This window comes from Rhodococcus sp. WS3 (genome assembly GCF_003797085.1).
Taxonomy (GTDB): Bacteria; Actinomycetota; Actinomycetes; order Mycobacteriales; family Mycobacteriaceae; genus Rhodococcus_F; species Rhodococcus_F globerula.
Genome location: NZ_RKMA01000004.1, coordinates 56569 through 110377, shown reverse-complemented (window position 1 = coordinate 110377; position 53809 = coordinate 56569). Strand labels below are relative to the sequence as shown.

Genomic DNA, 53809 nt, shown 5'->3' with positions numbered 1-53809 from the left:
GACGGCGTCGAGCGGGTCAAGGAACTCACATCCGGAATCGGAGCAGATTCGGTGCTCGAGTGCGTCGGTACTCACGATTCCGTCGAGCAGGCCCTGCGGTCCGCGCGCCCTGGCGGCATGGTTGGCTGGGTCGGCGTTCCCCATGTCGCGGATCTTCCTCAGCGGCACATGTTTTGGAAGAACGTCGGTTTGCGCGGTGGACCTGCACCGGTGCGGGCATACCTCGACCATCTTCTGGACCGCGTCTGGAACGGGCACATCCAGCCGGGCAAGGTCTTCGATCTGACTCTGCCGCTCGATCAGGTCGCTGAGGCATATGCGGCCATGGACGAGCGACGCTCCATCAAGACCATGCTTATTCCGTGAACGCAGGAGTTCGAAACAACCCCGGCAGATTATCGACGGTCCAGCTGGGGGAGGAGTGTTTCGCGGGCCAGTAGCAAGATCGCGGCAGCGATCGGGATGGCGAGCAGTGCGCCGACGATTCCGAGCAGAGCCCCGCCGAGCAGGACAGCAACGACCGTAATCAGGGGTGGTACTTGGACGGTCCGGCCGATGATGCGCGGCACGAGCACGTAGTCCTCGACGAGTCGGAGCATGATGAAGAAGGCTACGGTGGCGAGCGAAATAGGTAGTGACACAGTCAAAGCCACCAGTGCTACGACGATTCCGGCGAGCGTCGATCCGACTATCGGGATCAGGTCGAGTACTGCGACCAGTACGGCGAGCAATAGCGGGTATGGAACGCCGAAGGTGATCAGCCAGATGAAGGTGAGAATGGCGGTGATGAGCGAGATCAGGATGTTTCCGAGGACGTATCCGCCGACCTTGGCGAAGATCTCGTCGCCGATCAGGATGGTCCGCGGGCGGCGGGAGTGGGGTGCCAGGCGGTAGAGCGAGGCGCGGATTCGGGGGAAGTTGGCGAGGAAGTAGGCGGTGAGGACAACCACGATGACGGTTCCGCTGATCGCACTGAACACGAACTTACCGGCACCGAGGATCCCGCCGACGACATCCGGGACACCTTCGCCACCGATCGTCTGCTGGAGCTTGTCCTGAAGATGGAATCGAGAATTGAGTTCGTCGATGGCGGGGTAGCGCTCTTGGAGGTGGTGCAGGTAGCCAGGGGCGTTGTCCACGAGTGCGCTGCCTTGGGTGACGATCGGGGGTATCGCGGCAGCGAGGAAACCGGCGAGCATGCCGAAGGCCGCGAGAAAGACCACGGTCACAGCCGCCCAACGGGGAATTCGGTGCTGCACCAACCAAGACACGACGGGTTCGAGGCCGGCTGCGAGGAACGCGGCGATGACAATGAGGACGAGTACGCCGTGTGCTGCGATCAGTAACTCGATCCCGCCGTAAGTGACGGCCACTCCCGCGGCTGCGGCCATTCCGATCATGAACGGAGACTTGCGGTCGAAGCTCGGTCCGGGCTTACCCAGCGGGTGGGCGGGTGAGCTGATTCGGGCAGCGTCTTGTTCTGCAGCGATGATCGGTTGCCCCTCGGCGGAGGTATGGGGTTGCCCGACTACGTCGCCGTGAGCAGGTTCTGCATCTCCGCCCGTGGGCGGTGAGTTGTTGTCGAGCTCGGGCATCGGAACCTCCGCATCTCGAGGTGCGCCCAGCGGGACGGACAATTCTTTCGCTGCGCTGTCCTGGTGGTTTACCTCGAGCGGAGGTAATTCAAGCCGAGCATTGGATCTCGATTCCAAGGTCGATGCGAGCTAGACCGCTGTGGGTAGGGGTGGGAGGAGCAGGAGCAGTGCACGTTCGAGCTGATCGGCGAGTTGCGTCTCTGGATGCGCGATCCAGTACTCGTGGGCCGATTGTGTGGCGGCGAGTACTGCGTGTCCCACCGCAATCGGGAAGAAATCGTCGGGGGTGCGAGCGCTGACGAATTCGGTGGCAGCGGCTCGCCACCGCGTGTGGCGCTGCGATGCCTGCGCTTGCACGGCGGGTTCCGTAAGGACCAGTTGGGCGCGGTGTCTGGCCCATTCGATCTGGTCGTCGGGGAAAGCCATGGCGGTGACTACGGCGCGCACCAAGACGGCTTCGTACGGTTCGGTCGCGGTGCTGTCGGCCAGTGCTTGTCGTAGCCGACTGATCTCGGCGTCCGATTCGACCCACAGGACGTCGGCCTTGGTCGGGAAGTATCGGAAGAAGGTTCGAGTGCTGATTCCCGCTTCGTGCGCGATGTCCTCGACGTTGGTTCGGTCGAAGCCGCGTTCGACGAACAGTCTCTGGGCGACGGCGGCGAGGTGGTGCGCGGTTGTTGCCGCCGGCCTGCCACCGCGGTCGATTCGGTTGTCGGTACTCATCACGCGTCCATCGTTCCAGGTTCGCCCGGCCATGGCGTCGGCCTTCGGGCTTGGGCGGGTTACCCGTATCGCCCGGGTGGTGAGTTTTCTCAAAACGCCATGTTTTGGCATCGACTGACATAACCTCGGTTGTACGACGCGGCACCGCTGAAGGTCGGTGCCACATGTGCCGAAAGGTTTGCTGTCATGGGGCAATTCGATGGTCAGGTTGCATTCGTCACCGGTGCTGCACGGGGCCAGGGGCGCAGCCATGCGCTACGGCTCGCGCAAGAAGGAGCCGACATCATCGCGATAGACGTATGTCGTCAGGTCGACACAGTGCCGTATCCGACCGCCACGGCGGACGACCTCGCGGAAACCGAGCGTGCGGTCAAAGCGCTCGGTCGTCGCATTGTTGCCCGCGAAGTCGACGTCCGGGACCTCGACGGCTTGAAAGCAGTGGTCGACGCCGGTGTCGATGAGCTCGGCCGCCTCGACATCGTGCTCGCCAATGCCGGTATCTCGGTGCCTGCTCCGACGCTCGAGATGTCCGAGGAAACCTGGTCGACGATGATCGATATCAATCTCACCGGAGTGTGGAAGACCTGCGTCGCTTCGGTGCCGCATATTGTCGCGGGTAGTCGGGGTGGCTCTGTGGTGATCACGAGCTCACTCGCCGCTCTGAAAGCGAACGCGAATACCGCGCATTACTCAGCGGCTAAGGCGGGTCTGGTCGGGTTCATGAAGGTGCTCGCCAAAGAGCTTGCGCCGCAGAATATCCGAGTCAACACCATCCATCCCACCACCGTGGCAACCGACATGATCCTCAACGACGCCACCTACAAGCTCTTCCGGCCGGACCTCGCCGCGCCGACACGCGCTGACTTCGAGGAAGCCGCATTGACACTCAACACCCTGCCGGTGCCCGCGCTCGAATCATCCGACATCACCGAGGCAGTGCTCTACCTCGTCGGAGACAGCGGACGCTATGTCACGGGAACCACGCATACCGTCGATGCGGGTGGTCAGCTCTAGCCGACGGCTCGAGCCCATAACACTTGAAAGGAATCTCAATAGGTTTTGTCAAGCACGGCTGCGGGCCGTTCCGTCTGGCTGAGCCGGAGGCGATGCAGATACGAAGGACCTGTATGCGAGCACATGCCGCCAAACTGGGAGATAGATCTGCCCCTCCTCACGCCGCCTGACGGGCAAGTTCACTCTCCGCTCCGGAATAACCGCTTCCCAGTACTTCGACAAATACTTATTCGAAACCGACCCGGACCTTCTACGTCGCATCGCCGACCGCATGGCCCCGTTGGTTCCAGAACACACCGAAATACTCGGCGGACTGGAAATGGGCGGTATCCCGATCGTCACTATGCTCAGCCAGGCAACCGGTCTACCGGCGGTCTTTATCCGTAAGGAACCGAAGTCGTACTGAACCAACAAGCTGGCAGAGGGAATCGACGTCGCAGGGAAGACCGTCACCCTGGTCGAAGATGTCATCACCACTGGCGGTGCGGTCAGGAACGCAGCTCTCGCCCTTCGGGAGCTGGCGCTGATGTTTCGGTAGTTCTGTGCGCGATCGGTATTCACCAAAGAGTTCTTGGATTCGACACTCGATCACTAAGGTGACGGATTCACGAAATTCTCACCGCAGCTCACGTCTAGCGCGAACCATGCGATAAAGAACGTGCAAACGAAGAGACCCGCCTCTACTGTGATCCGATGGCATCGATCAAGAAGATTCAAGTCACTTTCGACTGTGAGGAGCCTGAGCGCGTAGCGGAATTCTGGTGCGAAGTATTAGGTTACGAGCGCAACGGATCGGGATGTATCGATCCCTCGGGTATAGGTCCGCGCCTGTACTTTCAGCGCGTTCCTGAAAACAAGGTTGTCAAGAATCGACTACATATTGACGTGCGAGTCGGTACGGGACTCGTGGGCGAAGAACGCGTGGCCGCGCTCGAATCCGAATGCGCACGATTGATCGCACTCGGTGCGGTACGTGTGCGACTACTGCGCGCCGATGGCTACAACGAGTCATGCCTCGTAATGCAAGATGTCGAAGGTAATGAGTTCTGTCTCGATTGAGTCACTGCTCACATCGCACCCGCACCAGTCGACGGGTGTCCCTGCCGCATAGCGACAAAGCTTGATACGGCTTACGAATGGACGCGGGCCAGAACACAGTCCATTCGGGTCTGTTACTGATCGATTCAGAAGTTATCTACGCGGCCAATGCGGCAGTTGGTCCTGGCAAGTAGACCACTTTGTCACGGACCATCGCCCACAACACATTCAACCGCCGCCGTGCGAGAGCAAGGACGGCATGGCGATCTCGGCGCATCCGCACCTGATCTCGCCGAAGTCATCGCGCGCACGGGCTGTGAGTTCCAGGCACGTGGTTGTCCCGAGGAGTGAACTCTGATCCCAGGCGTGGACGGACACCCCGACGTAGCACCCGCCCCATCTGCCGATGAACGCCAGGTAGCCGTCGTCCGGCACGATGAATTCGGTAGCCAACCGCTCACGTGCTGCTGCTTCGGGAATGGGCCGTCCCGACCATAGGCTGCGGCCGCGACGTCAATGCGTTCGATCAGAGAGTTGGAGAACTCCCGAAGCGACACCGATTGTCCTCCTCTCGGACTGAGGCAAGCCTCGTCTCTGGTACGAATCTCCGGACCGCAGTGTGGCCGGCGAGCAAATGCTCACCGGCCACACTACTTTCGACGGAAACTCAGACCAACGCGAAAGCAGCAAATGCTCCCAGTGCGATCAGTGCGGCGCCCGTGATGCTCTGCACCCGACGGTCCACGACGCACATGACCGAGAGGAAACCGGGCATCGAGCCACCGCGATTGGTGTGCACGATTGCCGCGAGGCTGGGCATGCAGCGGCCGAGGGAGACAACGGTGAACAGTGCAGCGCCGAGAGCCGGTGAGCCCGAGGCGATAACACCGAGTGCAAGGAGGTAGTACGCACTCGAGCGGATGAAGATCAGGAATCCGGGCCCGATGATAGCGCCGAAGATCAGTGAGACCTTCCACGGCGCCATGGTGCGGCGCAGATGGCGCGGAAGCTGTTGGCGCCGCATCGGAGTCGGCATCGTGAGAACACCCAACTCGTGCAGACCGTACGCAAGTGCCACAACAGCCCAGGCCCCCAACGCCCAGCCGATCGGAATGAAACCGGACACCGCGGCGCCGAGAGCGCCGATCAGGGCGCCGGTGACGGCACCTGTCGTGACCGAACCCAGTGCATGCCAACCGAGTCGGCGTACCGGAGTTGACGATCCCTTACGGTCGGCTTGCTTCGGTGCGGCAACAACTCCGGCAACCGACATTCCGCAGGTCGACCAGTTGGCGGCCAGTGAGGTGACCAGTCCGGCTCCGACAACCGCAGTGGTCAAAGCTGTTGTCGCAGAAGGCGCAGCCACGAGTGCAATGCCGGCACCCGCCGCAGCACCTGCGGCGATGAGGCTGGCGCGAGTAGCCGTGCCGACTGAGCCTTGAAGGGTCGGCCGAATGTCAGGGACATCGGTCTGGAGTGGGCCGTGTGAGAGAACGGTAGTCATCAGATCCTCCAAAATGTATGTAGTTCACGAAAAATGATGAGCCAGTAGTCACAACACTGTGATGACTCCGATCATGTACGGGTGCACGGAGCACGAGTACTCGTAGACGCCGGCGTTCTCGAACGTGTGACGGAAGGTTCCGTCTCCGGTGATGCCACTGTCGAACAGTCCGGGTGATTCCACATGATGCAGAAGTCCGCCGTCGTCGAAACGCCACTCGACGGTGCCGCCATGTTCAACGGTGACGTCCATCGGACTGAACTGAACATTGCTGATCTCGACCACGACGTCGGGGGCGGGACCTTCTGTGCCGCACGCGGGAACACACGTTGCCGCGACGGCAAGGCCTAAGCCGGCGATCCACCTCCTCACTATTGAACGATCACGGTGCCGACCATCATCGGATGGGGAGTGCAGTGGTAGGTGAAGGTACCGGCGTCGTCGAACGTGAACGAGAAGGTTCCCTCGGTGAGCAACTCGCTCTTCAGTTTCCCTTCGAGTTCACCGTTGCCGACCACGTCGTGGGGGAGTCCGCCGTCGTCGAACTTCCACTCGACGGTCTGGCCCTTTTCGATGGTGACCGACGCCGGTGTGTAGGCCATGTTCTTCACCTCGATCACGACGGCGGGTTCGTCCGACGCCGAACTGTCGCTGCTGCAGGCGGTGAGACTCAAAGCCGCACAAGCGGCGAGGAAAGCGGGAACGAGCTTCTTCATGAGAGGTCCTCTCGATTCTTCTTACTTGTCAGCGGACGTAACGCAGATTTGCCGTCATTCCGGCTTCGAAGTGGTAGGCATTGTGGCAGTGGAACATCCACTCGCCGGGGTTGTCGGCATCGAACTCGATGGCGAGTTCGCTGCCTGGTAGCACGTTGACGGTGTCACGGCGAAGCCCGCCGTAATCCGGTACCGCAAAGGTGTGGCCGTGAGTGTGCATGGGATGCCACATGGTGGACGTGTTCTTCATCGTAATCCGAACGCGTTCACCCTGTTTCAACACGAGTTTGCCCGCATCGGCACCGGCCATACCCCACACGTAACGATCTCCGGCTTGGATCAACTCGATGTGGTAGTCGCGATCGGGTGACTTCGTCTCGAGGCGTGTGGATTCCGCGGGACGGAGAGCGCTTTCGAGCACCAAACGGCCGCCCAACTCCGAGATCACCCCACCCACATCCGGATTCGAGAGTGCCAACGCGTCGGTGCTGCGCAGGACGGTCGACGCGTATCCGTCGCGGCCCTCGACCTTGGCGACCACCGGCCATGTTCCCGACTTGACCGTCACGAGTACGTCGTAGCGCTGAGCCATTCCGACGATGATGGCGTCGGCGGGAGTCGGCTCCACGTCGAAGCCATCGGTGGCTACGATCGTCATCTCATGCCCGGCCACGGCAAACCGGTACGGAGTTTCGGCCGCCGCGTTGATGATTCGTAGTCGCAGAGTCGAACCGGGCGCAGCGGTCACCACAGCTGGATCGTTGGGCGGTCGCCCGTTGATCAAGTGCAGTGGATACGCGATGTGTTGTGTCATGCCGCCCAAAGGCTCGGACGAACCATGGCCGGCGCTCACCAACTGCTGCGCAACTGCCATGTCACCCTCGGTGTGCTCAACGGGTGTTGATGCGGCTCCGCCGTGGCCGCCGTGGCCGCCGGCAATTGCCGGATTGAGTGCCATCAGTATGGAATCCGGTGTGGTACCCAATCCGTCGACCCAGTCGTCGAGTACCAGAACGGCATCGGCGTCGGCCCCACTGGAGTCGTTCGGGTCCTCGACGATCATGGCGCCGAAGAGTCCGCGGTCTGCCTGTAGTCCGCTGTGCGAGTGGTACCAGTACGTTCCCGGATCCGGGGCGACGAAGTTGTAGTCGAAGGTCGAAGCCGCCGCGATGGGAGCCTGCGTGGTGGGTGCCGCGCCGTCCATGTCGTTGCGGATTCGAATTCCGTGCCAGTGCAGCGTGGTTTCGGCATCGAGGTTGTTCTGGACGGAGACGTTCACCCGGTCACCGGATTTCAGTCGAAGTTCCGGAGCGACAGCAGCGCCACCGTACGTCCATGTGTCCACGAGGCGTCCGCCGAGATCAACCGTCGAGAATCCGGCTGCCAAGGCAAACGCGGCGGTGGTTCCGTTCCAGGCTCGTGCCGACTCTGCAGCAGCAACTTCGGGGTCGGTGGGCATGATGAAGTCGAGATCGGTCAGCGGCGTCGGAGTTGCTGCAGTGGAACTGCATCCGGCGATCGTTCCCACGGCGCCGAGCCCGATTGCCCCGGCGCCGAGTGCTCCCAGACTCAGGAAGCGGCGCCGGCCCATCACTACACCGGATCCGGGACGACTCATCGAAGTACTTCTGGTGTGATCAACCCGGTGACATCACCGACATTGCCCGAGATATCCACGGAACTGACCTGCTCACCGGTGGTTGCGTTGTAGCCCAAGATCTTCTGCGGAGCGGAGCCTTCTACCTCCGGTCCGGTGCCGAGGACGTAGAACGTTGCACCGTCAACTGAGAAGGCGGTGCTTCCGATATCGGTGAGGCCGAGGTCGGCCAGAGAAAGACTCTTGATCGGGGCGAACGTAGCCGCGTCGAAGAGATCGATCTTCACGATCGAACCACCGCGAGCGGAGTCCGGGTGAATTGCGCTGTCGGTGTACTCGATTGCCAGACGCGTTGCATCCGCATTGATGAGGTTCTCGGAGAAGCGTCCGGAATCCTGGCCCGCATTTCCGATGGGCTTGACGGCTTCCTTGGGTAGTCCGTTCGAGAAGTCGAAGACGAAGACGTCACCGTTCTCGCTGACCAACAACGCTTTCTGTGCGTCGGCCGCCCACGTCACTTTGCGAGTCGAGACGAAATCGTCGGGCAAGACCTTGGATCGGGCGGTCTCGGTGGGGACTCCGTCGTCGCTGATCGTGACCTGCAGCAGCTCACGGGTGTCCTCGCACACGCTGTAGAGCTCGTGTCCGACCATCCAGGTGAACGGTCCACATCCGACGATTTGGAGGGCGCCGGTCGCCTCCTGCTTCTCCAAGTCGACAACACGGATGCCGTACAGGCCGTCGTCCCAGGTGACAAAGAACTTGCCGTCGGAGGTGACGGCATTGGAGCCGGCACGCGAATGCACACGTGCGACGTCCGGAAGCATGACCTCGGCCGGCTCCAGCAGGTTGCCGGAGTAGGTGCTGACCGTGAAATCGGCTGCGCCACGCGAACCTCGGGGACGCCACACTTCGGCGGCGAGCACCGCTGGGTCATCGTCGGAGTCACCGACGAATCCGTGGATGACGGGATCCCAGATACCGGGTCCGACGGTGATGCGGCTCTCGGCCACACCGGTTTTCGGATCGATGACGTTGACGCTGAGTTCGAGCTGACCGAAGCCACCTTCGACGCCGAGGAGTCGGTCAGCGGCAATCGGAGTGATCGAGCCGACGTGCAGGGGTTCGGGAATGGTGTCGCCGATTTCCTGATCGTCGTGACCGAGCGAAATGCCATCACCAGGAGCAGTGAACGGGACGGTGGGATAGGTGACATCACCTGCGCTGGAAGGTTCGTCGTTGTCGGACGAACTGCAACCGGCCAGTGCGAGCACAACGGTGAGAGGCAGTATTGCGACGGCGGGCCGGGCGAGCTTTCGGGTTCGTGAACTGCTCATGATCCGGCACCGACCTTGGGGCGTGCAGCCGGACGGGTCTGGCAGTCCTCACCGATGATGGGAGCCATGGTGCAGGTGTACGCCTGCGATTCGTCGGAGACACACCAGATGATTTCCTGGTCGTAGCTGCCGGAAACCGGGTTGTACATCACTGCCTGCATGTCCGGCTCGCCGCAGAAGGCGTTGGAACACGAAGGCGCACCGCAGCAGTCGTAGTACGCGATCAGATAGGTCTTTCCGGTATCGGGATTGGTGCAGCAGCCAACCCAGAACTCGGCGCCTGGCTTACTGCCGGGCGCGCACGTGGTGACACCGCCGCCGTTGCAGGCAGCGCAGGATGTGCCGTCCATGTTGCACCAGCGCCAGTATTCACATTCCGCGGGATCCTTGCCGTCGTACACGGGAACAAGCGGTTCCGGGCCCGGTGCCGGAGCGGGAGGCGCGGCTTCTTGAGCAAATGCGGTACGAGTGACGGGCAAGGTGCTGATCAGCGCTACGCCGGATACTCCCATGGTCCACTTGCCGATTCGGCTGATCATCGACCGCCGCGAGACCCGTTCGGAGAGCTTGCGGCCGGTGCGGCTGGTCAGTGAACCACCCTGGCCTGCCATCCATTCGGCCTGCGCTTGAACGGTTGCCTCGTCTACCGGATATCGGTTCTCTGTCATGTTGTGCTGTGGAAACGCATTGTCGTCCAACAAATTTCTCCTGATTCGTGAAGAGGAACGAGCAGAACTCAGGGTGATCAGGCCGCGCTGCCCGACTTAGCCTGCGCATGAAGGTGCTGGAGTGAGGGGGTGCCGGACTCGAGTGCGTTGAGCAGGCTCTCGACCTGAGCCATGTGGTTGCACAGGCCCTTTCCGCGAATCTTGCCGTGCTCGTCGAGAATTACGCCGTACGGAGTGGTGCCCACCTGGTAGGCGATGCCGACGTCACGAGCGTCGATGTAGCTGAGCTCGGAACCGATGCCGCTGCCGGCCAAGAACTCTCGGTGTTCCTCGGGGGTTCCGTCGGAGATGATGACAACGTCGAGGTCGGATTCGGCTCGGGCCATTGCCCGCACGCCGGGAAGCAGGCTCTTGCAGGTCGAGCAACTCGGTGCTGTGAACAGCAGTAGCTGAGCCTTGTCTCGATGACCACCAACTCCGACGGTTCGACCTTCCTGGTCGATCAAACCGGCAAACGACGGCCCAACCTGTTCGACCTTGGGACCGGTATCCATCATTCGGGCACCGAGTGGTCCGAGACGCACCTGCACACGGCCGATTTCACGGGCGAGAGCGAGAACCATCAAGAACAGTACGGCCACGGCGATCACGAGAATCACGGTCGCTACGAGTAGAAAAGTAGTCATCGTCGAAGTCCTGCCTTTGCGCAGTCGGTGAATAGGGAGAAGGTCAAACGCCGTACCGAGACGTGGCGCCGGCGGCACGCAGTCGGACGGAAGCACTCGAGAGGTAGTCGTCGACGGGGCGCTTGCCGAAATGAACGACGGATCGGATCTGTGCGATGGCGACGCCGGCCAGCACCAGGAGGAGTGCGAGGGTGGCAGCTGTTGCTTGCGCGCCCGCGCCCGCGACGCTGCCGATTGCCAGGATGGAGAGTGACGCAGCGGCAAGGATTCCGGCACGTACCGCGTGGAACCATCCGATACGCGGGATCTCGCCGATGCCGAATGCGAAGCAACCACAGTCGAGGTCGCGTCGTCCGCGAGCAAGGTTGACGACAAGGCCGACAAAGAACGACGCGAACATGAGTGCGGCAACCCCGGCCGCCCACTGCCGGGCGATGCCGGTCACGAGAAGTGCGCCCGCCACGGTCTCGGCGATGGGAAGTGCCCGGGCAACCGGTCCTTCGAGCCCGCTCGGAAGTACTTTGTATCCACGTACCGAACGCAGAACACCGTCGTAGTCCGTCAGCTTGGGGATGCCGGCGAGCAGTAGGACAAACCCGATGATCGCCGATACGGCAGCGATGGTGAAGTCCATGATTCCTCCCTTTCAGGTCGGCAAGCGCTGGTGTGTGGGACACATCCTGTACTGGTGATGCGGCGAACATGCTTCGGTGTCGATACGTCCGGGGGATACGCAACTGGGAATGCGCACCGCCGGTGAGAATCGATATTTGTGCAGGTCAGTAGGTTTCTTCGGCACGGGATCGACATGGTTCGGAGCTGTGGCAGGGCCAGCGGGAGAGACCTCGAGCGCGCGGATTCCCACTTGGATCGTCACTGCGCGCCACGGTGGAAACTGCCCGGAAACAAATGCGGACTAACTTGACCGAAATCGGTGAATCAGATATCGGACGGACGGTGAGACATGGCCGTGACGGCGGCGTTGCGCGCGGCACTCGCGCGGGCACAGAGTGCGGATCAGGACGGCGAGCCGGTGTACTCGCCGTTGCGCGGTCTGGGTCGGCGGCGGCTGACGCCGATCGATCTTCTCGGACAGTCGTTGTCGACCATCGCACCGGCTACGGGAATGGTGTTCATCGCATTGTGGATGATCACGTACAGCCCTGGGTACGCAGGTTTGGCCGCCATCGCCGCGACAACGTCGGCAGTTTTTCTGGTTGCGCTCTGCATCACGCATTTCACCCGCAGGCTGGCGGCGGCTGGTTCGCTCTACAGCTTTGTCTTCCAAGGTACCGGAACCCGAAGTGCGCTTTTAGTCGGAGCCGCGTTGGTCGTCGGGTATCTCGGGATCTCGATATCGGTGTTGGCCCAGGCGGTTCCCAGTCTGCTGGATACGATTTCGCTCATCGGCACCAATGTAGGCGGGCCGCTTTCGACGGTAGTGGTGACCGTACTGATCGCCCTCACCGTTGCGTGGATAGCGGTGCGTGGAGTTCGGTTTGCGACCCGCGCGATTCTGGTGATCGAAAGCTGTTCGTTGATCTTGATCATCGCGGTGATGCTGGCAACCCGTACCGATACGACAAGCACTGTGTCACTGCCGAATCAGTCTTTGAGCGTGGTTCCTTTTCTGGCGATGCTGACTGTTCTGAGTATGGCCGGATTCGAGAGTGCAGCATTCTTCGGTCCAGAGGCCAAGCGCCCGTTGATCACTGTCACACGCACAGTGCTGATTTCGCCGATCATCTGCGGGCTACTATTCGTCTTTGCAGCGTGGGCGGCGATGACGGGGCATGGCGCAACCATCGTCGGGGCGTACTTCCAGGGGACGGCATCCGGTGCCAGTGCCGGGGTAGTTCTGGCGGTCAAGGTCGGTATGACGTGCTCGTGGCTGGCATGCACTCTCGGCTGCGCGCAAGCGGGTTCGAGGTTGTTGTACTCCATGGGCGTCGAACGGGTGCTGCCGTCATCGCTCGCCCGGATGCACCGTCGATTCCGAACCCCTTACATTGCGGTCCTCGCGTTTGTCTCCGTCAGCACAGTCGGCGTTCTTCTGTTTTCCGATGCGGTGAGAGATGATTCAGGCTCTTTCGACGGAGTGGTGGAAATTGCCCTCGTGTGCGCGTACACGTTGGTGGCCTTTGCGTCCTGGAAGTTCTTGAACCGAATCGGCGAGCACACAGCGGTGACACGTGTGTGCACGTTGTCGGTCAGCGTCGCCGGGGCCGGTTTGCTTGTGTACATCATTCTCGACGGTGCCGTCCACGGAATCTGGGCGCTGCCGTGTGCTGCTGGAGCGCTTGCTGCATCCGGAGTGATCTGGGGTGCAATTCTCCGGCGGGTGCGGCCTGAGAGTCTGACGGCGGTAGGAGCTTTCGACAGCCTTGAAACTGCGGACCTCCTACCTGGGGCCGGAACACTCCTTATCGGCGACGACGGTCGACGACGCCTGGTGCCGGATCGTTCTGCCGCAGACCGCGACCTACCGGAGTGGGGCGAGTGAGCGCCGACCGCGCCACCACCGGCACCAGAGTCGGCAAACGGACCAGCGACGAATCGCACTTCAGCGGGCAGCAACCCAAAGCGGTTCAGAAAGCGCTCGGGATGCTCGAGGCGGTTGCGCATCTGGGACCGGGAACAACCGCGAAGGAGATCGCCACTTTCGCGGGAGTTCCATCGGCCACGGCGTATCGGATGCTGAATCTGTTGGTGGCAGAGGGTTTTCTCGTGCGGGTACCTGACCTGTCCGGCTTTGCGTTGGGGCGTCGGACGGCTGAGTTGTCGCATGCCGCAACAACGAGTGGCCCGGCGCCGTCGCTGCACGAACAAGTCGAAGACATGCGTACCCACACGAGATACGGATTGCATGTTGCGTCGTTCAACGCCGGGCGACTCCGATTCATCGACAAGGACCCTGATCACGAGATCATCGGGATAACCACGCTTTCGAAGAACATCCATGCAAATGCGCTGGGCAAACTTCTGTTGGCCTACGACGAGCGGCTCGTTGTCGATTTGGAACTACGTCGACTCACCGAATTCACGATCGATGATCGTGCCATGCTGGCCGAGCAGTTGCGTTCGGTTCGATTGCAGGGGTTCGCGTTCGAGAATCAGGAATCCCGGCTCGGGCGGTCGGCGTTAGCGGTGCCCATTCGCGATCATGCCGACCTGGTCGCCGGCGGATTGTGTATCCAGGGTTCGTGCGAGCGTGTCACTGTGGAAGACCGAGAGTTGGTGGGCTTTCTCCTCGATTGCGCGCGGCGTCTCACAGGGCTGATCTGAGATGTCAGCGTAGACGGGTGGGTAGTCCCGCGGTCATCAGGACAACCGACTCGGACGCATCGGCGATGCGTGCGTTCAGTAGGCCGAGCAGGTCCCGAAAGAGACGACCGGACTTGGTTTCCGGAACAACTCCACTGCCGACTTCATTGGTGACTGCAATGATCGGGACAGGGCAGGACTTCCAGGCAGCTAGCAACTGATCGATGTCTTCGCGAACCGCAGCGGTGTTGCCGTCCAGCCAGGCATCGTGGCGATTCATCTGTGCGGTCAGCCAGGTACCTAGGCAGTCGAGCAGGATGGGGTCGGTTGAGCCGGAGAGTATTTCGATTACATCGACGGTTTCGAGCGTTGCCCAGGTTGCCGGCCGCCGCGCGCGATGTGACGCTACCCTTTCCGTCCAGTCGGGATCGTCGTCATGTGGATCTCCGGTGGCGATGTATGTGACGTGCCGGTATCCGGACAGTAGTGCTTCGGCGTAGGTGGACTTGCCCGCCCGGGCGCCACCGGTAACCAGAGTTCGGCCAGGCGCTCTGGAGCCGATGCGCAGCACTGTGCCGTCGAGAACGGTTCGTGCGCCGCACTGTTCTAGTGCTGCCGAGAGTTCGTGTGCGAGCGGGTTGTGGTGGCCGAGGTGGACGGCCACGATGTCGGTTCTGTCTGTGACCGCGCCGACCTCGCGCAGTGTGGCGACCGTCCGGGCGAAGCTGGGCAGATCATGGTGCCCGGTGCCATGATCGGTCTTGAATCCGAAGGTTTCCTCGAGGAAGAGCGCGTCGAACGAGGCGTTCTCGAGCTGGGCGATTGTCGACGGTGCGAGGGGCCCGGTGTCGGTGGCCCAGAAGATGCGGGCACCGGCTTGGTCGGTGATGTCGTAGAGCAAGGTCGGAACTTCGTGCGTCGCTTCGAGAGCACGAACGTCATAGGTACCCAGTGTGACCGATTGGCCGGCGACAAGCGGTGTGAAGGTGACCGGGTCGTGTGGCCCCACCCAGTCGCGGCAGAGATCAAGGGCGTCAGGCGGTCCGAGTACCTGCAGTGGTTCGGTGCGATCGGCCCATGACCGGAAGAGCAGCGCCATCGGGCCGAGATGATCGGGATGCGAGTGAGTGAGCAGGATGTGTTCGACTCCGGCAAGGGTGCGGCCGGATCGCGAAGCGGCGCGTGGTACTTCGGGGCCGCAGTCGAGCAGGATTCGATTGTCCAGCAGGGCCGCTGTGTGCCCTCGAACCGTGCCGCTTGCCAGTGCGGCGGTGCAGGATGTGCACTCGCAGAAGGGGTTGGGCCAACCGTCGGCGGCGCCGGTACCCAGCATCAGCAGTTCCATCAGCGGCCGTCCTTCTCGCGGATCGGTACCACGACGGGTCCGCTCGGTCGATCGAGAACCTCGACGCGGGCGCCGTAGATCTCGCCGAGGAGGTCGGAACGTAGAACGTCGGCCGGTGGTCCGTCTGCCACCACGCGGCCCCGATCGAGCAAGACGATGCGCGATCCGTACTGCCCCGCGAGAGTGAGATCGTGCATCGCGGCAATCACGGTGATGTTGTCCGACAAGCGCATTGCCTCCACAAGATCGAGGACCTGCTGCTGGTGTCCGATGTCGAGGGCGCTGGTGGGCTCGTCGAGGAGCAGCACTTTCGGTTCCTGCGCGAGCGCTCGGGCCAGCACTACTCGCTGCAATTCACCGCCGGACAGTTCGGTAGCCCGGCGATCGGCAAATTCAGTGAGGTCCAGGCGCTGAATGACGTTGTTGATCACCATGCGATCGGCGGCGGTCTCCGTGCCGAAGCGTCGTAGATACGGAGTTCGGCCGAGCGCGACAAGTTCGGTGACTGTTGCGCCCTCCGGTACCACGGGCCGTTGTGGCATCAGCGCGACAACTTGAGACATGGCTTTGCGACCGGCATCTCGAGGGTTACGGCCGGAGACGGTGAGTTGGCCGGCAGACGGAATCAACCCGGCGAGCGCATGCATCAGCGTGGTTTTCCCGGCGCCGTTCGGTCCCACAACAGCAACCCATTCACCCTCTGCAACGTCGAGTCCGATGCCGTCGACAACGTTGTTGCCGCCCAGGACAACCCGAAGGTCCTGGCAGTGAACGGCAAACTCGGTCATGCCGACACCCGACTGCGGCGTAGGACGAGCAGGAAGAACGGGGCGCCGATCATGGCTGTCACAACGCCGATGGGAAGTTCGGCGGGGGACATCAATGATCGGGCGGCAACGTCGGTGAGGACGAGGAACGCTGCGCCCAGCATCAGCGACAGCGGGAGAAGCAGTCGATGCGAAGGTCCTGCGACCAGTCGAACGGCATGGGGAACAACAATTCCCACAAAGCCGATGAGGCCGCTGGCACTGACCACTGCTGCTGTACCGAGAGTTGCCGCAAGAACCAGGACGAGTCGAGAGCGGGCGGGATCCACACCGAGACTGGCTGCCTCCACGTCACCAACTGCCATGACGTCGAGTACTCGACGGTGAATCAGGATGACTGCCGAGGCCACAATCACGTACGGCAGCACAACAAGAACTTCCGACCAACCGTCCGTCGACAGACCGCCGAGCAACCACGAATAGACCTCGCGCAGTGAATCGTCGAACCGTTGCTGCACAAAAGTTTGCGCGGCATTGGTGAACGCGGCCACCGCAACGCCGGCCAGAATGATGACGACCGCGTTCTGGGCGCCGCCGATACTGCGGCCCAGAGCATACGTGATGAATACGGCTAGAACGCCACCGACAAAGGCGGCCATGGGGATTCCGAACATTCCCACAGCCCCGCCGGAGACGATAGCCAACGTTGCGCCAAGTCCGGCACCACTGGACACTCCCAGAAGATATGGATCGGCCAACGGATTTCGGAACACACCCTGATACGCGGCTCCCGCGACGGCCAGCATCGCGCCCACCAAGGCACCCAGGACTACGCGGGGAAGTCGGATCTGCCAGAGAATTGCCTGCTGTTGAACGGTCAGCCCGGAATCGATATCGACGCCCGGAATCCCGTCGAGCAGTTCGAGAATGACCCGATCAGGGGTAAGGCCTGCCGGTCCCACCAGAACGCCGATCAACAGTGACACACATAAAATGAGTGCGGCACCGACCAGCGCGGTGGTTCGATGGTTCGCGAGACCGGCCTTGTGCATCAGAGAACTCAGGCCGTCGGAACCTGCGCCACGATCGCGGCAACAGCTTTCACCTGGTCGGTGACGCGGGGTCCCCATCGACTGGACAGGTCTTCGTCGAGTACGTGGATCTGGTTGCCGGTCACAGCCTTCATCCCGTTCCAACCGGGGCGCGCTGCAACAGCTTCCGCGGTGACACCGCAGCACTGCGAGTCCGCCAGGAAGATCAGATCAGGGTTGGCCTGAACCACGAACTCGGCCGAAAGCTGCGGGTAATCGCCCTGAGCGGCTGCGTCGGCGATGCTCTTCATGCCGAACAGACCGTAGATCTGGCCGATGAAACTTGTGCTCGTCACCGTGTAGAGCGAGGAGTCGAGTTCGTGGAAGTACGTGAGGGGCTGCTCGCGGGCCGGAACGCTCGCCACCGCTGCGTCGATTTCGGTGCGCATGTCACTGACCACCTCGGCACCCTCTTCCTCGTGGCCGGTTGCGATCGCGACGCGTTCGATCTGTGCGTAGACGTCGTCGATGCTCGTTGCCGCCGGCAGAAGGAGAGTCGGCACCTTTGCCTTCTGAAGCCCGGACACGAGGTCGTTCATGTCGTCGGACGCAATAACCAGATCTGGTGCGTAGCCGAGGATGGCTTCGACGTTGGGCGAGAAGCCGGACAGGTCGGTGACCGGGATGCCGGCCGGGTAGTCGGACTGGTTGTCGACGGCCTTGACCTGATCACCCGCGCCAACAGCCCACAGCGTCTCGGTAGCGCTGGGGCTGAGTGAGACGATCGACGTCGGACGCGCCGCGATCGTGATGTCGGTGCCAGAACCGGTGGGACCGGATTCCACCGTCACAGGGAATGAGCCGTCGGAGACCGCTGACGTGGTGGGGGTGTCGGAGGTGGTGGAACTGCTGCAGGCACCGGCCAACAGCGCCGTACTCACCGCCAGCGCCGCAAAGATCGATCGGAACGTGCGTGTCGGCCGAATGTTCACAGCCACCCCTCCATCAGTGCGGAGAAAGTCGCCATGCGGCGCGGCCGGAGGGCTGGGCTGCACGAGCGTCCTTCGTCCGAGGACCATCGTGTCGCCACGAGGCTGGGTGACCTGACTCGTTCATCCGTGGGTATACGGACAACTTCACAGTTGCGTCGACAGTGCCGGGCTTTCACCGGACTTCACAAGCAGCGTGGCACCCCGGAAACCCGGGGCATTTGCACTTTACAGGGGCGGCCACTCTTGACTCGAGCGGCAAAGGCACGGTAAATATCTATTCCACTAATGAACTAGTGAAAGGGTTCGGATGATCGACTTCCGTATCGACCGCCGATCCGGCATTCCCACCTACGTGCAATTGGTCGTCCAGGTGAAGCAGGCACTACGGCTCGGTGACCTACAGGTCGGTGACCGTCTGCCTACCGCCAAGGATGTTGTGGGGGCTCTTGCCATCAACCCCAACACTGTTCTGAAGGCTTACAAGGAACTCGAACGCGATGGTCTTGTTGCGCCGCGGCCGGGGTTGGGGACGTTCGTGACCAAGTCGCTCGCGAAGCCGGGAATGGCGGAGAACTCCGCTCTGCGGGCAGAGCTTTCCCGGTGGATGCGTGACGCAGTGGCGGCGGGCCTCGAGCGCACGGATATCGAGGCACTGGTCGACATGGAACTCGAGCGTGAGTTCGTCAAATCTGATTCGTCCGAGAGTGAGGGGGAGACATCGTGACCGAGCAAGAATCTGCGCTCACCATGGCTGACGTGGACAAGCGCTTCGGGCGCAAGAAGGTGCTCGACGCATGCACCTTCGAAGTCGAGGCAGGGAGCATCACCGCGCTTGTCGGCGTCAACGGTGCCGGCAAGTCGACACTCATGTCCTTGGCAGTGGGATTGACGACGCCGGATCACGGCGCGATTTCCGTACTCGGCGCCGCTCCGAGTCGTGACGGCATCAGCCCGGGCCTGGCCTATCTGGCCCAGCACAAACCGTTGTACCCGAAATTCACTGTCGCGGAACTACTTCGGTTCGGCGCCTACACCAATGACAGCTGGGACGCGAAGTACGCGCTTGCCTTGGTGGAACGTGCGGACATTCCGCTCGACGCGAAGGCCAAGACGCTCTCTCCCGGTCAACGAACCAGGGTGGCATTGGCTTTGGCGCTCGGACGCAGGCCGAAGCTCCTGCTCCTCGACGAACCGTTGGCAGATCTGGATCCCCTTGCCAGGCGGTCTGTCGCTACCTCGCTGCTCGAAGATGTCGCAGAGCACGGCACAACCGTCCTATTGTCTTCACACATCATTTCCGAATTGGCAGACGTCTCGGATCGGTTACTTCTTCTCGGCGACGGCAATGCTCGACTCTCCGGATCGTTGGATGAATTGGTCTCAGCCCATTACGTATTGGTTGGTGATGGCGATCCGTCGGACGTGGTGGGTGGCGGCACTGTTGTTCACACCGATGTCGGGCTGCGTCGAAATTCCCACCTCGTGGCCGGTCGTCGACCGAATGAACTACCAGGTTGGAGTGTCGACGATGCAACTCTGGACGATCTAGTGCTCGGGCATCTGAGCGCAGAAGCGAAGGTGTCGGCATGATCTGGGTTACCTGGCGGCACCATCGAACGTCGCTCATTGTCTCGCTGGGAATCATTGCGGTGCTCGCGCTTACGGGCTTGGTCGGTGGTGCAATTATCAAGAGCGACGGCAGTGGCCGCCCCTTCGGATCGTTTTTCGGTTGTTTCGGCAACACAACGGCGATCTGTGCGGCTGAAACTGCTCTGACTGCGACCACTCTCATTGCAACGATGCTGCCGGTGTTCCTGGGAGCATTGGTTGGTGTAACAGTGTTTTCCCGGGATATCGAGCAGGGAACACATGTGTTGGGGCTTACCCAGTCGGTCAGCCGGGCTCGCTGGTTCTGGACCAGAGTGCTGGTTGTCTTTGTTCCGCTGACCGTCGCTGCTGCGTTGCTCGGTTTCGTGTTGGAGTGGACTCGGAGGCTGCCCGCCAACAGCAACTTCGCATTTGTTGCCGGCCGAGCGACATTCGTCGACCCACCGAACCTGTCGTATCCTTCCTTTCAGTCCAGCGGATTAGCCTTGGGTGCATACACATTCATGGCTCTGATTCTTGGCGCGGCTCTCGCGTTGCTGGTGCGGAGTTCGATCGGTGCAATGGCGCTGACGATGGCCGGTGTCGTGGCAGTACTGGCCATGTTTCAGTTTGTCGTGAGGCCGCACTACGCGGAGCTCAGCGTCGAAGCATCGCCACTGGACGGATCCAGTAGATACTCTTCGTATTTGGGCGGTTACGACCAATTTGGCGGCGACTGGGAAATCGAGCAGGGGTACGTCGACATCCAGGGAAATTTCGTCGACGTTGATTATGACGAATGCACCTGGAATGGCTCTGGCGACGAGAATCCGTACGATCAGCGTCCCGAGGAGACGGGCGCCGAGTACACAATCCGTATAGATGTACTGATGGCACAGCAGGATCGAGACATGGAGGTCTGTCTGCGCGAGCACGGAGCAGACCACCGCGAGATCCGCTACCATTCGTCCGATCAGTTCCGCCGATTCCAGGTGACGGAAGCAGCTCTGGTGCTGGTTCTTTCGGGAATGTTCATGATCCCCGCGCTATGGGGCCTGCGACGCCTCAAGCCGTAATGCTCAGCCGGTGACCGGTGCGACGCTCAGCTGATTGATGTTCGCGCCGGTCATCGAGCAACCCTCGGTGGGGTAGGGGAGGAACACCGCATCGTAGGAGTTGGGCGGGTACACACGTAGTCCGGCGACGTCGGTGACACCACACTGGTCGGCTGGATAGTTCTCGACGTTGGTGGCGCGAACCAAGGCGGTTCCAGCGGAACCCGGTGCGAGGGAGACCGCAGATCCGGAGCCAGTGCGCGTTGCCGCTGCGCCCACCTCGCTGCCGTCTGCGCCGGTTACGTAGGAAACGCCGGGGAAGCCGTCGAGGGTGCAGGTGCGCGTGCTGGTGTTGGTGAAGACCACCGGTAGTTCGGTGGAACCGGCGGCGCCGCTTGCCTGTCCGAGGGTGACGCTGAGTTCTGCGACCGTGCAGTTCTCAGGACTGACCTGTGTACTCGATGCTGCCGAGTGGGTCGCGTGCGTAGTTGTTGCCGGAGCCGGGCCGGGCGCTGCGGATGTCGGTAGCGCCGAGGTAGTGGTGGGAACAGTAGTGCTGGTGGCTGTGTCGGAGCTGTCGGATCCGCAACCGCTGACGAGGGCAATTGCGGTCAGCGGTGCTGCGAGCAGGACGATCCGACGTATTACTGTGGGATTCATGGTTCGCTCCTCCGGCCAGCCGACATGTGTGTCCGGTATATCCGAATCATGGTTGGGATGTGCGGGAATGCGGCAACTGAGTGCGCCATTTCACGCACCGAACGTGAGGAGATTCGATGCCGACAGTTCCGAACGCGAGGCCTGATCCCGACCCACATGACATCAAGCGCTGGCGACGCTATCTCGCCGACGAGCAGGCAGAAGCCGCGGTGTACCGCGACCTCGCAGGGCGGCGCACCGGTGAGGAACGCGAGATCCTCCTAGCGCTCGCCGAAGCTGAGGGTCGGCACGAGGCACACTGGCGTGCCCTCCTCGGCGAACATGTCGGAAAGCCGATGCCCGGCGACATACGCACTCGTATCCTCGGGTTCCTCGCCCGACGATTCGGCTCGGTCTTCGTTCTTGCGCTCGCTCAACGTGCAGAGACCCGATCGCCTTACCCGAACGACGCGGATGCAACTGCCTCGATGGGTGCCGACGAGAAGATCCACGAAGAAGTGGTGCGCGCGCTGGCAACTCGTGGGCGCAATCGGCTTTCGGGGACCTTCCGCGCGGCCGTGTTCGGCGCAAACGACGGTCTGGTGAGTAACTTGGCCCTGGTTCTCGGTATCAGTGGCAGCGGAGTCTCGAATCAGATCGTGTTGCTCACCGGTATGGCCGGACTGCTGGCAGGCGCACTGTCGATGGGTGCCGGTGAATACGTTTCCGTCCGCTCGCAACGTGAACTGTTGGAAGCGTCCACTCCAGGTACCGACGCGCGCGATGCCGTCGGATTGCTCGACGTCGACGCCAACGAGTTGGCTCTGGTGTACCGAGCCCGCGGCATGACGGCAGAAGAAGCCGAAGTGAGAGCGGCGGAGGTCCTGAAGCACAACAACTTCGGTGTGACAGATGTCGAAGACACTCACGAGTCTGTCGGCACCGGTTTGGGAGCTGCAGCCGCCAGCTTCTGTTTCTTTGCCTCCGGCGCAATCATTCCCGTGCTGCCGTACCTGTTCGGGCTGGAAGGTGTGACGGCCCTGATCGTGGCTTCGGTGCTGGTGGGTATCGCCCTTCTGGGCACCGGCATTGTTGTGGGACTGCTTTCGGGCGGTCCGCCTTTCAAGCGGGCGCTCCGTCAGCTTGCCATCGGTTACGGCGCCGCGGCGGCAACATATCTACTCGGAATGCTGTTCGGGACATCGTTGTAGAGCACCGGCCTCGAGGTCGCACGATCTCGAGGCCGGCGTCACCAGCTCGCTACAGGTCTCGCGCCAGCGCTCGGCCTGCCGCGCGGCCCGAGAAGATGCAGCCACCGAGGAAGGTTCCCTCCAAGGCGCTGTACCCGTGGACGCCACCGCCACCGAAGCCGGCAACCTCGCCAGCTGCATAGAGGCCGTCGAAGACGCTGCCATCGGCCTTGATCACTTGCGAGTCCAGATTGGTTTCCAAGCCGCCGAGCGTCTTTCGGGTGAGTAGGTGCAGACGAACAGCGATCAGTGGGCCGTTCTTGGGGTCCAAGATCTTGTGCGGAGCAACGACGCGCACGATTTTGTCTGCCAGCAGATTACGGGCACCGTGGATGGCGGTGACCTGGAAGTCCTTGCTGTACTTGTTGTCTACCTCGCGGTCGCGGGCGATCATTTCGCGCTCGATGTCCTCGAAATCGAGTAGTGGCGTGTCGGTCAGGGCATTCATGCCGTCTACCAAGTCGCGAAGGTTGTTGCGCACCACGAAGTCCGCGCCCTTCTGCTTGAAGGCTTCGACAGGGCCGGGTGCACCCTTCTTGATGCGTTCGAGGAGGAGCTTGAAATCTCGATTGGTGAAGTCCGGATTCTGCTCCGATCCCGAGAGGGCAAACTCCTTCTCGATGATCTTCTGATCGAGGATGAACCAGGTGTACTCGTGGCCGCTGTCGAGGATGTACTTGAAGGTGCCCATCGTGTCGAACCCGGGGAAGTTGGGTACCGGCAGACGCTTGCCGGTAGCGTCGAACCACATCGACGACGGTCCGGGGATGATGCGGATTCCGTGGTTGGGCCAGATGGGATTCCAGTTCTGGATGCCTTCTGTGTAGTGCCACATGCGGTCGCGGTTGACGATGTTTCCGCCCGCGGATTCGGTGATTTCGAGCATCCGTCCGTCGACGTGTGCGGGTACGCCGGTCAGCATGTGCTTCGGCGCCTTGCCGAGTCGTTCCGGCCAGTTCTTCTTCACCAGCTCGTAGTTGCCGCCGATTCCGCCGGAGGTCACCACGACAGCCTGTGCGGCGAACTCGAATTCGCCGACCGGGGTCCGGGAACTCTCAACTCCGCGAAGGTTGTTGGAAGGTTCCAGAACGGTGCCGCGGACGCCGGTGACAGCGCCGTCGGTGACCACCAGTTGATCGACCTGGTGGCGGTGCTTGAACGTGACCAGTCCGCGTTTCTGGGCGGCGATCACTCGGCTCAGGAACACGTCGACGACGCCGGGGCCAGTTCCCCAGGTGAGATGGAATCGTGGTACTGAATTGCCGTGTCCGAGAGCCATTCCGCGGCCGCGCTCGGCCCAGCCGACGTTGGGCATCAAACGAAGCCCCAAGTCGTGCAGGTACTGACGCTTGTCGCCGGCCGCGAATTCGACGTACGCCTTTGCCCATTGGCGGGGCCAGTGGTCTTCACGATCCCGGTCGAAGGCCGCGGTACCCATCCAGTCCTGCATGGCGAGGTCGAGTGAGTCCTTGATGCCGAGTCGGCGTTGTTCCGGACTGTTGACGAGGAACAGTCCACCGAGTGACCAGAACGCCTGAGCGCCGAGGTTGGCTGCATTTTCCTGTTCTACGACAAGGACTTTGCGTCCCGCACGGGTCAGTTCGTACGTGGCGACAAGGCCGGCAAGCCCGGCCCCGACAACGATGACGTCGGCATGTTCGCTCATGGGGACTCCTCTGATGATGGGTGGGGCGGGATTGGTTCGGTGTAGGACAGCAGGATTCGAGTAAAGATGTCGAGGCGAAGGGCAAACGCGGCGTCGGTGTCGGGATCGACCAGGCACTGCACGCTGGTGCCGTCGTGAACCGCGACCAGGGCGCGCCCCAATGTGGTCGGATCTCCCACGATGCGCCGTCCGACGTCACCGAGTGCGGACTGCACCAGGGGAAGCAAAGTCTGGAGTATCGCGTCTTCGCGGTCGGCCACTGCAGTTCGCAGTGCATCGTTGCGGAGTGCGTGCGCCGTGAACTCGGCATTGATCCGGTACCACTGCGCGTCTACCGGGACTACGGAAACAATCCGTCCGACGACGGCAGTCATGTCGAGGGAGTCGGTACTGATTGCGGCGGTGGCTGACTTCAGGTCAGCGAGCATCGCGGCGGACTTTTGTTCCCACATGGCAAAAAACAGTTGATCAAGGGAGTCGAAGTTGGAGTAGAAGGCGCCACGTGAGTATCCGCCTCGTTCGCAGATCTGCTCGACGGTTGCGTGTCCGAATCCCTGGTCGCCAAAAACCTCAGCGGCGGCGTCGAGAAGTCGTTGACGCGTTTGACCTCGACGTTTAGTGACACGTTTTGTAGGGGAGGTGTCAACATCCGTCATCGGTACCTCCTTGTGCTGGTTTCCTAAACGATACACGGATGTATCCGATGCGATCGCGTATCGATAAATTTGCCTTTGACCGGTGTTTCTATCCGTATCTAGAAAATTCACAAGATTAACGAATATCTGTATATGTGCGGTGGCTGACGGTAAGAATCATCGCGATTTCAACCCTGTTGCCGGGCGCGCTCGAACGGTCTAATGGAGTCTTTGCCCCTGTTTGTTGTTGTCGATCCGAAGGAACTGCCATGTCCTTGCGCTTCCACTGGTACCTGCCCACCTATGGCGATTCCCGGAATCTGATGGCCGGTGGCCACGGCAGTGGCATGTCCGGAGATCGACCGGCCACACTGAAGTACCTCAATCAGATCGGCGCCGCAGCCGAGGCCAACGGCTTCGAAGCAGTCCTCACTCCCACGGGAGCCTGGTGCGAGGATGCCTGGCTGACGACGGCGATGATGATCGACACCACCGAAACCCTGAAATTCCTTGTCGCTCTGCGGCCCGGCCTGACGAGTCCGACGTTGGCAGCTCAGATGGCAGCAACATTTCAGTGGCAATCAGGTGGACGGTTGCTCCTGAACGTCGTGACCGGCGGCGAGGACTACGAGCAGCGGACGTTCGGCGACTTCCTGGACAAGAATCAGCGTTACGCGCGTTGCGGCGAGTACCTCGACGTCGTCCGTCAACTGTGGGCAGGCAACGGTCCGGTCGATTTCTCCGGCGAGTACGTCAGCGTGGAAAATGCTGAGCTGCATCGCCTTCCGGACCCGGTTCCGCCCGTCTTCTTCGGCGGATCGTCGCCCGCTGCGGGAACCGTCGCTTCGCGCTTTGCCGATACCTACCTCACCTGGGGTGAAACACCATCTGCTGTTGCCGCGAAAATCGCGTGGATCAGGGACTTGGCGGAGATCCAGGGGCGGCGGCTCGATTACGGAATTCGTTTGCATGTCATCAGTCGTGACACGGCCGAAGAAGCCTGGGCTGAGGCTGATCGTCTGCTCGGCGCTCTGGATCCGGCGACGGTGGAGCGTGCGCAGGCGAACCTCGCCCGGTCGAATTCGGAGGGCCAGCGCCTGATGAACGAACTGCATGGCGGTGGATCCGCATACCGGGAAGGCATCGGTGCGCGTTCACTGGAAATTGCGCCCAACCTGTGGACGGGAGTCGGATTGGTGCGCGGTGGTGCGGGTACCGCTCTGGTCGGTTCGCACGAGGAAGTTGCCGACAGAATTGCGGAATACGCGACAATCGGGTTGGACCACTTCATCTTGTCGGGCTATCCGCATCTCGAGGAAACCTACCAGTTCGGTGAGGGAGTTCGTCCCATCCTCGAGCGTCGTGGTCTGGTTCGCGGCGCAGTGGCGACTCGGGTGTAACCGCATGCGGGACATTGGTCCTTGATCTGCCTTCGGTCCATGCGACTCCGGCGGTTCGAACGACCCGGCGGGATGGGTGGTTCTACCCTTTGCTGGATGCCGTCGAACGTGATCGAGAGGGATGTCAATGCAGATACAGGGCCGAAGTGCAGTTCGTCGGGTAGTCGGGACCGTCGCTGTAGCCGCGGCAGCGCTCGGTGTCGGGGTGTTGATCAACCCGGGCGTCGCGTCGGCAGCGACGACGGCGCCCGAGGTGTCGTACTCGGTTGACGGTAACGACCTGACGCTGACGGTGCGCAATACCAACACGACGATCACCTCGTGGTGCCAGGTATTTGTCCTGAACGCGGCGGACGCGGCGGCTGTTGCCCAGGAGCCCGGCAAACTACTCGATCCGAATGTTGTTGTTTATCCGGATGTTTCGGATCCATCCACGCTTTTCGGAGTCGGAGTGGGCTCGACCGTTACCAAGACTGCACCTGATCTTCCCGACGGTACGTACGCCGTTGTCGGCGGATGCGTCGACTTCCGCGACGGAAGTGGACTCACCCCGACAATCGGAACTCCCGCCGTGGTTATCATCGGCGGTCCCCTCGGCGGAATCGATACCGGTAGTCTCACAGGACTGTTCGGCAGCTGAGCGGAGAAGGTTATGGCCACAAGTGGATTCACCAGAATTCTCAGCAGCATTGCACTGGCGTCCGCTGCGGCGATCGGAATGGCATTTCTGACGCCGGCTGCTGCGTCGGCAGAACGGGTTGTATTGCCACCCCCGCTCTCGGTGAGTGTGTCGGGCAACAACATTACGTTCACTATCAAGAATCCGAATCCGCGACTGAGCCTGATCAACTGCACACCGGCGATTGTCGATATCAGGAATCTGCCCGCCGTCATCAGTGACCCGGCGTCGTTGCTCGATCCCGGTGTCCTTGTCTATCCACAGGTTACGAACATCGGTGATCTGTTCGGAGTCCTTCCGCAGCGAGAGCTGACCAAGACTGTCACCGATATTCCCACCGGGGTTTACGCGGTTGTCGGTGCCTGCGTGTTCATTCCGAGTCTCATTCCGCCGATCACGACGCTTCCGGCCATAAGCTTGCCCGAAGTTGTGGTTGTCGGCGGATTCTTCGAAGGGCTCGGAACGGGAAGTGTTTCAGGCTCGTTGGAAGGTCTCGGGTTCGAGAGTGTGAACGATCTCATCGAGGCCTGGGAGCGGATCTCCGCCGGAAGTAGTGATTCGGGTAGCGGTAACGGCAGTGCCGTCAACACCGGTAGCAACAGCGAGAGCCTCGGCACCAATCTCGGGAGCTTCGACTTCCAAGGCGGCTCGGGCATAGATGTAGTCGTGCCCACCTCGTAGCGAGTTCAGGTTCGCGCGCGATGGCGTCGTACCGCGTCTCGATTTGAACAGGTCGGGGAGCAGTACCGTTGTCTGCCGTTGCGTGAGGTGTCCGCATAGATGTTGGTGCACTCCTCGAGGGAACATCGGCCCAGACGATGCATTCCGCGGCCCACGAGGTGTAGTGCCGTCCCAACTGAAAACAAGGCTTTCAGGACCTCGGCAAGCGACTGCTGTGGATCGCGGTAGTGCAGATGCCAGCCATCGCCCGCGTGATTGGTCATGCGTGGGTAGGCCGACGCTTGCTCCAACATGACGTTCACCAGTTCGGCACGGGCATTCTCATCTGTGACGTCGACGATTTTCGACCATTCGATCAGGAGGTCGAGCGTCTCTCCGAGGTCTTTCTCGGCGATGGGGAAATCGAGAATGATGCCCGCCTCGACGCAACGTTCGACGAGTTCATTCAGGTTCTGGGGATGGCGATTGGCCAGGTCGGCGGCCAAAGTCACCGCATATTCGCCGTAAGGGTTGAGATGCATAATGGCATTACACCATGGTTGTCGTATGAAGAAAACAGAACTTGCCAGCGTCAGGTGCATCCACCGGTGGGAAATCGAATCGCGTCATCGGACCAGTGAAGGGACTGTCACCTACCTGCGCTGCCACTGCGGGTCGTGGCAAACCCTTCTCACCGAATGGATGTCAGGGGGTACCGGCTCGGCCATAGCCGCGCCGACAAAGGCTCGGTCCAGGTCGTGATCGCATGCCTCGGTGAGTTGGCGCGTTCGGGTTAGTGTGCCGACATGGGCTTCTCGTTGACCTTCATGCGCATCAAGCAGGACGAGCAGGTTGATGCCGACCGCGGCGGCGTCGCCGACTTCCTCGAACGGCGTGGCCTGCAACTCGTTGCGGGCCGGTACGGAGGAGAGATCTTCGATCTCGACGGCAAGCCTCTGAGCTTCGACGATCGTTTCTCTGACCTGTACCTCGACCCACTGGACAAGAGTGATCCTTTGAGTGGCGGTATCTTTCATGCCAGCCTTACCGGTGCAGAGTGCGAGTTCATCTACGAGCTGTGTGTCGCCGCCGGTTTCATGATCGTCAACCCCTCTGGTGATCCGACGTTTCTTGTGCCGCAGCGCAACCACGCGCCTGAAGACCTTCCGGAACTCGACGACGCGGCTTGGGTGGAGAGCCCCGCCGAACTGTTACAGGCCCTCACCGGGAGCTTCGACGAGTTCCGCGCGTATCGGAACAAAGTGCTCTCGCAGTACCCAGATCCCGGCAGAAAGCGCCTATAGCGTCAAAATCCAAGTGTCGCTGCCTCCGTCGAGGTGCCAATCCTGTCGCGGGCCATCCCATTCGCGTGCGACATCCGTGAGCCAGATGGTGGTGTCGGGGTCCCATCCGCCCATGACTGTGGCGGTCTCGGCGTCGACATGAAGTACCCGCGTCGCGCTGCTGAGATAACCCAAAAGCGTGAGGTGCACGGCGTCCCACTCATTCGCGACACGCTCCCAATCGGGGATGACCCACCGGCCGTCGCGGCCGGTGGTCTGGAACCACACATGTCGGCGGGCGCGGTGACCTCGAGCGGAAACTCACGGCACAGCAGGATCCAGTCCTCGGCCGAACGAACCTCGAACGTCCGCCCGGCCCCGCGGACCGGTATCGAGGTCGCTTGCTTCCACCCGTAGCCGTCTTCCTCGAGGCCCAACCCAGCAGGAAGTCGACCGATAGTCTCGACAAGTCCGAGGGGGATTGACCACCATGTTCCGCCCCAACTGGCGTTGGGGTCGCGTGGGCGTTCCCGCGCGGCGCGTTCTTCTTCGGCGCGTTCCTCGATTGCCCACTGGCGCAGGGTTTGTCGCGGATGTTTCGGCAGTGGTGGCCAGGCATTGGCCGATCGCCAGTCGATGGCCCACTGCTCGGTCCGGCGAGACTCCGTGAACCACTCCATGATCGGGGACGTCGCAATTCGCTCGGCAATGTAGGCGAGGGCTGATCGGATGATCGGGTGGCCCGCGAGCACGTCAGCACCGTCCGGCTCCTGCCAGTACATGGCAGAGTTCACCGATCGTCCCAGAGCGGTCACTGTCTGCGTGGTGTCGAGGCCGGACAGATCGAGCGACGCAAGGTCCGCGGAGAGGTACTCCAGCATGGAAGCGGGGAAGGGTTCGGCGTCGTCCACCCATGGCGCGGGAACGAGAATCCCCTCACTTGTTTTCTCGACACCGTGGGCGAGCCGGAAGATTGCGCTAGCAATGTCCGGTTCCAACTCCCTGGCAAGTTCGAGGCACAAACGTCGACCTCGCGGCCCTTCCAGGATCGATTCCACATGTGGGGTCATCTGACTACCTTTGCATCCAGTCGATATTGCGCTTACTAGTTCTCTCTAGGACACGCCCTAGATGACGGCATATTCGGCTAGCTGACTTGTACCGTCGATGGGCATGGACCCCGTACGCAATCCATATGCCCCTGGCGCCGGCCAACGGCCGCCAGAACTGGCCGGTCGAGACAAGCAGATAGACGCGTTCGACGTCGTGCTCGAGCGCATCGCGCGCGGTCGACCCGAGCGCAGTGTTGTCCTGACCGGGCTCCGCGGTGTGGGAAAGACCGTGCTGCTGAACCAGCTCAGGTCGGCGGCCATCTCGAAGAGCTGGGGGACGGGCAAGATCGAGGCTCGCCCCGACCAAGACCTGCGACGCCCACTGTCGTCGGCCCTGCACATGGCCGTCCGGGAGATTGCGGTCTCGCATCGCGATCCTGAGCGGGTCGAGCAGTTTCTCGGTGTTCTGAAATCGTTTGCGCTCCGGGCGACGGCAGACAAGGGGATGCGTGAGCGGTGGCAACCAGGTATTGACGCGCCGGCGCTCAAGGGGCGGGCCGACAGCGGCGACATCGAAATCGACTTGGTCGAACTGCTGATGGATGCGTCGTCGTTGGCGCGGGACGTCGGTGTCGGTATCGCGATTTTCATCGACGAAATGCAGGATCTCGGTGCGGCAGACGTATCGGCGATCTGTGGGGCCTGCCACGAATTGAGTCAGGACGCAGCACCTTTGATCGTGGTCGGAGCGGGACTTCCGCACCTGCCTGCAGTGTTGTCGGCATCGAAAAGCTATTCGGAGCGGCTGTTCAGCTACCACCGGATCGATCGACTCGAACGTGATGCGGCAGACCAGGCGTTGATCGCACCCGCCGCACGTGAGGATGTCGAGTTCACGGACGCAGCGCTCGACGCTCTGTACGCCGCGGCGGACGGCTACCCCTATTTTGTTCAGGCTTACGGAAAAGCCACGTGGGATGTGGCCGCGTCGAGTCCGATCACGAAAGACGATGTGCGGGTAGGTGCTCCGACGGCCGAGGAGGAATTGGCGGTCGGGTTCTTCGGATCACGGTATGAGAGAGCAACCCCGGCAGAGCGGGAGTACATGCGAGCCATGGCAGATCTGTCCGGTGACGACGGGCCGGTGGCGACGGCAGCGATCGCGGTTGAACTCGGACGCAAGCCCGCATCGTTGTCGCCGGCGCGTGACGGGCTGATCAAGAAGGGACTGATCTACTCCGCGGAGCGAGGCTCGATCGGATTCACGGTGCCGCACTTCGGCCGCTACTTGCGTGGGCAGGCAGAGTGAACGCGCTCGAGACCGCGTGGGATCGGGTTACGGCGATCAGCCCTGCTCCGCAAGCCTGGGTAGTTCCGCTGGCAGCGCTTGTCGCCGTGGTGATCGTCCTCGAACCACACCTGTGGCAGGTTGCCCGCAACGTCGTGACCATCGCACACGAGGGCGCTCATCTCATTGTTGCTGTCCTGGTCGGCCGCCGGTTGAAAGGTCTTCGGCTGCACTCGGATACGTCGGGGGTTGCCATCTCCTCGGGTAAACCGACAGGATTCGGCGTCATCGTGATGACGTTCGCGGGCTATGTGGGTCCGTCGATTCTCGGACTGGGAGCGGCCGCCTTGTTGGGTGCGCAACGGGCGGTGTTGGTGTTGTGGATCGGACTGTTCGTTGTTGCGGTGATGATGGTGTTGATCCGCAATCTGTACGGAGTGTTTTCGCTTGCCGTAGTGGGGGCGGCGCTGTTTGCTCTCGTGTGGTGGGGATCGGCGGAACTGCAAGTGGCTGCCGCATACTTCTTGACGCTCTTCCTGCTGTTTGCCGGACCCCGCCCGGTCGTCGAACTGCAGCGTCAGCGGAGCCGCCGCGGCGGTGCGCCGGATTCCGACGCGGATCAACTGGCCAGACGATCGCCGATACCCGCGATCGTGTGGGTCACGTTGTTCTTCGTGGTGAACGTGGGAGTGCTGGCTGTCGGCGGTTGGTGGATCCTGCGTCCAGTCATTGCTTGAGTATCAATTGACCTATCTACAGGTATCTAGCTAATGGGCTAGATACCTGTAGATATTGATCACGCGATGTCTTCCTCGTCGCCTGCAGCCACCCTCTGCAAACCTCGGTAAGCGTCGTTGGCGCTTTGACGGCCGGCGATGACCGCCTCGACCTCCGCCGCGATCGGCATGTCCACGCCGTACTCGCGGGCCAGAGCCATGACCGTCGGAGCGGTTTTCACGCCCTCGGCAACTTGACCCAGCTTCTCGACGGCTTCCTCGACTGTCAGCCCCTGCGCCAGTGCTTCGCCCACCCGGCGGTTGCGGGAGGTGGGAGCCATGCAGGTGGCAATCAGATCGCCGACGCCGGTCAAGCCGGCAAAGGTTCGTGGATTGGCGCCCATCGCTTCGCCCATCCGGGTCATCTCCGCGAGCCCACGAGCCAACACCATGGCGCGGGTGTTGTCGCCGACGCCAAGACCGTCGGCCATTCCGGACGCAATCGCGACGATGTTCTTGAGGACGCCGCCGAGTTCACATCCCAGGACGTCGGTGTTGCGATAGACGCGGAACACCGACGACGCAAAGAGTGGCTGCAGTGCTGCGGCAACGCGGTCGTCCTGCGTCGCGACGACGGAGGCGGCGGCCATGCCGTCGACAATCTCCTTGGCGATGTTGGGTCCGGCGAGAAGCCCGACAGGGTGTCCGGGCAGGCACTCGGCGATCACCTCGGTGGGTCGCTGACGCGTACCGGGTTCGAGACCCTTCGCGAGCGACAGGATCGGTACCCACGCTCGAACCTCGTTGGAGATCTCGGCAAGTGTGGAACGAACGGCATGCGACGGAACGCCGCAGACCAGAACGTCGGCCTCGCGCGCTGCCTGAACCAGGTCGGATGTCGCTTTCAAGCCTTTCGGAAGCCTGCGTTCACCGAGGTACCTGCTGTTGGTGCGCTGGGAGTTGATCTCGTCAGCGGTGTCCGCACTGCGTGCCCACAACAAGGTGGGGGTGTTGCGGGCGGCCAGCCCGGCAACCGTGGTTCCCCAGGATCCTGCGCCGAGTACAACGACGCGTACCGGGCGGGCCATCAGAGTGCGCTCTCGGGCGTAGCGAGTGATGTCATGGTTCCAAGCGTTCCACTTGCGGAGCGGTTGCGGAGCAAATCAGCAGAGTCTGTGGCTCGGCTTACTTACGTCGTGCTCGGCGGCGCGGATGTGCGCATGGTTTCGACGGCGTCGGCGGACTCCGCGACTATCGACCGCATCGCGGCTTCGGCGGCGTCGGCGTCACCGGACTGGATTGCCGACGCGACCACTCCGTGCAGGTGAATGGCTTCCGGATCAGCTTCGTGGGGCATCAGGGCGTGGCGGGTTCGGCCCTCGAGGATCTCCACGACGATCTGTGACATCGCACGCAGCATCGGGTTTCCGGACGCTGCGAGCAGTGTGCGATGAAAGTCCGAATCATGCCCCAGATAGGCGTCGGTGTCTGCAGCCCGTGAGGTAGCTGACATTCCGATCACAGCCGCAGTGAGCGCGCCGCACTGCTGCGGGGTGGCCCGGGTCGCGGCCAAGCGAGCGGCCAGAGGTTCGATTCCCGAGCGTAGTTCGCTGAGGATCGACAGTTGCTCGAACCGGCCGGGGCCGGCCAATTGCCAGCGGATGACAGTGGGATCGAGCGCGTTCCAATGCTCCGATCCGAGGATCGTGATTCCGACGCGTCGACGCACCGATGCGAGGCCGAGTGATTCGAGTACTCGCACGACTTCCCGGATGACTGTGCGGGACACGTCGTAGCGGGTTGCGACTTCATCCGCGGAGATCGTGGTGCCCGGCGCGAGGGCACCACTGACGATGTCCTGACCCAGTTGTTCCAGCATCGAGTCATGCAGTTGCTGAAACGGGAGTGAGGCCATGCGTAGATCGTCCCATGTGTATGGATTAAGCCCGATGAAAGTCCGATAAATACTACAAATTAGTGTCTGGTCTTGAAATTGTAGGTTAATTGAGGAACAGTGACCTCCATCACTCGTTGGACTGGAGTCCCTATGAACACCACAGCACTGCTGGCAGCCGAGGTCGTCCCGGCTGGAAGCGATGCTCGACTGATCATCGCCGCCGTTGCGGGCGTCGCCGTGATCATCGCGCTCATTACCTGGCTCGATCTGCACCCCTTTCTTGCTCTGTCGATCGGAGCGGTAGGCGTCGGATTGGCTGCCGGACTCGGATCGGCTGAGTCCGTTGCGGCCTTCGCGACAGGGTTCGGCTCGACGATGGGCGGCGTCGGCATTCTCATCGGCTTCGGTGCCATGTTCGGCAAACTGCTGGCCGACTCCGGCGGTGCTGATCGAATAGTGGACACCCTCGTCAGTCGATCCAGTGACCGGGCGCTGCCGTGGACGATGGCTCTGGTTGGCGCCGTCATCGGTCTGCCGATGTTCTTCGAGATCGGCCTCGTCCTGTTGATGCCCGTCATCATTCTGGTGGCCAGGCGGTCCGGGCAGTCCTTGATTCGTATCGCGATTCCCACCCTCGCGGGTCTGTCTGCGATGCACGGTTTGGTTCCGCCGCACCCCGGACCGCTGGTCGCCGTTTCCGCGTTGAACGCCAACCTCGGTCTGACATTGGCGCTTGGTGTACTCGTTGCCATCCCGACGGTGATCCTGGCCGGCCCGGTCTTCGGCAAGATCGCGGCCCGCTGGGTAGATGTCAAAGTTCCCGATCTCTTTGTCACAGGCGAGGATCGGGGCGAAGAGGAGAAGGTGCAGCGCCCCAGTTTTGCGGCCACTCTTGCCTCGATCATGCTTCCCGTGGTGCTCATGCTCGGCAAAGCTCTGGCCGAGGTCATCGCCCCTGATTCCGAATCGCTCCCCAAATCGGTACTGGACTTCCTCGGAACCCCGGTTGTCGCTTTGGGACTCGCAGTTCTGGTCGGCATGGTGCTGCTCGGACGCGGCGGCGGAATGGATCGCAAGGCCATTTCGAAGTCACTCGAGAGTTCACTGCCGCCGATTGCCGGCATCCTGCTGATCGTCGGCGCCGGTGGTGGTTTCAAGCAGGTGCTTATCGACACCGGTATCGCTGACGTGATTGCCGACGCGATCAAGGGCAGCAGCTTGCCGGTGCTCTTCCTCGCGTGGCTGGTCGCTGTATTGATCCGCGTCGCAACAGGTTCGGCAACCGTGGCGACAGTCACGGCTTCCGGGATCCTGGCTCCTGTTGCCGCCGAGCTCTCTTCGACTCACGTTTCGTTGATGGTGCTGGCAATCGGCGCGGGTTCGCTCTTCCTTTCACACGTCAACGACGCAGGATTCTGGTTGGTCAAGGAATACCTCGGCGTCACCGTTGTGCAGAACCTCAAGACGTGGACGGTGATGGAGTGCATTATCTCGGTGTCCGGACTTGCCGGTGTCCTTGTCCTGAGCGCAATTATCTAGGGGATTGGCATGACTGAGAAAGCAGCACAGAAGAATCCCGTGCTTGTCGTGATGGGTGTATCGGGCTCCGGCAAATCGACTGTCGGCGGAATGATTGCCGGCGCGATGGGCTGGGATCTCCAAGAGGGCGACGATCTGCACCCGCAGGCCAACATCGAGAAGATGGCTACCGGGCATCCGTTGAACGACGACGACCGCTGGCCGTGGTTGGACAAGATCGCGCAGTGGATCACGCAACATACCGATGCAGGGCAGCCGGGCATCGTCACGTGCTCGGCACTCAAGCGCAGTTACCGCGACATACTGCGGGGTGAGAACGTCGTGTTCGTTCATCTTGCCGGTTCGCGCGATCAGATCGGCCAGCGGCTGACCGCGCGCCTCGACCACTACATGCCGCCGTCACTGCTGGACTCGCAGATCTCCACGCTCGAGCCGATCGACCCGGATGAACAGGCGATCATCATCGACGTCGGTGGTAGTCCAGTCGAGATAGTGGAGGAAATTCTGCGACGGCTCGAAGAGCTCGGATACTGAGTTCGGGCGCCAGCCTGTCCTGTCGAAATTGCGTCGGTTATCGTTCAGTCAAGGTATGTGTAACTCGGATACACAAAATGCCTTGACCTGGGAGGACGCTATGCGGACGCGAGATTCGACGGTATGGCACTGGAACGTGAGCCCGCGCGCACGGTTCATCTTTGCTGTGACCAGGACATTTGTGAAGCCCGCATTCACCTACTGGCCGACCAGTGACCGCGGGATCCGGCAACTCGAAAAGCTCGACGCGCTTGCCGACCGCCTGCCCAAGCCCAAGAATCTCGACATCGAACCGCTGACGATGGGTGGGGTTTCCTGTGAGAAGGTCACGCACCCGCGCCGCGCTTCGGGCGCGCTTGCGGGAGCCACCATTCTCTACTTCCACGGCGGTGGATTCATTTTCTGCGGACTTGCCACCCACCGAGCACTGTGTGGCCTCCTGTCCGCCAAAGCCGGCGTCCCGGTGATCTCCGTTCGGTACCGGCAGTTGCCCGAAGGGTCGATCGGCACGTCCGTGGTTGACGCCATGGCCGCGTACACGGCACTTCTCGAGACCGCGGAAGACCCGAACAAGATTGTGGTTGCCGGTGATTCGGCAGGCGGCTACCTGGCAATGAAGGTCGCCGAGATAGCAGCACTGCGCGGAATCACACGCCCGGCCGCCGTTGTCGGGTACTCGCCGCTCCTCAACGTAGACCTCGAAGAGCACGATCCTGATTTCATGAAACGCGATGCGTACCTGCCGATGTCGCAGGTCGAGAAACTCAAGGATCGATGGTTGAACGGACCGGACAACATTGTCGGCGAGCAGTCACCGATCAACGCCGATCCGAAGTTGCTTGCGCCCTCGTTTCTGGTGTGCGCTGAGTACGAACTGATGCGCCCGGACGTGGAAATAATGACCGAAAACTTCATCAAGGCAGAGCAAACCGTCGAAACCCACATCTGGAGTGGGCAGATCCATGCCTTCCCGGTGATCGGCAAGGCGCTGCGCGAAGGGCGCACGATCGTTGATCTGAGTGTCGCGTTCCTGGAACGTACCTTGGCGTCGAAGCGCAAGATCAGCGCCTGACTTTTCTCTATTGGTCGGCTTCTGCACGGGTAAGGAATGCCAGAACGGCCGAGACCCGGGCGTCGATCCTGTTTCGCTGAATCGCTTCCCAAACCTGGCTTAGGCATTTGCGTCAGGATTAGTGGACGGCCGGGGCCAAATTCGGATAGCAGTTCACGGCTGGGAGTTCGTTGTCATAAGCGACCACTGGACGGGAGAGTCGGTTCTCATCGCCAGGTGGGCGACTTATCGTGGCAGCACGTAAGTGTTCCGGTTGTCGGGTATCGGCGACGGATTTCGAGAGGGGTGTCACATCGTGAGTGCCGCACATGGCGTGGGCGCGAAGTGGCGGAGTCCGGATGCAACGGATTTGAACGGGACGCAGCGGAGGCTCAGGAAATGGCGATTTCCGCACCGAGATAACAGAATTCGTAGACGATCAGGAGATCATTCATGACAGTCCATCCAGAAGTTGCGGCAATGCTGGCCGCGCTGGAATCCGGATTCCCGGACGTGACGAAATTCCCGCCAGTAGAACTGCGTGAGCTGATTCGTAGTCGGCGTGCTCCGCTGCAGGGGCTACCGGGCATGCGCGATGTTCACGATCTCACGATCGACGGTCCGGGAGGAGATCTGTCGTTGAGGGTGTTCCGGCCGCACACAGATCATGATGATCTGCCGGTCGTGGTGTTCGCACACGGCGGAGGTTTCGTATTTTGCGATCTCGACAGTCACGACGAACTCTGTCGCTCGATGGCGGAAGGTGTTGGCGCTGTGGTGATTGCAGTTGACTACAGGCTTGCTCCTGAGCATCAGGCTCCGGCAGCGCATGATGATGTGTACGCAGCCTTGGAATGGGCGGCAAAAAATGCGGGTGACTACGGCGCAGATCCGTCGAACATCGTCCTCGCTGGGGACAGCGCCGGTGGAAATCTTGCAGCCACTGTATCCATTGCGGCGCGAGATCGAGGGGGCCCGGCAATTGCGGCGCAGGTTCTCCTGTACCCGGTGATAGACGACGATTTCGAGACGGAATCGTATCGGCTGTACGGCACCGGCTACTACAACACCACTTCGGCGATGAAGTGGTACTGGCAGCAATATGCACCCAACGGAACCGACGATCCTCGTGTGATTCCGACGCGGGCAGAAAGTCTTACCGGCCTACCGCCGGCTGTCATCATCACCGCCGAACTCGATCCGCCGTGCACGTCGGGTGACACATATGCGCAGATGTTGGAGGCGGCCGATGTGCCCGTCGTCCATCACCGGTTCGATGGACTGTTTCACGGTTTTCTGACATTCACCTCGCTCTCGTTCACGGAACCCGCTCGACGTGACATCTGGGCAATGGTTCGCGGAGTGCTCGAAAAGAGATAGGCGATCGCGCATGGGTGCAGGCCCGGCCCTCGAGGGGGCCGGGCCTGTGGCTAATCGCTCGCGAGAACGACGTCGTCGATCGAACAGAAGCTGTGGCAGATCCGATCGCGGACGATGACCTCGGTGCACTCCGGATCGAACCAACGGTCCACGACAGCCCAATGGATCGGATGATCGAGATACTGCCCGAGTAATGAAGCCTGGTCAGTGAATTCCTGCTCCCACACATGCGTCCATGGAGTCGGGCCAACGGCAGAACTGACACGGCTGAGTCGCCATGCACCGATGGACGAGATCAGCGCCGGCATCCGTAATAAATCGCGTTCGAAATGCTCGACCTTGCTTGCCTCGGTGCCGGGCACAACTCGCAGGAGCAATGTTCGGTAGACACTGTTACGGGTGTCGATCGCCGACCGTCCGGTCGATCCGGACGTGTACTCGACGCCGTGGAACCGCTCGATGGCCGGATGCTCGAAGCTGGCGTCGAGTGCGTCGCTCGCCAATTGCCACGACGTTGCGTCGGTGAACTGTAAGTGGACGATCAAATCTCCACCGTTGATCACTCCCGGCAGCGTTCTCGACACAACCAGGCGGATGGCACCCGCTGCTTCGGCCGCCACTGTCACAGAGGCCACGGCGTCGTCCCAGATCTCGTGCGATGGATTTTCGGCGGCGTGGACGATGCGTGTGACGCTATACATCGGAGAGTCCCTCGATATCGGCTGCGTCAGCGGCCATGGTGCGACTGCGCTTGATTGTCAGTGCAGAGTGCCGTTCCCACCACTGACTGGACTCCTGATCGGCTCGACCTTGGCGTGTCATATTCCACCAACCGGACGTGCCGTCCACTGTCCAGGTAATCGTCACGATGTTGGTTTCGTCCTCGATCCAGAGCGGGGGACTGACGAGAATATTTGTCAGTGTCATGCCGCGGCGCTGTGCGCGGGGTACGTACTGAGTTGTGTATGCATCGACGAACCTCTTCCCGCACCCCCGTTCTGTGTGGATTCGGTCTATCACGAATATCTTTTCGCCTGCCATATTTCTAGACTACTTCTGATCAAAACCCCTGCAGTAGTGCTTGTCTCGCATACCGGGAGACAAGTTTCCGATTGCTGGTGTACCGCAGGCCATCGATGCATTCTGTAGTAGATGTTTTGCGTGAGTTGATCTCTCGTATCAGTCTGTCGGCGGTAAGCCAGGACAGTGTCGTTTCCCGCCACGCGGGAGAGTGGCAACCAGTTCGGCCTCCATTGCATCATCCTGGTAAGCGGAACCTGTCGAGGGACCAAGCGAGCCTGAAGATATGAGATTCACGTTAACCACCTGCGCCCTCGAAACCTACGACTGAGAGAACCAAAATGACAAAGTCATTGACGGGCAAGACGGCGTTGGTCACCGGAAGTAGTCGCGGTATCGGACGTGCTATTGCTCGCCGACTTGCGGCCGAAGGTGCGACGGTGGTGGTCACCGCGCGATCGTCCGGCCCGACATCGTCGATTCGAGGCGGGGATAGCGTCGTAGTCGAAGGCTCTCTGGCCGAGACCATCGCGATGATCGAGGCGAATGGTGGTAGAGCGCTGGCTATTCCGGCCGATCTCGAAGATGTCGACGCGCGTGACACCCTGATCGACCGCGTTGTCGAGGCTACCGGTGGGATCGACATCCTGGTCAACAATGCGGGGTTTGCAGACTACTCGACCATCGACAAGATGTCGCTCGAGACGTTCGATCGAACCATGGAGCACTATATTCGCGCACCTTTTGTATTGGTGCACAATGCAATTCCACATATGCGTTCTCGTGGCGCGGGGTGGATCGTGAACATCGGATCGTCAACAGGGCTGAGTCCGATCAGGCCGTTCCGCGAGTACAACAAGACATCGGGTGACGTCATCTATGCGGCAGCCAAAGCTGCCCTGCATCGTTTGACTCAGGGCCTCGCAGCGGAACTACTCGACGACAACATCGCAGTCAACGCGGTTGGACCGTCGACAGCTATTTCGACGCCTGGCGCCGACGCACTGCTTCCAGCAGGCTACGAGACGGAACCAGTCGAATACCTCGTTGAGACAGTCCTCGCGATGTGCACGGTTCCTGCCGATGAACAGACGGGGCTCGTGGCGTTCAGCTTGCACTTTCCCTGGCACCAGGGCCTCGAGGTGAAGACGCTGAACGGTCAGGGCTCGATGCCGCGCCGGGAACCACCTGCATGGGCGAATCCCAACATCGCCCCGGCCGGTTTGTGAGCTCGGGCGGCGCACAGCAGCAGGGCATCCGCTGCTCAGATGGACACGGCGGAGTGCTCGCGTACGCCACGCGTTGTCGAAATGGCGGGACACTGCTCCGACCGCTCTCAGGCCTGCGGGTAGTCGACGTCCCGGCCGGTGCTCAGGTCTGAGCACTCCACGTGATCGGCGTGGTGCGCGCGCAGATACGCGTTGGCGCCGCTGTCGCCCGCCAGGGAAGCGATCAGGGCCGGCCAGTGATTGCGGCCGATGACAACGGGATGTCCTGGGGTGCCGTGAAATACAGCGCGTCGGAGGTCATCTGACTGAACTGTCGGGCCGATCACCCGGGTGATGGTCGTGGTGTCGAGGTCCGGTAGGTCGACAAGGGTGATGACGGCGGCCACTGCATCCAGGTTTTGTGCCGCCTCCAGGCCCGAGCGTAGTGATTCGCTCATGCCTTTCTGCCAGTCTGATTCCACCACAAGGGTATCCGTGAAATCAGGCAGCAGGAGTGCTGCGGCGTCGGCTGCTCGAGCTCCGAGCACCACGATGACCGGCGAGCAGCCCGCGTCGCGGAGAGTCGACACACCGCGGCGTAGCCATGATCGGCCGTCGGCGTCGAACTTCAACGCCTTGGGTGTACCCATGCGGGATCCTCCGCCTGCGGCCAAGAGGATCCCGCACGGTGTCATCGAACCTAAGCTTCGCTTACGCGAGGGCGCAGCCACTCGACAAGATCGTCCAGAACTTCTTCCTGCTCAGGCTCGTTGAAGATTTCGTGGTACAGGCCGTCGTAGACCTTCAGGGTCACATCAGGGGAGCCTGCGAGGTCAGCGACCAGCTTGCTTCCGGCCGGGTCGGTCAGTCTGTCGGCTGAACCATGCTGCAGTAGAACGGGAATGGTGAGCGACGGCAGACGGGCTGGGAATCCTTCTGCCGCCGTGATCATTCCGCGCGCAATGCCGGCCGGAACCTTGCCGTGATGGACCAGCGGATCTGCGTTGTACTTGTCGACAACCTTCTGATCGCGAGACACCGCCGCAGCTTCCAGGCTCTCGACCGGAACGTCCGGGAGGTACTTGCCGAGGAACTTGCCCAACTGCATGACGATCTTGGGTGTGCCGGTGGCGATGATCACGGCAGGTCCGGAGAGCGCCAATGCCTTGAGATCCGATTGATGATCCAGGGCGTAGGAGAGCGCGATCGCCCCGCCCATGCTGTGGCCGAGAAGGAACTTGTCCTTGCCGGGATAGGCGGCGGTGGCGATACCGAACAGGGTGTTGACGTCGTCGGTGAAGTCGGAGAACTCCTTGAGATGGACGCGTTTACCGCCGGAACGTCCGTGTCCACGATGATCAGGTGCGTACACGACCAGTCCGAGTTCGCCCAGTCTCGCGGCCACGTGGTCGTAGCGCCGAGCATGCTCCCCGAGTCCGTGGCACAGGACAAGGATGCCGGTGGGCTCACGGTCCGGCGTCCACACGTCGTAAACGATCTTGGTGCCGGACACTCCGGTGAACGACGACTCTTCACGCTGCATTGTTGTGCCCTCTCTCCCCACCGGTTCCGGTGCGCGGATTCTTCACATGTTATGCGCCGGGACCGGCAGATTGGGCGATACGGAACCCTAAGTCGTCGATTGCGAAGCTCGGGTGGCTACGACGCCGAACGCTTGCGCCACAACCGCGCGCCACCTCCGCCCAACTGCCACCGCGGAAGATGCGGTAAGTGCCGTATACCTCCGGGTCGTAGAGATCCCAGCACCATTCCCAGACGTTGCCGATCATGTCGTGAAGTCCCCACGCGTTCGGGGCCTTCGATCCGACAGGATGGCAAGTGTCACCGGAGTTTGCTTCGTACCAGGCGATTTCATCGATCGGGCCGTAGCGATACCCGGGAGTCCCGGCTTTGCAGGCGTACTGCCATTCCGCTTCGGTAGGGAGCCGGTAGCCATTCGATGTGCGATCCCACGTCGGAGATTCACTGTCGATGTCGTGATAGGCAGGGGTTAATCCGTCCTGCGCTGACAGGCTGTTGCACGCTGCGATCGCGTCGATCCAGGACACGTTGACCTTGGGATTCGCTGAATCGCGCATGGTCGTGACGTATCGAGCCATCCGGAAGGGAGCGATGTCGACGCTCCAATGGGTGGCCTTGCGGTCGTCACGCAGATCGACCACGCCGCCGGGTATGTCAACCATCAACTCCGACGCTGTACTCACGTAACTCCCTCTGTGCTCGAGTAATTGCATCCGTCGAAGGCGCCGGCGTCAATAGTTTTGCTCAGCGGAGGATCGGTAGGTATGGCGCCTCGATCCCGTGTTGCTCGAACGCAGTCAGGGCGGAGCGGGCAAATGCACGCTGGACTGCCCATTGCCGGCCTGGTTTGACCTGCGCGGTAACCCGGATGGTAATCGATTCTGCAGTAACGGAATTGACTCCCAGCATCTCCGGTTTTTCGATCATGTCCGATCGGATGGAGTCGGATTCAGCCGCCTCGAGAACGGCCCGCGTTGCGACTTCGCATGCCCGGTGCACGTTGGCGTTGTGAGCGATGGGGAGATCGAGTACAGCGGTCGCATAGCCCTGACTCATGTTTCCGACTCGGAGAATCTCGCCGTTACGGCAGTACCACAAGGTTCCGTTTGCATCTCGGACCGTGGTGACCCGCAGACCGACGGTCTCTACCGTGCCCACCGCATCACCCAGATCTACGACGTCACCGACGCCGTACTGATCCTCGAGCAGCATGAAGATTCCGGAGAGGAAGTCACGCACCAGATTCTGTGCGCCGAAACCGATGGCCAGGCCGATGACGCCGGCAGAGGCGATGAACGGTGCAACGTTGACACCCAGGATCCCGAGAATCTGCAGCACACACCAGACCAGGATGACAATGGAGACGGTCGATTTGAGGACGGAACCAATGGTGCGGGCACGCTGTGTCCTGCGTGCGTTCACCGAAGGCTTGCGCCCGTTCGACATTCGATCGATCACACGGTGCAGAGCGAATCGCAGAATTACCGCCAGCACCACATAGATCGCGATTTCGATGGGTCGGTGGATGAGCCAGTCTCGATTGGTATCGGTCAGTTGCCAGGCCTGCATTTCGGAAATCATCCCCACGCAGTCTACGGATTCTGCCCGATCGGGGCATCACTGCAGCGCATGGCTCACATCGGGAGGTGATGGCCTCTCTAACCGGTACGACTACGCTTTACGCATGGCTGCGTTCACTGGAATACCTGTTGCTGCACTCGACTTCTACGAGGATCTCGAAGCGGACAACAGCAAGGTGTGGTGGGCGGCCAACAAGGAGACGTACGACGAGATTGTTCGTCGACCGATGGCGGCGTTGGTCACGGAATTGGAAGACGAATTCGGCACAGCCAAACTGTTTCGGCCGTACCGTGATGTGCGTTTCTCGAAGGACAAGATTCCGTACAAGACGCACCAAGGTGCTTTTGTGGGCCTTGCGCAGAGTTGTGGCTACTACGTTCAGATCGATGCGGCCGGCCTGATGGTTGCCGGGGGCTTTTACGCCAGCACGTCCGAAACGATTGCGCGGTACCGAGCGGCGGTCGACGACGACGTCCGAGGTGCGGAACTCGAGAAGATTCTCGCAGGTGTGCGCAAGGCCGGATTCACGGTGGGTGGTGACACGCTCAAGACGGCGCCGCGCGGGTACACCGTTGATCATCCGCGCATCGAACTGTTGCGGCACAAGTCGTTGACGGCCGGCCGCAGCTATCCCAGTCCGTCGTGGTTGGACAGTCCTCGGACGCTGAAGGAAGTCCGCAAAGCGTGGCGCGCATTGACGCCGTTGGTCGAGTGGTCCGGGCAGGTGCTGGGGGCAAACTGAGATCAGTGGCCGGAACCGAACACTTCTGGGCCGGTCGCGACGATGCACGGTACGTACGCTATTAGGGCATCCTTATTCGCCCGCGAAGGGTGGATGATCACGTTCTTCTGGAAGGTCCGCGCACATGCCCGCTTCATCTACCCTGCTACTCCCGCGGGGGTACACCGATAATCGCATCGTCTCGAATCTGACTCGACGCCAATTCGGAATCGGTGCAGGCATCGCCGGATTGGGTGCTTTTCTCGCGGCGTGCGGCGAGAGCGGAAGTAGTGCCGCCGCAAACGAAATGCGCTCGGTGACCACCCCGCTCGGAACGTACGACATTCCCGTCGAGCCCAAGCGTGTGGTCGCGATCGACTCTCGGCTCGATCTCGAACCTGCTGTGGCGCTGGAGCTTCCGCTGGTCGGATACACCTATGCACAGGCCACCCCCTGGGTGCCGGTCGACGCATCGGTGCCTTTCCTGTCCGAAATCCCTAATCGTGAGCAGATTCTTGCGCTCGAACCTGACTTGATCGTGTGCCTGAACTATGAAAGTGAGTGGTGGCCCGTTGGTGAAATGCAGACCATCGCACCGGTTCTCACCACCGAGTTCACCGACGACTGGCGAACCAACCTCACCAGGCTGTCGGGCTGGCTCGGCCGAACCGAGACGCTCGACCAGCTGATTCTCGACTACGACAACCTAATTGCGGATATTCAATCGCGTCATGCCGAGAAGATCGCGTCGAAGACGGTTGCGAGTGTGTCATTCCTGCCGGACACCAACACTCTGTACGTCACCAGTATTCGTACGTCGGAAAAGGGCGACAAGCCCAGCGACATGACGCTCGGCGATATCGGCGGAAAGACCGTCACTGCGGAAGGTCTGGATCCGGAAGGCGGCGTCAGCCTCGAGGGTTTGGACGTACTGGCCGGCGTCGACGGTTTCATGATCACCGAGGACGAGGACAGTGCGGCGTATCAGGCGTTGGTGGCCAGCAAGCTGTGGCAGCGGCTCCCAGCGGTGCAGGCGGGCAACGTCACTAACCTCGGCGGATCGACTTTCTACGGTTCGATCTACACGATTTCGTACGTCGCCCAGGGGTGGGATGCTCTTTACGCCAAAATCAGCTGATGCCGAATCGGTGACTTCTGGAGTCTGCGGCGGTCTAATCAGGGAAGGAGATGTCCTCCAACCCTAGGAGATGGTCATGGACACAGTGCGCTCCGCGGACGGAACAATGATCGCGTACGAACGCTCCGGCGCAGGACCAGCAGTGGTTCTTGTCGCCGGAGCGTTCTGCGATCGGCAGTGGTTCGACTCCCTGGCCGCAGAGCTGGCAGCAGATTTCACCGTGTACTCCTACGACAGGCGTGGTCGCGGAGACAGCGGCGACGGCAGTGCATATTCCATCGGGGCCGAGGTGGAGGACTTGCGCGCCGTTATCGCCGCTACTGGGGAGGTGCCGCTGGTCTACGGGCTTTCGTCGGGTGCCGCACTGGCGTTGGAAGCTGCGGCGCAGGGCGTTCCGATGAGGAAGCTTGCCGTCTACGAGGCGCCGTACATGGACGAAGGTCAGTCGGATGCGGCCGCGCTGGGTGACCTCTGGCGATTGGTTGCCGCCGGGGACAAGGAGGGGGCTGTGGTCCGGTTCCTCTCACTGACCGGTGCGTCGTCGCACATGGTCGAGGAGATGAAGCAGAGTTCGGACTGGCCAGGCATGTGCGCCATTGCTCACACCCTGCCGTACGACGTCGCCATCTGTAACCACGGCAGTCAGTCGCTCGATTGGCTGACCTCGGCCGCTGTCCCCGCCTTGGTCATGCACGGCGGTGACAGTGGGCAGTGGGGCCGCTCCTCGGCGGCGCGAATCAGCGAAAGGATCGGGGGAGCAAAGGCGCTGGAGATTCCAGGGCAGGCACACGGTGTGTCCGACGATGCAATGGTGCCGGTGTTGCGCGAGTTCTTTTCCTGAAGCCGCCGATCGTCAACCCGGGGTTGACGATTCTCGTGCGTCAACTTATGGTTGACGCATGGGTGATCCAGTGAAGATGACAAACCAAGTCCGTCTCGACGACCTCATCGCCGCCATCAAGAAAGTTCACACCGACGCGTTGGATCAATTGTCCGACGCAATGGTTGCCGCTGATCATCTCGGTGAAGTAGCTGATCACCTGATCGGTCACTTCGTAGACCAGGCGCGGCGCTCAGGCGCGTCGTGGACCGACATCGGTCGGAGCATGGGCGTCTCCAAACAAGCCGCGCAGAAGCGTTTTGTGCCGAAAGCGGCTGGTGAGGGCAAGCTGATGGTTCCCGAAGACGGTTTCAGTCGGTTCACGGTTCGTGCCAAGAATGTGGTGATGGCTGCGCAGAACGAAGCCCGAGCGGCCGGTAATGCGGAGATTCGACCCGAACATCTTGTTCTCGGGCTCCTGGCCGAACCGGAAGCGTTAGGACCGCAGGCAATTGCAGCGCAGGGGATCGAACCTGCCGCAGTCCGCACGGCCATCGTAGAGGCTTTGCCTGCGGCCGAATCAGAGGAGTTGCCGCAACTCATCCCGTACGACGCTCAATCCCGGAAGGTTCTCGAACTGACCTTCCGTGAGGCTCTTCGCTTGGGGCACAACTACATCGGAACCGAACACATCTTGCTAGCACTGCTGGAACTCGAGGACGGTTCCGGTGTTCTGAGCGACCTCGGCGTCGACAAAGCTGTCGCGGAATCGAATATCGAGGCCGCGGTGGCTGCTGTGATCGAAGCCCGTGCGGACGATCAAGAGCAGTAGGAGAAACAGAAGAGGGCCGTACCCTTGCGGGTACGACCCTCTTCTTGTGTCACTGACTAGACAGCGCGCACATTGGTGGCCTGGGGGCCCTTCTGGCCCTGGCCAACCTCGAACTCCACACGCTGGTTCTCGTCGAGCGACTTGTAGCCGTTGCCTGAGATCTCAGAGTAGTGAACGAACACGTCCGGTGTTCCGTCGTCGGGAGCAATGAAACCAAAGCCCTTTTCGCCGTTGAACCACTTCACGATGCCCTGTGCCATACAAATACTCCCTACAAAATCGATCCGGGTTTCACATCGAAGTCCCGATCTCGATTCCCCCATCCTCCCATGCCGCGCAACAGGGCGCACGCCCGCGTGCGAAAACGCACTTCAGATGGGGTGAATCGGGCACATTTACCAGGCAAATGCTTACGATCGGGTAATGGTGAACATCGATCTGACGGCCCGCGCCGCAGTTGTCGGCGGATCCCAACCGCTCCGTGGCATCCTCGAAACTCCCGACACCCCTGGCCCGTGGCCGGGTGTGGTGATGATTCACGAGGCCTTCGGGCTCGACGACGTGATGAGGCGGCAGGCGCAACGCCTCGCCGCCGCCGGCTTTCTGACGTTGGCCGTGGATCTGTACAGCGCGGGTGGGGCGAGGCGCTGCCTCGTACCGACGATGACGTCGATGCTCCGCGGGCAGGGGCGGGCGTTTACCGACATCGGGGTCGCACGAAACTGGCTGGTCGAATCCGCGGACTGCACCGGGAAGATCGGTGTCATCGGATTTTGTATGGGCGGCGGATTCGCGCTGATCAGCGCCGAAGATTTTGACGTCGCTTCGGTCAACTACGGACAGCTCCCGCGAAAACTTGATGCGGCAGTGGCAGATTCATGCCCGCTGGTGGGTAGCTTCGGCGGCAAGGACGTCACCTTGCGGGGTGCGGCGCTGAAACTGGAAACCGCCCTGAACAGGGCCGGCGTCGAACACGACATCAAGGAATATCCGACGGCCGGACACGCGTTCCTCAACGATGCCGAAGCCGGCCCCAAGGTGTTGCGTCCGCTGGAGCGAATCCTCGGGATGGGCCCTGATCCGGTTGCGGCAGAAGATGCTTGGAGGAGAATCGACGCGTTCTTCGGCCGTCATCTGCGCTAGATCAACGGCGGCTAGATCAACGACTTGTTCGTTCTCCGCCGTTGACCGCGATTACCTGACCGGTGATCTGTCCGGCGCCCGCCGAGGCCAGGAAGAGAACTGCGGCAGCGACGTCTTCCGGAGTCCCGGCGCGCTTGGTGCTCGTGGCTTCGATCAGTGCCTCCCGTCGAGCGTCGGTGAGAACGTCACGGAAGAATTCGGTGTCGGCGATGTAGCCGGGAGAAACTATGTTCGCGGTGATTCCCAGTGGACCCAATTCGGCGGCAAGGTCGATATTCCAGGTTGCGACAGCAGCTTTGGCTGCGCCGTAGGCGCCCGCACCTTTGTCTGCGGCGATGGATCCGATAGTGATGACGCGGCCGCCGGGGGTGAGGCGATCGCGGACGGCAGCAGTGGTCAGAACCGCCGACAATAGATTGGAATCGAGATTGGCTCGCCATCCGGCGGCCAAGGTATCGAGATCCGACGGCGCCTCTCGATCGAAGTCCGTGTTACCGCCCGCGCAATGCACTACGACGTCGAGGTTTGCCGGGAGCGTGTCTTGTAGCCGCTTCAGATCCTTCGGGTCAGAGTTGTCGCAGGTTACGGCGTGAACGTTCGAGCCCAGTTCGCTTGCTGTCTGCTCGAGCGGTTCGGTGCGTCGTCCAGTGATGAACACTGTGTCGCTACTCTGAGCGAATGCGGCTGCTACGGCGCGGCCGATGCCGGTTCCGCCGCCGGTGACCAGAACTGTGCGTGTCATGTCTTCCTCCAGTGAGCTACGTTTAGGTCTATACGAGAACGTATCATTTAGATCTAAATGAGGTGCAATGTGACTGGTGGCTTGGACCCTGACGACGACGTCGACGCGATTGCCTTGGCCTGGTTGCGTGAGCGTCCGGGAACTCCGGTCGAGGGGATCGGCATCGTGACCAGGCTGTGGGCGTGCGCAAAACTCCTCGGTGAGGACCGACGGCGAATCCTTGCCGCCGCGGGCGCAGATACGGCAACGCTTGATCTGCTGAGCGTCTTGCGGAGAGCTGGCGAGCCGTATCGATTGACGACCCGTCAGATCACCGAACGGACCGGAGTGACGGCAGGCGCAATTTCACAAAGGCTGGCTCGGGCTGAAGCTGCCGGTTTGGTGGAGCGGTCGGCGAAGTCGGGATCGAGGGTTGTCGACGTGTCGCTGACGGCTGCGGGGCATGAGGTGGTGGAGCAATTGGTCGACCGTGTGCTCGGCCGCGAGGCCGACTTGGTTTCGGTGCTGTCTGCTCCCCAGCAGGCGCAACTCACGGAGTTGTTGCGGATCTTCTTGAGCGGACTGCATGGCGAACTAGGGGATCCGGGTGCGATGCATGTCGGAGCCCCTGGACAACTCAGTTAATGGTGATTATCTTAATTTGATCATTGGCTGACAGCCCAGGAGGCACTGTGACCGACCGTTTTCCGCAAGTAGAGCTGGCCGACGTGCCCGAGGATATCGCTGCCAAAATCCTTGCTGTTCAGGAAAAATCAGGGTTCGTGCCCAACGTGTTCCTGATGTTCGCGCGTCGTCCGGCAGAGTTTCGGGCCTTCTTCGACTACCACGACGCGATCATGCTCAAGGAAGACTCGGCGCTCACCAAGGGTGATCGTGAAATGATCGTTACCGCCATCTCAGCGGCGAACAAATGCACGTACTGTGTGGTCGCGCACGGTGCGATCCTGCGCATCTACGAAAAGAAGCCGCTGGTTGCCGATCAGGTGGCAGTGAACTATCGGACAGCGGAGATCTCCGATCGTCAGCGGGCGATGCTCGACTTCGCATCCAAGGTCAACTCCGCGTCGCACGAGATCTGCGATGCGGATTTCGAGGCGTTGCACAAGCACGGCTTCGGTGACGAGGACGCCTGGGACATCGCTGCTGTTACCGCGTTCTTCGGCCTGAGCAACAGAATGGCCAGTTTCTCGGGGATGATGCCGAATCCGGAGTTCTATCTGATGGGCCGGGTGGCTCGTTCCTGAATTGGCGCGCACAGCAAAAGGCCCGTAGGTTGCTTGCGCAACCTACGGGCCTTCACTTTGTAGCGGGGACAGGATTTGAACCTGCGACCTCTGGGTTATGAGCCCAGCGAGCTACCGAGCTGCTCCACCCCGCGTCGGTGTGAAACCAACCTTACACTACAAAAACGGGTGCAATTACCAACCCACGTTCAGGCCCCGGTGTGGGTGCTCTCCGCGTAGTACCCACGGATGTGACCGGTGATGCGTTCGCGCGCCAACTCAGGATCTCCGGCCTGCACGGCGTCGACTATTCCGCGGTGTTCATTTCGGAGCCGGCAGCACGTGGTTGGCCAGCACTCCAGGTTCACTCCGGAGAGGACGTACGCCTCGATGGATTCGCGCAGCCCCGTCATCATGGCCGCGACAACCTGGTTGCCGGCAGCATCGGCCAGCGCAACGTGGAATTGTGCGTCGAGGATCAGGAACTCGTGTGCGCTGAGATCAAAGTTGTCCATGGAGTCGAGTAATTCGACAGCGGCTCCCAGGTCCGGTGTGGGTTGCGTCCGCGCAAGTTCCTGCATGACCTCGGCTTCGAGAACCAGGCGCGTCTTCACTACATCTGTCACCGGAAACCCTTGTGCGGCAACTTGCATCCGCATCAGCATGGTCATGCCGCCGGTAGGGCGGGCCACGATCATCGCGCCGGAGGTCGGGCCGGATCCCGTCTGGGCTTTGAGTAGTCCGAGTGCTTCCATGACGCGTAGAGCCTCGCGTACCGATGATCGGCCGACGCCGAGTTCGGCCGCCAGAATGCGCTCACCCGGAAGCCGCTGACCCGGGACGACTTCTCCCGAGGTCAGCCGCTTCTCCAGGTGCGTCAGTACTTGTTCCCACGCGCGTGGACTCGAATCGGAGGGCATGAGCCAAGAGCCTAGGTGGCGCTTACGGGAGCATCCACGACAGGACCGGTGTGGACTGCAGATACACGAGCGTGCAGAGGATCAGCAGCATGCTGAGGCTGTATCCGATGACTTTGCGCAGCAGGATGGGCTCGCTGCCCACCTGGCCGACTGCGGTCGCGGCGATCGTCAGGTTTTGGGGGCTGACCAGCTTTCCTACGACACCACCCGATGTATTGGCCGCGACCAACAATGTCGGATCGATGCCCGCGGTTTGTCCAGCAACCTGCTGCAGCTTGGCGAACAGGGCGTTTGCAGAGGTGTCTGAACCGGTCACGGCTGTACCGAGCCAGCCGAGCATGGGAGAGAAGAAGGCAAATGCAGCGCCGGTGCCGGCCAGCCAGGTGCCGATCGAGACGGTCTGTCCGGACTGGTTCATGACGTAGCTCAAGCCGAGCACAGTGGCGACCGTCGCAATGGCCAGACGCATCTTCACGACTGTTGTACCGAACGTGGTCAGCGATTGCCCGGCGGTCAACGGGAATCGTCCGCCGTGAGTCCAGAATCCGTACACGGCTGTGACGATGATGCCGCAGATCAAGAGCAGCGTGCCGGGGTTCGACAGCCACGAGAACGTGTAGATCGCGCTCGACGAGGGAGTTCCCGTGTCGGTCAGCAGATTTCCGTACAGACCTGGCCATTCGACCTTGCGATCGGTCTTGCTCAGCCAGGCGGGGAGGTCGAATCCGGCGGTCCAGAGTTTGGCGACGCCGAAGACCACGACTACGAGAAGGTAGGGGAAAAGTGCCAGGAAGGTTCTTGACGGACTGAGCTTTTCGGGTTCGACCTTGGAACGCTGATCGTCGGGAGTGGCGGGATGCCAGAAGCGGAGCATCGTGACCGCAGCCGCGAGGCCGGCGAGAGATGCGACGACGTCGGTCAATTCGTACGAGAAGTGGCTGGAGCACCAGAACTGTGCGAGCGCAAAAACGGCGCCGGTGACCAATGCGATGGGCCAGACCTGCTTCATTCCGCGTTTTCCGTCAACCAGGAACAGAAGCAGAAGCGGTACGAACAGTGCCAGGATCGGAGTCTGACGACCGACGACGGCTGCGATCTCGGTAGCGGGAATGCCCGTCAGGTTGCCGGCCGTCGTGATCGGAATTGCCATGGCGCCGAAGGCAACCGGTGCAGTATTGGCGACCAGGACGGTCACGGCCGCGCGGATCGGCGGCATACCGAGTGCGATGAGCATGGCGCCGGTAATAGCGACGGGGGCTCCGAAACCTGCGAGCGCTTCGAGCATTCCGCCGAAGCAGAATGCGATGAGCATTGCCTGCACGCGCATATCGCCCCGGCCCACGGTATTGAAGACGCGTCTCAAGTCTTCGAAACGTCCACTGACGACTGTCAATTCGTAGAACCAGATGGCGGTGACCACGATCCACATGACCGGAAAGAGCCCGAAGGTGATGCCTTGGAGAGCCGAGAGTGCTGTCAGCGACGTGGGCATGTCGAAGCCGACGACAGCCACGATCGCGGCAACTGCCAGCGCGCCGAGTCCGGAGTACCAGGCTTTGAGTTTGAATCCGGTCAGAAGGACGAAGAACGTCGCCAGGGGAAGCAGCCCGACGAGCGCCGACGCGGTCAACGACCCGCCGATCGCGGTAGTGGACGGTGTGAAAGTCACCGCGAGTAGCTCGGTAGCCACTGGTATCTCCTGACAGACGGTCTGAATGACGGTTTGTGTGGTCGGACCACAGGAACGTACACCATGACCCGGCTCACAATCGAGCATTGTGTGGATTTTTTGTTTTTTCGGGGTATTCGGGTTCCTTGTGGCGCTGACCGTGCTTTACTGTGGTCTGACCACACCGAAAGATTGCGGAGATCACATGCGAGTAGCGCTGTTCGCCACCTGCATCGGAGACACGATGTTTCCTGATGCGGCCAAGGCCACCGCCCTCCTGCTCACCCGTCTTGGGCACGACGTCGTGTTTCCGCCCGGACAGACCTGCTGCGGGCAGATGCACGTCAACACCGGCTATCAGCCGGGCGCGCTGCCGCTGGTCGCGAACTACGCCGATACGTTCGGTGATGCGTCGATCGATGCCGTTGTCGCACCATCGGGATCGTGCGTCGGTTCGATCCGTCATCAACACGAGATCGTCGCCGAGCGGTACGGCACCGCGTCACTGTGCGGGCAGGTGCAGGCGGTGAAGGCAAAGACGTACGAACTCTCCGAATTTCTCGTCGATGTTCTGGATATCACGGATGTCGGCGCGTACTTCCCGCACCGGGTCACCTATCACCCGACCTGTCACTCACTGCGCATGCTGCGAGTAGGCGACA

Annotated in this window: 61 protein-coding genes and 1 tRNA gene (2 of these 62 running past the window's edge); 29 read left to right on the top strand and 33 right to left on the bottom strand. The window is 61.4% G+C overall.

Annotated features, from left to right (window positions below):
• On the top strand, positions 1–366 hold the 3' portion of the coding sequence (locus tag EEB13_RS28265) for a zinc-dependent alcohol dehydrogenase family protein (protein ID WP_141486789.1). It extends 651 nt beyond the left edge of the window; only the last 366 of its 1017 coding nucleotides appear in the window; the start codon falls outside the window, past its left edge; it ends in the stop codon at positions 364–366.
• A 29-nt stretch (positions 367–395) separates the two neighbouring features.
• Here EEB13_RS28265 and EEB13_RS28260 read toward each other — a convergent pair whose 3' ends face one another.
• Both EEB13_RS28260 and EEB13_RS28255 read right to left on the bottom strand, forming a co-directional pair.
• On the bottom strand, positions 396–1595 hold the full coding sequence (locus tag EEB13_RS28260) for an AI-2E family transporter (RefSeq protein WP_141486788.1): 1200 nt from the start codon (positions 1593–1595) through the stop codon (positions 396–398).
• Positions 1596–1724: 129 nt separating this feature from the next.
• Complete coding sequence (locus EEB13_RS28255; protein ID WP_261984666.1) at positions 1725–2318, bottom strand: TetR family transcriptional regulator; 594 nt, start codon at positions 2316–2318, stop codon at positions 1725–1727.
• A gap of 186 nt (positions 2319–2504) precedes the next feature.
• Here EEB13_RS28255 and EEB13_RS28250 point away from each other — a divergent pair, with 186 nt between their 5' ends.
• The 3 genes from EEB13_RS28250 to EEB13_RS28240 all read left to right on the top strand — a co-directional run bounded on the left by EEB13_RS28250 (position 2505) and on the right by EEB13_RS28240 (position 4391).
• The gene (locus tag EEB13_RS28250) at positions 2505–3332 is read left to right on the top strand and encodes a mycofactocin-coupled SDR family oxidoreductase (protein WP_141486787.1); all 828 of its coding nucleotides are present in this window, start codon (positions 2505–2507) and stop codon (positions 3330–3332) included.
• Between the two features lie 271 nt (positions 3333–3603).
• Positions 3604–3738, top strand: coding sequence for a hypothetical protein (locus EEB13_RS32130; protein WP_255285235.1), 135 nt, complete (start codon positions 3604–3606; stop codon positions 3736–3738).
• A 287-nt stretch (positions 3739–4025) separates the two neighbouring features.
• Positions 4026–4391 (top strand): VOC family protein, encoded by a 366-nt coding sequence (locus EEB13_RS28240; protein WP_033233540.1) that lies wholly within the window; start codon positions 4026–4028, stop codon positions 4389–4391.
• Positions 4392–4598: 207 nt separating this feature from the next.
• On the opposite strand, the gene EEB13_RS31680 is transcribed toward EEB13_RS28240, so the two are convergent.
• From EEB13_RS31680 to EEB13_RS28200, 9 genes are all read right to left on the bottom strand, one after another.
• Complete coding sequence (locus EEB13_RS31680) at positions 4599–4823, bottom strand: hypothetical protein (protein WP_187328641.1); 225 nt, start codon at positions 4821–4823, stop codon at positions 4599–4601.
• Positions 4824–5037: 214 nt separating this feature from the next.
• Complete coding sequence (locus EEB13_RS28235) at positions 5038–5874, bottom strand: methylamine utilization protein (protein WP_095887291.1); 837 nt, start codon at positions 5872–5874, stop codon at positions 5038–5040.
• Between the two features lie 48 nt (positions 5875–5922).
• Positions 5923–6246, bottom strand: a complete 324-nt coding sequence (locus EEB13_RS28230) for a cupredoxin domain-containing protein (protein WP_141486786.1) — start codon at positions 6244–6246, stop codon at positions 5923–5925.
• Positions 6246–6590, bottom strand: coding sequence for a plastocyanin/azurin family copper-binding protein (locus EEB13_RS28225; protein ID WP_045065322.1), 345 nt, complete (start codon positions 6588–6590; stop codon positions 6246–6248). The genes EEB13_RS28230 and EEB13_RS28225 overlap by 1 nt, the downstream gene beginning before the upstream one ends.
• A gap of 28 nt (positions 6591–6618) precedes the next feature.
• Positions 6619–8208: a multicopper oxidase family protein gene (locus tag EEB13_RS28220; RefSeq protein ID WP_141486785.1), complete on the bottom strand. Its 1590-nt coding sequence runs from the start codon at positions 8206–8208 to the stop codon at positions 6619–6621.
• Entirely contained in the window at positions 8205–9524 is a 1320-nt protein-coding gene (locus EEB13_RS28215) for a hypothetical protein (RefSeq protein ID WP_141486784.1), read from the bottom strand. Before EEB13_RS28215 ends, EEB13_RS28220 begins: the two co-directional genes overlap by 4 nt.
• A complete protein-coding gene (locus EEB13_RS28210; RefSeq protein ID WP_033233846.1) occupies positions 9521–10192 on the bottom strand; it encodes a methylamine dehydrogenase light chain in 672 nt (223 codons plus the stop codon). Before EEB13_RS28210 ends, EEB13_RS28215 begins: the two co-directional genes overlap by 4 nt.
• A gap of 77 nt (positions 10193–10269) precedes the next feature.
• Entirely contained in the window at positions 10270–10878 is a 609-nt protein-coding gene (locus EEB13_RS28205) for a redoxin domain-containing protein (RefSeq protein WP_045065315.1), read from the bottom strand.
• A 43-nt stretch (positions 10879–10921) separates the two neighbouring features.
• Positions 10922–11512 carry a MauE/DoxX family redox-associated membrane protein gene (locus EEB13_RS28200; protein WP_141486783.1) on the bottom strand — a complete coding sequence of 197 codons (591 nt, stop codon included), beginning with the start codon at positions 11510–11512 and terminating at the stop codon, positions 10922–10924.
• Positions 11513–11842: 330 nt separating this feature from the next.
• On the opposite strand from EEB13_RS28200, the gene EEB13_RS28195 reads away from it, so the two are divergent.
• Together EEB13_RS28195 and EEB13_RS28190 are read left to right on the top strand one after the other, a co-directional pair.
• Entirely contained in the window at positions 11843–13381 is a 1539-nt protein-coding gene (locus EEB13_RS28195) for an APC family permease (RefSeq protein WP_141486782.1), read from the top strand.
• The gene (locus EEB13_RS28190) at positions 13378–14163 is read left to right on the top strand and encodes an IclR family transcriptional regulator (RefSeq protein ID WP_033233521.1); all 786 of its coding nucleotides are present in this window, start codon (positions 13378–13380) and stop codon (positions 14161–14163) included. The genes EEB13_RS28195 and EEB13_RS28190 overlap by 4 nt, the downstream gene beginning before the upstream one ends.
• Positions 14164–14167: 4 nt before the next feature.
• On the opposite strand, the gene cobU is transcribed toward EEB13_RS28190, so the two are convergent.
• Genes cobU through EEB13_RS28170 form a run of 4 tightly spaced genes read right to left on the bottom strand, consistent with a single transcriptional unit; the run spans position 14168 to position 18277 of the window.
• On the bottom strand, positions 14168–15487 hold the full coding sequence (gene cobU, locus EEB13_RS28185; RefSeq protein ID WP_141486781.1) for a bifunctional adenosylcobinamide kinase/adenosylcobinamide-phosphate guanylyltransferase: 1320 nt from the start codon (positions 15485–15487) through the stop codon (positions 14168–14170).
• Positions 15487–16275 carry an ABC transporter ATP-binding protein gene (locus EEB13_RS28180; protein ID WP_045065303.1) on the bottom strand — a complete coding sequence of 263 codons (789 nt, stop codon included), beginning with the start codon at positions 16273–16275 and terminating at the stop codon, positions 15487–15489. The genes cobU and EEB13_RS28180 overlap by 1 nt, the downstream gene beginning before the upstream one ends.
• On the bottom strand, positions 16272–17306 hold the full coding sequence (locus EEB13_RS28175) for a FecCD family ABC transporter permease (RefSeq protein ID WP_045065301.1): 1035 nt from the start codon (positions 17304–17306) through the stop codon (positions 16272–16274). Before EEB13_RS28175 ends, EEB13_RS28180 begins: the two co-directional genes overlap by 4 nt.
• Positions 17307–17314: 8 nt before the next feature.
• On the bottom strand, positions 17315–18277 hold the full coding sequence (locus EEB13_RS28170) for an ABC transporter substrate-binding protein (RefSeq protein WP_141486780.1): 963 nt from the start codon (positions 18275–18277) through the stop codon (positions 17315–17317).
• A gap of 307 nt (positions 18278–18584) precedes the next feature.
• On the opposite strand from EEB13_RS28170, the gene EEB13_RS28165 reads away from it, so the two are divergent.
• The 3 genes from EEB13_RS28165 to EEB13_RS28155 are packed head-to-tail and all read left to right on the top strand — an operon-like array spanning position 18585 to position 20940.
• The gene (locus EEB13_RS28165) at positions 18585–19001 is read left to right on the top strand and encodes a GntR family transcriptional regulator (RefSeq protein ID WP_141486779.1); all 417 of its coding nucleotides are present in this window, start codon (positions 18585–18587) and stop codon (positions 18999–19001) included.
• Complete coding sequence (locus EEB13_RS28160) at positions 18998–19867, top strand: ABC transporter ATP-binding protein (protein WP_092804328.1); 870 nt, start codon at positions 18998–19000, stop codon at positions 19865–19867. Before EEB13_RS28165 ends, EEB13_RS28160 begins: the two co-directional genes overlap by 4 nt.
• The gene (locus EEB13_RS28155; RefSeq protein ID WP_141486778.1) at positions 19864–20940 is read left to right on the top strand and encodes an ABC transporter permease; all 1077 of its coding nucleotides are present in this window, start codon (positions 19864–19866) and stop codon (positions 20938–20940) included. Before EEB13_RS28160 ends, EEB13_RS28155 begins: the two co-directional genes overlap by 4 nt.
• 3 nt (positions 20941–20943) lie before the next feature.
• Here the strand turns inward: EEB13_RS28155 and EEB13_RS28150 are convergent, their stop codons facing one another.
• Positions 20944–21579, bottom strand: coding sequence for a DUF4232 domain-containing protein (locus EEB13_RS28150; protein WP_045065294.1), 636 nt, complete (start codon positions 21577–21579; stop codon positions 20944–20946).
• A gap of 116 nt (positions 21580–21695) precedes the next feature.
• Between EEB13_RS28150 and EEB13_RS28145 the strand changes: the two genes are divergently transcribed.
• Positions 21696–22769 (top strand): VIT1/CCC1 transporter family protein, encoded by a 1074-nt coding sequence (locus tag EEB13_RS28145; protein WP_141486777.1) that lies wholly within the window; start codon positions 21696–21698, stop codon positions 22767–22769.
• 49 nt (positions 22770–22818) lie between these two features.
• Here the strand turns inward: EEB13_RS28145 and EEB13_RS28140 are convergent, their stop codons facing one another.
• Together EEB13_RS28140 and EEB13_RS28135 are read right to left on the bottom strand one after the other, a co-directional pair.
• On the bottom strand, positions 22819–24474 hold the full coding sequence (locus EEB13_RS28140) for an FAD-binding dehydrogenase (RefSeq protein WP_033233497.1): 1656 nt from the start codon (positions 24472–24474) through the stop codon (positions 22819–22821).
• Positions 24471–25130, bottom strand: coding sequence for a TetR/AcrR family transcriptional regulator (locus EEB13_RS28135; RefSeq protein WP_033233495.1), 660 nt, complete (start codon positions 25128–25130; stop codon positions 24471–24473). The genes EEB13_RS28140 and EEB13_RS28135 overlap by 4 nt, the downstream gene beginning before the upstream one ends.
• 248 nt (positions 25131–25378) lie before the next feature.
• Between EEB13_RS28135 and EEB13_RS28130 the strand changes: the two genes are divergently transcribed.
• The 3 genes from EEB13_RS28130 (at position 25379) to EEB13_RS28120 (ending at position 27869) form a co-directional block, all read left to right on the top strand.
• The gene (locus EEB13_RS28130) at positions 25379–26509 is read left to right on the top strand and encodes an LLM class flavin-dependent oxidoreductase (RefSeq protein WP_141486776.1); all 1131 of its coding nucleotides are present in this window, start codon (positions 25379–25381) and stop codon (positions 26507–26509) included.
• Between the two features lie 121 nt (positions 26510–26630).
• Positions 26631–27149 (top strand): hypothetical protein, encoded by a 519-nt coding sequence (locus EEB13_RS28125; RefSeq protein ID WP_261984665.1) that lies wholly within the window; start codon positions 26631–26633, stop codon positions 27147–27149.
• 12 nt (positions 27150–27161) lie between these two features.
• Complete coding sequence (locus EEB13_RS28120; RefSeq protein ID WP_141486775.1) at positions 27162–27869, top strand: hypothetical protein; 708 nt, start codon at positions 27162–27164, stop codon at positions 27867–27869.
• Positions 27870–27874: 5 nt separating this feature from the next.
• On the opposite strand, the gene EEB13_RS28115 is transcribed toward EEB13_RS28120, so the two are convergent.
• A complete protein-coding gene (locus EEB13_RS28115; protein ID WP_033233491.1) occupies positions 27875–28390 on the bottom strand; it encodes a CGNR zinc finger domain-containing protein in 516 nt (171 codons plus the stop codon).
• A 264-nt stretch (positions 28391–28654) separates the two neighbouring features.
• Here EEB13_RS28115 and EEB13_RS28110 point away from each other — a divergent pair, with 264 nt between their 5' ends.
• On the top strand, positions 28655–29152 hold the full coding sequence (locus tag EEB13_RS28110) for a hypothetical protein (protein WP_141486774.1): 498 nt from the start codon (positions 28655–28657) through the stop codon (positions 29150–29152).
• Positions 29153–29154: 2 nt separating this feature from the next.
• On the opposite strand, the gene EEB13_RS28105 is transcribed toward EEB13_RS28110, so the two are convergent.
• Positions 29155–30201 carry a hypothetical protein gene (locus EEB13_RS28105; RefSeq protein ID WP_222839822.1) on the bottom strand — a complete coding sequence of 349 codons (1047 nt, stop codon included), beginning with the start codon at positions 30199–30201 and terminating at the stop codon, positions 29155–29157.
• Between the two features lie 103 nt (positions 30202–30304).
• Between EEB13_RS28105 and EEB13_RS28100 the strand changes: the two genes are divergently transcribed.
• Positions 30305–31492, top strand: coding sequence for an ATP-binding protein (locus tag EEB13_RS28100; protein WP_141486773.1), 1188 nt, complete (start codon positions 30305–30307; stop codon positions 31490–31492).
• Positions 31489–32208, top strand: coding sequence for a M50 family metallopeptidase (locus tag EEB13_RS28095; RefSeq protein ID WP_141486772.1), 720 nt, complete (start codon positions 31489–31491; stop codon positions 32206–32208). Before EEB13_RS28100 ends, EEB13_RS28095 begins: the two co-directional genes overlap by 4 nt.
• Positions 32209–32267: 59 nt before the next feature.
• Here EEB13_RS28095 and EEB13_RS28090 read toward each other — a convergent pair whose 3' ends face one another.
• Together EEB13_RS28090 and EEB13_RS28085 are read right to left on the bottom strand one after the other, a co-directional pair.
• The gene (locus tag EEB13_RS28090) at positions 32268–33275 is read right to left on the bottom strand and encodes an NAD(P)H-dependent glycerol-3-phosphate dehydrogenase (protein ID WP_092804301.1); all 1008 of its coding nucleotides are present in this window, start codon (positions 33273–33275) and stop codon (positions 32268–32270) included.
• Positions 33276–33376: 101 nt separating this feature from the next.
• Positions 33377–34102, bottom strand: a complete 726-nt coding sequence (locus EEB13_RS28085) for a FadR/GntR family transcriptional regulator (protein WP_033233481.1) — start codon at positions 34100–34102, stop codon at positions 33377–33379.
• A 132-nt stretch (positions 34103–34234) separates the two neighbouring features.
• Between EEB13_RS28085 and EEB13_RS28080 the strand changes: the two genes are divergently transcribed.
• The 4 genes from EEB13_RS28080 (at position 34235) to EEB13_RS28065 (ending at position 38588) form a co-directional block, all read left to right on the top strand.
• Complete coding sequence (locus tag EEB13_RS28080) at positions 34235–35623, top strand: GntP family permease (RefSeq protein ID WP_033233479.1); 1389 nt, start codon at positions 34235–34237, stop codon at positions 35621–35623.
• 9 nt (positions 35624–35632) lie between these two features.
• The gene (locus EEB13_RS28075; protein WP_033233474.1) at positions 35633–36157 is read left to right on the top strand and encodes a gluconokinase; all 525 of its coding nucleotides are present in this window, start codon (positions 35633–35635) and stop codon (positions 36155–36157) included.
• Positions 36158–36257: 100 nt separating this feature from the next.
• Positions 36258–37229: an alpha/beta hydrolase gene (locus tag EEB13_RS28070; protein WP_141486771.1), complete on the top strand. Its 972-nt coding sequence runs from the start codon at positions 36258–36260 to the stop codon at positions 37227–37229.
• Between the two features lie 432 nt (positions 37230–37661).
• Positions 37662–38588: an alpha/beta hydrolase gene (locus EEB13_RS28065; protein ID WP_141486770.1), complete on the top strand. Its 927-nt coding sequence runs from the start codon at positions 37662–37664 to the stop codon at positions 38586–38588.
• A gap of 50 nt (positions 38589–38638) precedes the next feature.
• Here the strand turns inward: EEB13_RS28065 and EEB13_RS28060 are convergent, their stop codons facing one another.
• Positions 38639–39289 carry a Dabb family protein gene (locus tag EEB13_RS28060; RefSeq protein ID WP_141486769.1) on the bottom strand — a complete coding sequence of 217 codons (651 nt, stop codon included), beginning with the start codon at positions 39287–39289 and terminating at the stop codon, positions 38639–38641.
• Complete coding sequence (locus tag EEB13_RS28055; protein WP_315985040.1) at positions 39282–39515, bottom strand: hypothetical protein; 234 nt, start codon at positions 39513–39515, stop codon at positions 39282–39284. Before EEB13_RS28055 ends, EEB13_RS28060 begins: the two co-directional genes overlap by 8 nt.
• Positions 39516–39949: 434 nt before the next feature.
• Here EEB13_RS28055 and EEB13_RS28050 point away from each other — a divergent pair, with 434 nt between their 5' ends.
• Positions 39950–40837 (top strand): SDR family NAD(P)-dependent oxidoreductase, encoded by an 888-nt coding sequence (locus EEB13_RS28050; RefSeq protein ID WP_141486767.1) that lies wholly within the window; start codon positions 39950–39952, stop codon positions 40835–40837.
• Between the two features lie 107 nt (positions 40838–40944).
• On the opposite strand, the gene EEB13_RS28045 is transcribed toward EEB13_RS28050, so the two are convergent.
• The 4 genes from EEB13_RS28045 to EEB13_RS28030 form a co-directional block, all read right to left on the bottom strand.
• Complete coding sequence (locus EEB13_RS28045) at positions 40945–41511, bottom strand: NTP transferase domain-containing protein (protein WP_141486766.1); 567 nt, start codon at positions 41509–41511, stop codon at positions 40945–40947.
• Between the two features lie 5 nt (positions 41512–41516).
• A complete protein-coding gene (locus tag EEB13_RS28040) occupies positions 41517–42359 on the bottom strand; it encodes an alpha/beta hydrolase (protein WP_141486765.1) in 843 nt (280 codons plus the stop codon).
• A gap of 49 nt (positions 42360–42408) precedes the next feature.
• On the bottom strand, positions 42409–43020 hold the full coding sequence (locus EEB13_RS28035) for a formylglycine-generating enzyme family protein (RefSeq protein WP_222839826.1): 612 nt from the start codon (positions 43018–43020) through the stop codon (positions 42409–42411).
• Between the two features lie 82 nt (positions 43021–43102).
• Complete coding sequence (locus EEB13_RS28030; RefSeq protein WP_033233458.1) at positions 43103–43939, bottom strand: mechanosensitive ion channel family protein; 837 nt, start codon at positions 43937–43939, stop codon at positions 43103–43105.
• Between the two features lie 103 nt (positions 43940–44042).
• On the opposite strand from EEB13_RS28030, the gene EEB13_RS28025 reads away from it, so the two are divergent.
• From EEB13_RS28025 to EEB13_RS28010, 4 genes are all read left to right on the top strand, one after another.
• Positions 44043–44681 (top strand): DUF2461 domain-containing protein, encoded by a 639-nt coding sequence (locus EEB13_RS28025; protein ID WP_033233457.1) that lies wholly within the window; start codon positions 44043–44045, stop codon positions 44679–44681.
• A gap of 124 nt (positions 44682–44805) precedes the next feature.
• Positions 44806–45798: an ABC transporter substrate-binding protein gene (locus EEB13_RS28020; RefSeq protein WP_033233456.1), complete on the top strand. Its 993-nt coding sequence runs from the start codon at positions 44806–44808 to the stop codon at positions 45796–45798.
• Between the two features lie 76 nt (positions 45799–45874).
• Positions 45875–46639 (top strand): alpha/beta fold hydrolase, encoded by a 765-nt coding sequence (locus tag EEB13_RS28015; RefSeq protein WP_261984664.1) that lies wholly within the window; start codon positions 45875–45877, stop codon positions 46637–46639.
• Positions 46640–46697: 58 nt separating this feature from the next.
• Complete coding sequence (locus tag EEB13_RS28010) at positions 46698–47450, top strand: Clp protease N-terminal domain-containing protein (protein ID WP_141486762.1); 753 nt, start codon at positions 46698–46700, stop codon at positions 47448–47450.
• Positions 47451–47506: 56 nt separating this feature from the next.
• Here the strand turns inward: EEB13_RS28010 and EEB13_RS28005 are convergent, their stop codons facing one another.
• Positions 47507–47710 (bottom strand): cold-shock protein, encoded by a 204-nt coding sequence (locus EEB13_RS28005; protein WP_003939930.1) that lies wholly within the window; start codon positions 47708–47710, stop codon positions 47507–47509.
• Positions 47711–47873: 163 nt separating this feature from the next.
• Here EEB13_RS28005 and EEB13_RS28000 point away from each other — a divergent pair, with 163 nt between their 5' ends.
• Complete coding sequence (locus EEB13_RS28000) at positions 47874–48593, top strand: dienelactone hydrolase family protein (protein ID WP_141486761.1); 720 nt, start codon at positions 47874–47876, stop codon at positions 48591–48593.
• A gap of 16 nt (positions 48594–48609) precedes the next feature.
• Here the strand turns inward: EEB13_RS28000 and EEB13_RS27995 are convergent, their stop codons facing one another.
• Positions 48610–49335, bottom strand: a complete 726-nt coding sequence (locus EEB13_RS27995; protein WP_141486760.1) for an SDR family NAD(P)-dependent oxidoreductase — start codon at positions 49333–49335, stop codon at positions 48610–48612.
• Between the two features lie 69 nt (positions 49336–49404).
• Here EEB13_RS27995 and EEB13_RS27990 point away from each other — a divergent pair, with 69 nt between their 5' ends.
• Positions 49405–49959 carry a MarR family winged helix-turn-helix transcriptional regulator gene (locus EEB13_RS27990; protein WP_261984663.1) on the top strand — a complete coding sequence of 185 codons (555 nt, stop codon included), beginning with the start codon at positions 49405–49407 and terminating at the stop codon, positions 49957–49959.
• A 47-nt stretch (positions 49960–50006) separates the two neighbouring features.
• Positions 50007–50579 carry a peroxidase-related enzyme gene (locus EEB13_RS27985; RefSeq protein ID WP_141486758.1) on the top strand — a complete coding sequence of 191 codons (573 nt, stop codon included), beginning with the start codon at positions 50007–50009 and terminating at the stop codon, positions 50577–50579.
• A 60-nt stretch (positions 50580–50639) separates the two neighbouring features.
• On the opposite strand, the gene EEB13_RS27980 is transcribed toward EEB13_RS27985, so the two are convergent.
• The 3 genes from EEB13_RS27980 to EEB13_RS27970 all read right to left on the bottom strand — a co-directional run bounded on the left by EEB13_RS27980 (position 50640) and on the right by EEB13_RS27970 (position 53168).
• A tRNA-Met gene (locus EEB13_RS27980) sits at positions 50640–50713 on the bottom strand.
• Between the two features lie 54 nt (positions 50714–50767).
• Positions 50768–51478, bottom strand: a complete 711-nt coding sequence (locus EEB13_RS27975) for a FadR/GntR family transcriptional regulator (RefSeq protein ID WP_141486757.1) — start codon at positions 51476–51478, stop codon at positions 50768–50770.
• 22 nt (positions 51479–51500) lie between these two features.
• Positions 51501–53168, bottom strand: a complete 1668-nt coding sequence (locus EEB13_RS27970; protein ID WP_045065149.1) for an L-lactate permease — start codon at positions 53166–53168, stop codon at positions 51501–51503.
• A gap of 184 nt (positions 53169–53352) precedes the next feature.
• Here EEB13_RS27970 and EEB13_RS27965 point away from each other — a divergent pair, with 184 nt between their 5' ends.
• Positions 53353–53809, top strand: partial view of a (Fe-S)-binding protein gene (locus EEB13_RS27965; RefSeq protein ID WP_141486756.1) — the 5' portion only. The gene runs 293 nt beyond the window's last position; 457 of the gene's 750 nt are visible here — the first part of the coding sequence; its start codon is at positions 53353–53355; its stop codon lies beyond the right edge, outside the window.

What these genes read in the sequence shown, in the direction of transcription:
- EEB13_RS28240 (WP_033233540.1), top strand. Translation starts at nt 4,026, where the DNA reads ATGGCATCGATCAAGAAGATTCAAGTCACTTTCGACTGTGAGGAGCCT.
- EEB13_RS28100 (WP_141486773.1), top strand. Translation starts at nt 30,305, where the DNA reads ATGGACCCCGTACGCAATCCATATGCCCCTGGCGCCGGCCAACGGCCG.
- EEB13_RS28155 (WP_141486778.1), top strand. Translation starts at nt 19,864, where the DNA reads ATGATCTGGGTTACCTGGCGGCACCATCGAACGTCGCTCATTGTCTCG.
- EEB13_RS28260 (WP_141486788.1), bottom strand. Translation starts at nt 1,595, where the DNA reads ATGCCCGAGCTCGACAACAACTCACCGCCCACGGGCGGAGATGCAGAA.
- EEB13_RS28010 (WP_141486762.1), top strand. Translation starts at nt 46,698, where the DNA reads ATGGGTGATCCAGTGAAGATGACAAACCAAGTCCGTCTCGACGACCTC.
- EEB13_RS32130 (WP_255285235.1), top strand. Translation starts at nt 3,604, where the DNA reads ATGGCCCCGTTGGTTCCAGAACACACCGAAATACTCGGCGGACTGGAA.
- EEB13_RS28175 (WP_045065301.1), bottom strand. Translation starts at nt 17,306, where the DNA reads ATGCACAAGGCCGGTCTCGCGAACCATCGAACCACCGCGCTGGTCGGT.
- EEB13_RS28080 (WP_033233479.1), top strand. Translation starts at nt 34,235, where the DNA reads ATGAACACCACAGCACTGCTGGCAGCCGAGGTCGTCCCGGCTGGAAGC.
- EEB13_RS27975 (WP_141486757.1), bottom strand. Translation starts at nt 51,478, where the DNA reads ATGCCCTCCGATTCGAGTCCACGCGCGTGGGAACAAGTACTGACGCAC.
- EEB13_RS28165 (WP_141486779.1), top strand. Translation starts at nt 18,585, where the DNA reads ATGATCGACTTCCGTATCGACCGCCGATCCGGCATTCCCACCTACGTG.
- EEB13_RS28085 (WP_033233481.1), bottom strand. Translation starts at nt 34,102, where the DNA reads ATGGCCTCACTCCCGTTTCAGCAACTGCATGACTCGATGCTGGAACAA.
- EEB13_RS28150 (WP_045065294.1), bottom strand. Translation starts at nt 21,579, where the DNA reads ATGAATCCCACAGTAATACGTCGGATCGTCCTGCTCGCAGCACCGCTG.
- EEB13_RS28120 (WP_141486775.1), top strand. Translation starts at nt 27,162, where the DNA reads ATGGCCACAAGTGGATTCACCAGAATTCTCAGCAGCATTGCACTGGCG.
- EEB13_RS28200 (WP_141486783.1), bottom strand. Translation starts at nt 11,512, where the DNA reads ATGGACTTCACCATCGCTGCCGTATCGGCGATCATCGGGTTTGTCCTA.
- EEB13_RS28215 (WP_141486784.1), bottom strand. Translation starts at nt 9,524, where the DNA reads ATGAGCAGTTCACGAACCCGAAAGCTCGCCCGGCCCGCCGTCGCAATA.
- EEB13_RS28225 (WP_045065322.1), bottom strand. Translation starts at nt 6,590, where the DNA reads ATGAAGAAGCTCGTTCCCGCTTTCCTCGCCGCTTGTGCGGCTTTGAGT.
- EEB13_RS28045 (WP_141486766.1), bottom strand. Translation starts at nt 41,511, where the DNA reads ATGACACCGTGCGGGATCCTCTTGGCCGCAGGCGGAGGATCCCGCATG.
- EEB13_RS28090 (WP_092804301.1), bottom strand. Translation starts at nt 33,275, where the DNA reads ATGGCCCGCCCGGTACGCGTCGTTGTACTCGGCGCAGGATCCTGGGGA.
- EEB13_RS28110 (WP_141486774.1), top strand. Translation starts at nt 28,655, where the DNA reads ATGGGCTTCTCGTTGACCTTCATGCGCATCAAGCAGGACGAGCAGGTT.
- EEB13_RS28145 (WP_141486777.1), top strand. Translation starts at nt 21,696, where the DNA reads ATGCCGACAGTTCCGAACGCGAGGCCTGATCCCGACCCACATGACATC.
- cobU (WP_141486781.1), bottom strand. Translation starts at nt 15,487, where the DNA reads ATGGAACTGCTGATGCTGGGTACCGGCGCCGCCGACGGTTGGCCCAAC.
- EEB13_RS27995 (WP_141486760.1), bottom strand. Translation starts at nt 49,335, where the DNA reads ATGACACGCACAGTTCTGGTCACCGGCGGCGGAACCGGCATCGGCCGC.
- EEB13_RS28135 (WP_033233495.1), bottom strand. Translation starts at nt 25,130, where the DNA reads ATGACGGATGTTGACACCTCCCCTACAAAACGTGTCACTAAACGTCGA.
- EEB13_RS28250 (WP_141486787.1), top strand. Translation starts at nt 2,505, where the DNA reads ATGGGGCAATTCGATGGTCAGGTTGCATTCGTCACCGGTGCTGCACGG.
- EEB13_RS28105 (WP_222839822.1), bottom strand. Translation starts at nt 30,201, where the DNA reads ATGACCCCACATGTGGAATCGATCCTGGAAGGGCCGCGAGGTCGACGT.
- EEB13_RS28205 (WP_045065315.1), bottom strand. Translation starts at nt 10,878, where the DNA reads ATGACTACTTTTCTACTCGTAGCGACCGTGATTCTCGTGATCGCCGTG.
- EEB13_RS28005 (WP_003939930.1), bottom strand. Translation starts at nt 47,710, where the DNA reads ATGGCACAGGGCATCGTGAAGTGGTTCAACGGCGAAAAGGGCTTTGGT.
- EEB13_RS28020 (WP_033233456.1), top strand. Translation starts at nt 44,806, where the DNA reads ATGCCCGCTTCATCTACCCTGCTACTCCCGCGGGGGTACACCGATAAT.
- EEB13_RS28075 (WP_033233474.1), top strand. Translation starts at nt 35,633, where the DNA reads ATGACTGAGAAAGCAGCACAGAAGAATCCCGTGCTTGTCGTGATGGGT.
- EEB13_RS28255 (WP_261984666.1), bottom strand. Translation starts at nt 2,318, where the DNA reads ATGAGTACCGACAACCGAATCGACCGCGGTGGCAGGCCGGCGGCAACA.
- EEB13_RS28035 (WP_222839826.1), bottom strand. Translation starts at nt 43,020, where the DNA reads ATGGTTGACATACCCGGCGGCGTGGTCGATCTGCGTGACGACCGCAAG.
- EEB13_RS28125 (WP_261984665.1), top strand. Translation starts at nt 26,631, where the DNA reads ATGTCAATGCAGATACAGGGCCGAAGTGCAGTTCGTCGGGTAGTCGGG.
- EEB13_RS28130 (WP_141486776.1), top strand. Translation starts at nt 25,379, where the DNA reads ATGTCCTTGCGCTTCCACTGGTACCTGCCCACCTATGGCGATTCCCGG.
- EEB13_RS28070 (WP_141486771.1), top strand. Translation starts at nt 36,258, where the DNA reads ATGCGGACGCGAGATTCGACGGTATGGCACTGGAACGTGAGCCCGCGC.
- EEB13_RS28015 (WP_261984664.1), top strand. Translation starts at nt 45,875, where the DNA reads ATGGACACAGTGCGCTCCGCGGACGGAACAATGATCGCGTACGAACGC.
- EEB13_RS28140 (WP_033233497.1), bottom strand. Translation starts at nt 24,474, where the DNA reads ATGAGCGAACATGCCGACGTCATCGTTGTCGGGGCCGGGCTTGCCGGC.
- EEB13_RS28220 (WP_141486785.1), bottom strand. Translation starts at nt 8,208, where the DNA reads ATGAGTCGTCCCGGATCCGGTGTAGTGATGGGCCGGCGCCGCTTCCTG.
- EEB13_RS28000 (WP_141486761.1), top strand. Translation starts at nt 47,874, where the DNA reads ATGGTGAACATCGATCTGACGGCCCGCGCCGCAGTTGTCGGCGGATCC.
- EEB13_RS28195 (WP_141486782.1), top strand. Translation starts at nt 11,843, where the DNA reads ATGGCCGTGACGGCGGCGTTGCGCGCGGCACTCGCGCGGGCACAGAGT.
- EEB13_RS28235 (WP_095887291.1), bottom strand. Translation starts at nt 5,874, where the DNA reads ATGACTACCGTTCTCTCACACGGCCCACTCCAGACCGATGTCCCTGAC.
- EEB13_RS28025 (WP_033233457.1), top strand. Translation starts at nt 44,043, where the DNA reads ATGGCTGCGTTCACTGGAATACCTGTTGCTGCACTCGACTTCTACGAG.
- EEB13_RS28180 (WP_045065303.1), bottom strand. Translation starts at nt 16,275, where the DNA reads ATGACCGAGTTTGCCGTTCACTGCCAGGACCTTCGGGTTGTCCTGGGC.
- EEB13_RS28040 (WP_141486765.1), bottom strand. Translation starts at nt 42,359, where the DNA reads ATGCAGCGTGAAGAGTCGTCGTTCACCGGAGTGTCCGGCACCAAGATC.
- EEB13_RS28210 (WP_033233846.1), bottom strand. Translation starts at nt 10,192, where the DNA reads ATGACAGAGAACCGATATCCGGTAGACGAGGCAACCGTTCAAGCGCAG.
- EEB13_RS28030 (WP_033233458.1), bottom strand. Translation starts at nt 43,939, where the DNA reads ATGATTTCCGAAATGCAGGCCTGGCAACTGACCGATACCAATCGAGAC.
- EEB13_RS28115 (WP_033233491.1), bottom strand. Translation starts at nt 28,390, where the DNA reads ATGCATCTCAACCCTTACGGCGAATATGCGGTGACTTTGGCCGCCGAC.
- EEB13_RS28050 (WP_141486767.1), top strand. Translation starts at nt 39,950, where the DNA reads ATGACAAAGTCATTGACGGGCAAGACGGCGTTGGTCACCGGAAGTAGT.
- EEB13_RS28055 (WP_315985040.1), bottom strand. Translation starts at nt 39,515, where the DNA reads ATGACACTGACAAATATTCTCGTCAGTCCCCCGCTCTGGATCGAGGAC.
- EEB13_RS28065 (WP_141486770.1), top strand. Translation starts at nt 37,662, where the DNA reads ATGACAGTCCATCCAGAAGTTGCGGCAATGCTGGCCGCGCTGGAATCC.
- EEB13_RS28060 (WP_141486769.1), bottom strand. Translation starts at nt 39,289, where the DNA reads ATGTATAGCGTCACACGCATCGTCCACGCCGCCGAAAATCCATCGCAC.